At 41.3% G+C, this 57,671-nt stretch carries 56 protein-coding genes (2 of these 56 running past the window's edge); 53 read left to right on the forward strand and 3 right to left on the reverse strand.

Features of this window, described 5'->3' with window-relative positions; genetic code table 11:
* The 19 genes from IUA53_RS02485 to IUA53_RS02575 all read left to right on the forward strand — a co-directional run.
* A protein-coding gene (locus IUA53_RS02485) for a GAF domain-containing hybrid sensor histidine kinase/response regulator (protein ID WP_196898231.1) crosses the window boundary here: on the forward strand, positions 1-1,090 show its 3' portion. The gene continues 1,013 nt to the left of window position 1, outside the view; the window shows 1,090 of its 2,103 coding nt (coding positions 1,014-2,103); its start codon lies off the left edge, out of view; the stop codon is at positions 1,088-1,090.
* A 222-nt stretch (positions 1,091-1,312) separates the two neighbouring features.
* Entirely contained in the window at positions 1,313-1,681 is a 369-nt protein-coding gene (gene rplN / locus IUA53_RS02490; protein ID WP_013786228.1) for a 50S ribosomal protein L14, read from the forward strand.
* A gap of 12 nt (positions 1,682-1,693) precedes the next feature.
* Complete coding sequence (gene rplX, locus IUA53_RS02495) at positions 1,694-2,008, forward strand: 50S ribosomal protein L24 (RefSeq protein ID WP_044058211.1); 315 nt, start codon at positions 1,694-1,696, stop codon at positions 2,006-2,008.
* Positions 2,009-2,025: 17 nt separating this feature from the next.
* Entirely contained in the window at positions 2,026-2,565 is a 540-nt protein-coding gene (gene rplE, locus IUA53_RS02500) for a 50S ribosomal protein L5 (protein ID WP_012519226.1), read from the forward strand.
* 12 nt (positions 2,566-2,577) lie between these two features.
* Positions 2,578-2,883: a 30S ribosomal protein S14 gene (rpsN, locus tag IUA53_RS02505; protein WP_044058210.1), complete on the forward strand. Its 306-nt coding sequence runs from the start codon at positions 2,578-2,580 to the stop codon at positions 2,881-2,883.
* A 13-nt stretch (positions 2,884-2,896) separates the two neighbouring features.
* Positions 2,897-3,289 (forward strand): 30S ribosomal protein S8, encoded by a 393-nt coding sequence (gene rpsH, locus IUA53_RS02510; RefSeq protein ID WP_044058209.1) that lies wholly within the window; start codon positions 2,897-2,899, stop codon positions 3,287-3,289.
* Positions 3,290-3,302: 13 nt separating this feature from the next.
* Positions 3,303-3,836 (forward strand): 50S ribosomal protein L6, encoded by a 534-nt coding sequence (rplF, locus tag IUA53_RS02515; RefSeq protein ID WP_044058208.1) that lies wholly within the window; start codon positions 3,303-3,305, stop codon positions 3,834-3,836.
* Positions 3,837-3,848: 12 nt separating this feature from the next.
* On the forward strand, positions 3,849-4,202 hold the full coding sequence (gene rplR, locus IUA53_RS02520; protein WP_044059081.1) for a 50S ribosomal protein L18: 354 nt from the start codon (positions 3,849-3,851) through the stop codon (positions 4,200-4,202).
* Positions 4,203-4,211: 9 nt separating this feature from the next.
* A complete protein-coding gene (rpsE, locus tag IUA53_RS02525) occupies positions 4,212-4,712 on the forward strand; it encodes a 30S ribosomal protein S5 (RefSeq protein ID WP_012519221.1) in 501 nt (166 codons plus the stop codon).
* Positions 4,713-4,718: 6 nt separating this feature from the next.
* Positions 4,719-4,898, forward strand: coding sequence for a 50S ribosomal protein L30 (rpmD, locus tag IUA53_RS02530; RefSeq protein WP_044058207.1), 180 nt, complete (start codon positions 4,719-4,721; stop codon positions 4,896-4,898).
* A gap of 3 nt (positions 4,899-4,901) precedes the next feature.
* The gene (gene rplO / locus IUA53_RS02535; protein ID WP_044058206.1) at positions 4,902-5,336 is read left to right on the forward strand and encodes a 50S ribosomal protein L15; all 435 of its coding nucleotides are present in this window, start codon (positions 4,902-4,904) and stop codon (positions 5,334-5,336) included.
* Between the two features lie 5 nt (positions 5,337-5,341).
* Complete coding sequence (secY, locus tag IUA53_RS02540; RefSeq protein WP_044058205.1) at positions 5,342-6,661, forward strand: preprotein translocase subunit SecY; 1,320 nt, start codon at positions 5,342-5,344, stop codon at positions 6,659-6,661.
* Positions 6,662-6,699: 38 nt separating this feature from the next.
* Positions 6,700-6,816, forward strand: a complete 117-nt coding sequence (gene rpmJ / locus IUA53_RS02545; protein WP_012519217.1) for a 50S ribosomal protein L36 — start codon at positions 6,700-6,702, stop codon at positions 6,814-6,816.
* A gap of 175 nt (positions 6,817-6,991) precedes the next feature.
* Entirely contained in the window at positions 6,992-7,348 is a 357-nt protein-coding gene (gene rpsM, locus IUA53_RS02550) for a 30S ribosomal protein S13 (protein WP_012519216.1), read from the forward strand.
* A gap of 14 nt (positions 7,349-7,362) precedes the next feature.
* Positions 7,363-7,755 (forward strand): 30S ribosomal protein S11, encoded by a 393-nt coding sequence (rpsK, locus tag IUA53_RS02555; RefSeq protein ID WP_013786215.1) that lies wholly within the window; start codon positions 7,363-7,365, stop codon positions 7,753-7,755.
* Between the two features lie 24 nt (positions 7,756-7,779).
* Entirely contained in the window at positions 7,780-8,400 is a 621-nt protein-coding gene (gene rpsD, locus IUA53_RS02560) for a 30S ribosomal protein S4 (protein WP_012519214.1), read from the forward strand.
* A 19-nt stretch (positions 8,401-8,419) separates the two neighbouring features.
* Complete coding sequence (locus IUA53_RS02565; RefSeq protein WP_044058204.1) at positions 8,420-9,409, forward strand: DNA-directed RNA polymerase subunit alpha; 990 nt, start codon at positions 8,420-8,422, stop codon at positions 9,407-9,409.
* 41 nt (positions 9,410-9,450) lie between these two features.
* Positions 9,451-9,852, forward strand: coding sequence for a 50S ribosomal protein L17 (gene rplQ, locus IUA53_RS02570; protein WP_044058203.1), 402 nt, complete (start codon positions 9,451-9,453; stop codon positions 9,850-9,852).
* A gap of 140 nt (positions 9,853-9,992) precedes the next feature.
* Positions 9,993-11,333, forward strand: coding sequence for a flagellin N-terminal helical domain-containing protein (locus tag IUA53_RS02575; protein WP_196898232.1), 1,341 nt, complete (start codon positions 9,993-9,995; stop codon positions 11,331-11,333).
* Between the two features lie 84 nt (positions 11,334-11,417).
* Here the strand turns inward: IUA53_RS02575 and IUA53_RS02580 are convergent, their stop codons facing one another.
* The gene (locus IUA53_RS02580; protein ID WP_196898234.1) at positions 11,418-12,152 is read right to left on the reverse strand and encodes an SHOCT domain-containing protein; all 735 of its coding nucleotides are present in this window, start codon (positions 12,150-12,152) and stop codon (positions 11,418-11,420) included.
* A gap of 218 nt (positions 12,153-12,370) precedes the next feature.
* On the opposite strand from IUA53_RS02580, the gene IUA53_RS02585 reads away from it, so the two are divergent.
* The 24 genes from IUA53_RS02585 to IUA53_RS02700 all read left to right on the forward strand — a co-directional run bounded on the left by IUA53_RS02585 (position 12,371) and on the right by IUA53_RS02700 (position 40,954).
* On the forward strand, positions 12,371-13,774 hold the full coding sequence (locus IUA53_RS02585; RefSeq protein ID WP_196898236.1) for a mannose-1-phosphate guanylyltransferase/mannose-6-phosphate isomerase: 1,404 nt from the start codon (positions 12,371-12,373) through the stop codon (positions 13,772-13,774).
* 64 nt (positions 13,775-13,838) lie between these two features.
* Entirely contained in the window at positions 13,839-15,092 is a 1,254-nt protein-coding gene (locus IUA53_RS02590; protein ID WP_196898238.1) for a hypothetical protein, read from the forward strand.
* 12 nt (positions 15,093-15,104) lie between these two features.
* The gene (locus tag IUA53_RS02595; RefSeq protein WP_196898239.1) at positions 15,105-16,076 is read left to right on the forward strand and encodes a DUF4214 domain-containing protein; all 972 of its coding nucleotides are present in this window, start codon (positions 15,105-15,107) and stop codon (positions 16,074-16,076) included.
* The gene (locus IUA53_RS02600) at positions 16,076-16,936 is read left to right on the forward strand and encodes a hypothetical protein (protein ID WP_196898241.1); all 861 of its coding nucleotides are present in this window, start codon (positions 16,076-16,078) and stop codon (positions 16,934-16,936) included. Before IUA53_RS02595 ends, IUA53_RS02600 begins: the two co-directional genes overlap by 1 nt.
* A gap of 1 nt (position 16,937) precedes the next feature.
* Positions 16,938-18,032 (forward strand): glycosyltransferase family 4 protein, encoded by a 1,095-nt coding sequence (locus IUA53_RS02605; protein WP_196898243.1) that lies wholly within the window; start codon positions 16,938-16,940, stop codon positions 18,030-18,032.
* Complete coding sequence (locus IUA53_RS02610) at positions 18,025-18,996, forward strand: sulfotransferase family 2 domain-containing protein (protein ID WP_196898245.1); 972 nt, start codon at positions 18,025-18,027, stop codon at positions 18,994-18,996. Before IUA53_RS02605 ends, IUA53_RS02610 begins: the two co-directional genes overlap by 8 nt.
* Positions 18,997-19,288: 292 nt before the next feature.
* Positions 19,289-20,101 (forward strand): rhamnan synthesis F family protein, encoded by an 813-nt coding sequence (locus IUA53_RS02615; protein WP_196898247.1) that lies wholly within the window; start codon positions 19,289-19,291, stop codon positions 20,099-20,101.
* 83 nt (positions 20,102-20,184) lie between these two features.
* Positions 20,185-20,649, forward strand: a complete 465-nt coding sequence (locus IUA53_RS02620) for a hypothetical protein (RefSeq protein WP_196898249.1) — start codon at positions 20,185-20,187, stop codon at positions 20,647-20,649.
* 3 nt (positions 20,650-20,652) lie between these two features.
* On the forward strand, positions 20,653-22,557 hold the full coding sequence (locus tag IUA53_RS02625; RefSeq protein ID WP_196898251.1) for a glycosyltransferase: 1,905 nt from the start codon (positions 20,653-20,655) through the stop codon (positions 22,555-22,557).
* Positions 22,558-23,709, forward strand: coding sequence for a hypothetical protein (locus IUA53_RS02630; RefSeq protein WP_196898253.1), 1,152 nt, complete (start codon positions 22,558-22,560; stop codon positions 23,707-23,709). It begins immediately after the preceding gene.
* Positions 23,710-23,713: 4 nt separating this feature from the next.
* A complete protein-coding gene (locus IUA53_RS02635) occupies positions 23,714-24,835 on the forward strand; it encodes a glycosyltransferase (protein ID WP_196898255.1) in 1,122 nt (373 codons plus the stop codon).
* Positions 24,832-25,656 (forward strand): sulfotransferase family 2 domain-containing protein, encoded by an 825-nt coding sequence (locus IUA53_RS02640; protein ID WP_196898257.1) that lies wholly within the window; start codon positions 24,832-24,834, stop codon positions 25,654-25,656. The genes IUA53_RS02635 and IUA53_RS02640 overlap by 4 nt, the downstream gene beginning before the upstream one ends.
* A complete protein-coding gene (locus IUA53_RS02645; protein ID WP_196898259.1) occupies positions 25,619-26,797 on the forward strand; it encodes a glycosyltransferase 61 family protein in 1,179 nt (392 codons plus the stop codon). Before IUA53_RS02640 ends, IUA53_RS02645 begins: the two co-directional genes overlap by 38 nt.
* A 3-nt stretch (positions 26,798-26,800) precedes the next feature.
* Entirely contained in the window at positions 26,801-27,925 is a 1,125-nt protein-coding gene (locus tag IUA53_RS02650) for a hypothetical protein (protein WP_196898261.1), read from the forward strand.
* A complete protein-coding gene (locus IUA53_RS02655; protein ID WP_196898263.1) occupies positions 27,922-29,313 on the forward strand; it encodes a glycosyltransferase in 1,392 nt (463 codons plus the stop codon). The genes IUA53_RS02650 and IUA53_RS02655 overlap by 4 nt, the downstream gene beginning before the upstream one ends.
* A gap of 8 nt (positions 29,314-29,321) precedes the next feature.
* Positions 29,322-30,203 carry a glucose-1-phosphate thymidylyltransferase RfbA gene (gene rfbA / locus IUA53_RS02660; protein WP_196898265.1) on the forward strand — a complete coding sequence of 294 codons (882 nt, stop codon included), beginning with the start codon at positions 29,322-29,324 and terminating at the stop codon, positions 30,201-30,203.
* A 67-nt stretch (positions 30,204-30,270) separates the two neighbouring features.
* A complete protein-coding gene (gene rfbC, locus IUA53_RS02665; protein ID WP_196898267.1) occupies positions 30,271-30,816 on the forward strand; it encodes a dTDP-4-dehydrorhamnose 3,5-epimerase in 546 nt (181 codons plus the stop codon).
* Between the two features lie 24 nt (positions 30,817-30,840).
* On the forward strand, positions 30,841-31,707 hold the full coding sequence (gene rfbD / locus IUA53_RS02670; RefSeq protein WP_196898269.1) for a dTDP-4-dehydrorhamnose reductase: 867 nt from the start codon (positions 30,841-30,843) through the stop codon (positions 31,705-31,707).
* A gap of 36 nt (positions 31,708-31,743) precedes the next feature.
* Positions 31,744-32,826: a dTDP-glucose 4,6-dehydratase gene (rfbB, locus tag IUA53_RS02675; RefSeq protein WP_196898271.1), complete on the forward strand. Its 1,083-nt coding sequence runs from the start codon at positions 31,744-31,746 to the stop codon at positions 32,824-32,826.
* Positions 32,827-32,908: 82 nt separating this feature from the next.
* Complete coding sequence (locus IUA53_RS02680; protein ID WP_196898273.1) at positions 32,909-34,624, forward strand: glycosyltransferase family 2 protein; 1,716 nt, start codon at positions 32,909-32,911, stop codon at positions 34,622-34,624.
* Positions 34,625-34,664: 40 nt separating this feature from the next.
* On the forward strand, positions 34,665-35,852 hold the full coding sequence (locus IUA53_RS02685) for a nucleotide sugar dehydrogenase (protein ID WP_196898275.1): 1,188 nt from the start codon (positions 34,665-34,667) through the stop codon (positions 35,850-35,852).
* Between the two features lie 26 nt (positions 35,853-35,878).
* Positions 35,879-36,610: a hypothetical protein gene (locus tag IUA53_RS02690; RefSeq protein ID WP_196898277.1), complete on the forward strand. Its 732-nt coding sequence runs from the start codon at positions 35,879-35,881 to the stop codon at positions 36,608-36,610.
* Positions 36,611-36,686: 76 nt separating this feature from the next.
* Positions 36,687-39,089 (forward strand): glycosyltransferase, encoded by a 2,403-nt coding sequence (locus IUA53_RS02695; RefSeq protein WP_196898279.1) that lies wholly within the window; start codon positions 36,687-36,689, stop codon positions 39,087-39,089.
* Between the two features lie 14 nt (positions 39,090-39,103).
* Positions 39,104-40,954, forward strand: a complete 1,851-nt coding sequence (locus IUA53_RS02700) for a DUF6492 family protein (RefSeq protein WP_196898281.1) — start codon at positions 39,104-39,106, stop codon at positions 40,952-40,954.
* 138 nt (positions 40,955-41,092) lie between these two features.
* Here IUA53_RS02700 and IUA53_RS02705 read toward each other — a convergent pair whose 3' ends face one another.
* Positions 41,093-42,007, reverse strand: coding sequence for a glycosyltransferase (locus IUA53_RS02705; RefSeq protein ID WP_196898283.1), 915 nt, complete (start codon positions 42,005-42,007; stop codon positions 41,093-41,095).
* Between the two features lie 382 nt (positions 42,008-42,389).
* Here IUA53_RS02705 and IUA53_RS02710 point away from each other — a divergent pair, with 382 nt between their 5' ends.
* The 7 genes from IUA53_RS02710 to IUA53_RS02740 all read left to right on the forward strand — a co-directional run bounded on the left by IUA53_RS02710 (position 42,390) and on the right by IUA53_RS02740 (position 53,368).
* Positions 42,390-44,441 (forward strand): glycosyltransferase, encoded by a 2,052-nt coding sequence (locus IUA53_RS02710; protein WP_196898285.1) that lies wholly within the window; start codon positions 42,390-42,392, stop codon positions 44,439-44,441.
* 35 nt (positions 44,442-44,476) lie between these two features.
* Entirely contained in the window at positions 44,477-47,284 is a 2,808-nt protein-coding gene (locus IUA53_RS02715; protein WP_196898287.1) for a glycosyltransferase, read from the forward strand.
* A 25-nt stretch (positions 47,285-47,309) separates the two neighbouring features.
* Complete coding sequence (locus tag IUA53_RS02720) at positions 47,310-49,142, forward strand: hypothetical protein (protein ID WP_196898289.1); 1,833 nt, start codon at positions 47,310-47,312, stop codon at positions 49,140-49,142.
* 118 nt (positions 49,143-49,260) lie between these two features.
* Positions 49,261-50,373: a hypothetical protein gene (locus tag IUA53_RS02725; RefSeq protein WP_196898291.1), complete on the forward strand. Its 1,113-nt coding sequence runs from the start codon at positions 49,261-49,263 to the stop codon at positions 50,371-50,373.
* Positions 50,367-52,883: a hypothetical protein gene (locus tag IUA53_RS02730; RefSeq protein WP_196898293.1), complete on the forward strand. Its 2,517-nt coding sequence runs from the start codon at positions 50,367-50,369 to the stop codon at positions 52,881-52,883. The genes IUA53_RS02725 and IUA53_RS02730 overlap by 7 nt, the downstream gene beginning before the upstream one ends.
* On the forward strand, positions 52,880-53,065 hold the full coding sequence (locus IUA53_RS02735; protein WP_196898295.1) for a hypothetical protein: 186 nt from the start codon (positions 52,880-52,882) through the stop codon (positions 53,063-53,065). The genes IUA53_RS02730 and IUA53_RS02735 overlap by 4 nt, the downstream gene beginning before the upstream one ends.
* A complete protein-coding gene (locus IUA53_RS02740) occupies positions 53,066-53,368 on the forward strand; it encodes a hypothetical protein (RefSeq protein ID WP_044448752.1) in 303 nt (100 codons plus the stop codon).
* Positions 53,369-53,382: 14 nt separating this feature from the next.
* On the opposite strand, the gene IUA53_RS02745 is transcribed toward IUA53_RS02740, so the two are convergent.
* Entirely contained in the window at positions 53,383-54,276 is an 894-nt protein-coding gene (locus tag IUA53_RS02745) for a LysR family transcriptional regulator (protein ID WP_196898298.1), read from the reverse strand.
* 150 nt (positions 54,277-54,426) lie between these two features.
* Between IUA53_RS02745 and IUA53_RS02750 the strand changes: the two genes are divergently transcribed.
* The 3 genes in view from IUA53_RS02750 to IUA53_RS02760 are tightly spaced (at most 44 nt apart) and all read left to right on the forward strand, a layout consistent with a single transcriptional unit that may run on beyond the window.
* On the forward strand, positions 54,427-56,052 hold the full coding sequence (locus IUA53_RS02750; RefSeq protein WP_196898300.1) for an ABC transporter transmembrane domain-containing protein: 1,626 nt from the start codon (positions 54,427-54,429) through the stop codon (positions 56,050-56,052).
* A 44-nt stretch (positions 56,053-56,096) separates the two neighbouring features.
* Complete coding sequence (locus IUA53_RS02755) at positions 56,097-57,137, forward strand: efflux RND transporter periplasmic adaptor subunit (protein WP_044448746.1); 1,041 nt, start codon at positions 56,097-56,099, stop codon at positions 57,135-57,137.
* A 5-nt stretch (positions 57,138-57,142) separates the two neighbouring features.
* Positions 57,143-57,671 carry the 5' portion of a TolC family protein gene (locus IUA53_RS02760; RefSeq protein WP_231401242.1) on the forward strand. It continues 926 nt past the right edge of the window, so 529 of the gene's 1,455 nt are visible here — the first part of the coding sequence; it begins with the start codon at positions 57,143-57,145; its stop codon lies off the right edge, out of view.

Raw genomic sequence — 57,671 nt, forward strand, 5'->3', positions numbered from 1 at the left:
GACATTGTCGTCCAAGCAAAAAGAGTATGTGAATGTGGCGATGAAAAGTGCCGAAGCCCTACTTGGCATTGTAAATGATGTACTCGATTTTTCTAAAATAGACTCAGGCCAAATGACGTTTGAAGCGTCTCCCGTGAATATTGAAGAGGTAATACAGCATCAATTACCCATGTTTGAACGTTTAGCGAATAAAAAAGGGCTACAATTTACAGCGGATACGAAAGCCTTATCGGGCCATTTATTCATGGCAGACAGTTTAAGGTTAAATCAAGTACTCATAAACCTCATCAATAATGCCATTAAGTTTACCCTTGAGGGTAACGTGAAAGTGACCACCCGTTGCACCAAATATGGCCCTGACCGCTACAGAATAAAACTCATAGTAACCGATACTGGTATAGGCATAAGTGAAGCACAGCAAGCGGTAATATTCACGCCGTTCTTGCAGGCTGAAGAGTCAACGCAACGCCGCTTTGGTGGCACGGGGTTGGGGCTTGCTATTGTGCATAAAATCATAACCCACTACGGGGGAAGTATAGATGTGTCTAGTGAGCTAGGGGCAGGGACACGCTTCATTGTAACCCTTACACTAGACAGTGCCAATGGCATAGCGCCAAAAGTAAACCAGCATAAAGCTCAGGCGAGATACACGGCGGCAGAACTTAAAAACACCTTTAAAAATGCCAAGGTATTAGTAGTAGAAGATAACGAGATAAACCAAATTGTCATTAAAGAGCAATTAAAAGAGATTGGTTTAAAAGTAGAGGTGGCGGAAAACGGCGAAGTGGGCGTGGCCAAAGTGATGCATGCTATTAACGTTAAAGCTCCTTACACCCTAATACTGATGGATTGCCATATGCCAGTGATGGATGGCATTACCGCGACCAAACACATTAGGCGCTTAGACGGTGCAGGCAGTGACGTGCCAATTATTGCGTTAACCGCCAACGCGATGCCCAGCGAAAAAGACAAATGCTTACACGCCGGCATGAATGATTTTATTTCAAAGCCAGTGGGAATAAGCCGCTTACGGGATCGTTTGCTTTATCATCTATCCCCACCAACGGAAATGCTCGACAGCACCGCTTAAGCAGGTATAATAAACGCTCTTCCGGCTTCCACTATCTCGCGAGGCCGATTATTTTTCCATCGCCTAAAAATAATTCAATTTAACGCTATCACTACCCCAAGATTTCTGTTATCATTTCGCGCCCTTTTTATGGGGGTATGTATATAATTTCAGCGCTTCCATGTTGAGATTAGCAGCTTAAACGACTCGGGAGAGTCTTAATTTTTAGAGCGGAGCACTAACATGATCCAAATGCAAACTAACCTGGACGTTGCAGACAACAGCGGCGCTCGCAGGGTTCAGTGTATTAAGGTTCTTGGTGGCTCGCATCGCCGTTATGCAGGTATCGGTGACATCATCAAAGTTACTGTGAAGGAAGCAATTCCTCGCGGTAAAGTTAAAAAAGGTGACGTACTGAATGCAGTGGTGGTGCGTACTAGAAAAGGCGTTCGTCGTGCTGATGGTTCATCCATTCGTTTTGACGGTAACGCGGCTGTTTTGCTTAATGCAAACAAGCAACCAATTGGTACGCGTATCTTTGGACCGGTAACCCGTGAGTTGAGAAGTGAAAACTTCATGAAAATCATCTCATTGGCCCCAGAGGTACTATAAGGAGTCACGATAATGGCTAATAAAATTCGTCGTGATGATGAAGTAGTCGTATTAGCGGGTAAAGACAAAGGCAAACAAGGCAAAGTCCTTAAAGTGCTTATTGCTGATAACCGTTTAATTGTAGAAGGCGTTAATCTCGTCAAGAAACACACTAAGCCTAACCCACAACTGGGTATTGCTGGTGGTATTGTTGAGAAAGAAGCTTCTATTCACGTTTCTAATGTTGCGATTGTTAACCCAGCAACGGGTAAAGCAGATCGCGTTGGTTTCCGTTTCGAAGACGAGAAGAAAGTTCGTTTCTTCAAGTCAAACGGTGAACTTGTTTAATTATATTGGAGAGTACGATGGCGAAACTGCATGATTTCTATAAAGAAACAGTAGTAGCTGAACTTGCTAAGCAGTTCGGATACAAAAGCGTCATGCAAGTCCCTCGGATTGAAAAAATCACTCTAAACATGGGTTTAGGTGAAGCAGTTGCTGACAAAAAGGTACTTGAGAATGCTCAAGCTGACATGACGGCTATCGCCGGTCAGAAACCTGTAGTCACAGTTGCAAGAAAATCAGTAGCGGGTTTTAAAATCCGTGAAGGTTATCCGATTGGCTGTAAAGTAACCTTACGCGGCGAGCGTATGTGGGAATTCCTAGAGCGTTTGATTTCAATCGCTATTCCACGTGTTCGCGACTTCCGTGGTTTGAACCCAAAATCATTCGACGGTCGTGGTAACTACAGCATGGGCGTGCGTGAGCAAATCATTTTCCCTGAAATCGATTTCGATAAAGTGGATAAAGTTCGCGGTATGGATATTACTATCACTACCAGTGCGAATACTAATGACGAAGCACGTGCTCTGCTGGACGCGTTCAACTTCCCATTCAAAAAGTAGGGGTGTAGGGTTATGGCAAAAGAATCAATGAAGGCACGTGAAGCTAAGCGTACTAAGCTAGTCGCTAAGTATGCTGAAAAGCGCGCCGCACTTAAAGCGATTATCAGCGATGTTAACGCTTCTGAAGATGAGCGTTGGGACGCTGTTCTAAAGCTACAACAACTGCCACGTGACTCTAGTGCTTCACGTCAGCGCAACCGCTGTCGTGTTACTGGTCGTCCACATGGTTACCTACGCAAATTCGGTCTTAGCCGTATTAAGCTTCGCGAAGCAGCGATGCGCGGTGAAGTCCCTGGCCTTAAAAAAGCCAGCTGGTAAGGAGTAGCTGATAATGAGCATGCAAGATCCTATCGCGGATATGTTTACCCGCATCCGTAACGGCCAGATGGCACAGAAAGTTTCTGTAACTATGCCGTCTTCTAAACTTCGCGCAGCTATTTGTGAAGTATTGAAGGCAGAAGGTTACATTGCTGACTATGCAACCTCTGGTGACGTTAAGCCTGTTTTAGAAGTGACGCTTAAGTACTTCGAAGGCAAGCAAGTAATTGACACTATCGAACGTGTAAGCCGTCCTGGTCTGCGCATCTATAAGAAAAAAGATGAGCTTCCAAAAGTAATGGGTGGTTTAGGTGTTGCTATCGTGTCGACTTCTAAAGGTGTGATGACTGACCGTGCAGCGCGTAACGCAGGCATGGGCGGTGAGATCATCGGTTATGTAGCATAACGGAGGAGTTGAAATGTCACGTATAGCAAAAGCCCCAGTAAATGTTGTATCAGGTGTAGAAATTTCTATCTCTGGTCAAGAAGTTACTGTTAAAGGTAGTAAAGGCACTTTGACCCGCGTATTTAATGACGCAGTAGAAGTTGTACAGGAAGAGAACCAACTTAAAGCACTTCCACGTGAAGGTTTCGCTGATAGCTGGGCACAAGCAGGTACTGCTCGCTCTATCCTAAATGCAATGGTTCAAGGTGTTTCACAAGGTTTTGAGAAAAAACTTCAGCTAAATGGTGTTGGTTACCGTGCGCAAGCACAAGGTGCCAAGCTTAACCTAACGCTAGGTTTCTCACACCCAGTAGTATACGAGATGCCTGAAGGCATTACCGTTGAAACTCCTAGCCAAACTGAAATCGTCGTGAAAGGCGCCGATAAGCAGATGGTAGGTCAGGTTGCGGCGAACATTCGCGCTTACCGTCCACCAGAGCCTTACAAAGGCAAAGGTGTACGTTATGCTGACGAAAACGTACGTCGTAAAGAAGCTAAGAAAAAGTAGGTGGGTGATACGATGGATAAGAAAACAGCTCGCATTCGTCGCGCAACTCGCGCACGTGCAAAAATTCGTGAACTGGCCGCGCATCGCTTGGTAATTAACCGTACACCTCGCCACATTTATGCTCAGTTAATCGCTCCTAGCGGTTCTGAAGTGTTGGCAGCGGCTTCAACTGTTGAAACAGATCTTGCAAAAGATCTTAAATCTACAGGTAATACTGAAGCAGCGACGGTAGTCGGTAAAGCAATCGCAGAACGCGCACTTGAGAAAGGCATTAAGACAGTGGCTTTCGATCGTAGTGGCTTTAAATACCACGGTCGCGTTAAGGCATTAGCTGATGCAGCTCGCGAAGCTGGTCTTCAGTTCTAGGAGTTTATAATGGCTAAACAAGATGTTCAAAATGGTGAATTTCTAGAGAAATTGATCGCTGTAAACCGCGTTTCTAAAGTGGTTAAAGGTGGTCGTATCTTTAGTTTCACTGCATTGACAGTAGTGGGTGACGGTAATGGTCGCGTTGGTTTTGGTTACGGTAAGGCACGTGAAGTACCTGCTGCAATCCAAAAAGCAATGGAAAAGGCTCGTCGCAACATGGTTGACGTAGACCTTAATGGCCACACGTTACAGCACCCAATTAAAGGTCGTCACTCTGGCTCTAAAGTTTACATGCAGCCTGCATCAGAAGGTACCGGTATCATCGCCGGCGGTGCAATGCGTGCAGTACTTGAAGTAGCTGGTGTACAGAACGTACTTTCAAAATGTTACGGCTCTACAAACCCAATCAACGTTGTTCGTGCAACAATCAACGCGCTGACAGAGATGAATTCTCCAGCGAAAGTTGCTGCGAAACGTGGATTGTCTGTAGAAGAAATTTTGGGGTAATCAAACATGGCAACGATTAAAGTAAAGCAAACTAAAAGTGCGATTGGCCGCTTGCCAAAGCACAAAGCTACGCTTAAAGGCCTAGGCCTTCGTAAAATCAACCATGTTCGTGAACTGGAAGATACCCCAGCCGTACGTGGCATGATCAACCGTGTAAATTACATGGTTGAGATAGTGGAGGAGTAAGACATGCGTTTAAATACAATTTCTCCAGCCGAAGGTTCAAAACCAACTGGTAAGCGTACTGGTCGTGGTATCGGCTCAGGTCTTGGTAAAACGAGTGGCGTAGGTCACAAAGGTCAAAAAAGCCGTTCAGGTGGCCGCGTTAAGCCAGGATTCGAAGGTGGTCAGATGCCTATTCAGCGTCGTCTTCCTAAATTCGGTTTCACTTCACGCAAGAGCTTTGTTACTGACGAAGTGACACTTGCAGAAATCGCTAAGGTAGAGGGTGATACAGCATCTCTTGAAACTTTAAAAGCAGCGGGTCTTATCAAAAAAGAGATTCAGTTTGTTAAAGTTATCAAGAGCGGTGAAGTATCACGCGCTGTTACAGTAAGCGGGTTGAAGGTTACTAAAGGCGCTAAAGAAGCGATTGAAGCTGCTGGCGGTAAAGTAGAGGAATAAGCTAGATGGCTAAACCAGGATTGGATTCAGGCGCTAAAAGCGGCTTGAGTGAGCTTAAGGCAAGATTGTTGTTCGTACTTGGTGCGATTGTTGTATTCAGACTAGGTTCTTATGTTCCTATCCCTGGCATCGATCCAGCGGTACTTGCTGACTTGTTCGAGCAACAAAAAGGCACCATTGTAGAAATGTTTAACATGTTCTCTGGTGGTGCGCTTGAGCGTGCATCCGTTCTGGCTTTGGGCATTATGCCATACATTACTGCGTCCATTATTATGCAGTTGCTCTCGGTGGTTCATCCACCGATGATGGAGCTTAAAAAAGAAGGCGAGGCAGGTCGTCGTAAGATCAGCCAGTACACACGTTACTTGACGTTGGTATTGGCTATCTTCCAGTCAATTGGTATTTCGACTGGTCTGCCCAACCTGATTAATGGATTGGTGATAAACCCTGGCTTCGGATTCTACTTTACGGCAGTAGTGAGCTTAGTCACAGGAACGATGTTCCTTATGTGGTTAGGTGAGCAAATTACTGAACGAGGTATTGGTAACGGTATCTCTATATTGATTTTTGCTGGTATTGTTGCCGGTCTACCAACAGCGATAGGTCAGACAGCGGAACAAGCAAGACAAGGCGACATTAATCTGTTGTTCTTGTTGTTGATTGCTGTGATTGTTATCGCGCTTACATACCTTGTGGTATTTGTAGAGCGCGGACAACGCAGAATTGTGGTAAACTACGCGAAGCGTCAGCAAGGCCGTCAGGTTTTCGCCGCGCAAAGCACGCATTTACCGCTGAAGGTCAACATGGCTGGTGTTATACCGCCTATCTTTGCTTCCAGCATCATTTTGTTCCCAGGGACTATCGCAGGATGGTTTGGGCAAAATGAATCGACAGCGTGGTTACAAGACGTAGCATTAATGCTATCGCCTGGTCAACCGCTGTACGTGATGTTATATGCAGCAGCTATCATCTTCTTCTGCTTCTTCTACACGGCGTTGGTTTTCAACCCGCGTGATACTGCAGATAACTTGAAAAAGTCTGGTGCGTTTATTCCGGGTATTCGTCCGGGTGAGCAAACATCACGTTATATCGATAAGGTAATGACTCGCTTAACGCTGGCGGGCGCACTGTACATAACCTTTATTTGTTTAGTGCCTGAATTCATGCTAATTGCTTGGAATGTGCCGTTCTACTTCGGTGGTACGTCGCTTCTCATTATCGTAGTGGTTATCATGGACTTTATGGCACAAGTACAGACACATTTGATGTCGAGTCAATATGAGTCTGTGCTGAAGAAAGCTAACCTTAAAGGCTACGGCCGATAAGTTAGCCCCTTAATTTTGAAAGAAAGGGGAACGATGTAATGAAAGTTCGTGCATCAGTAAAAAAGATTTGCCGTAACTGTAAAGTTATCAAGCGCAACGGTGTTGTGCGTGTAATTTGCAGTTCTGACCCTAAGCACAAGCAGCGTCAGGGCTAATCTAAGCGGTACAGAATATTTGCAAAGCTAAGTAAGCAGAACCTGAATCATACTTATCAGGTTCTGCTAGTTTTGTTTATAAGTATTTTGCACCAAAATTTGCAATTTAGTCGACGGGTAAGTATCCTATCGGGCTTTTTAGGTCGTCGACAAATAAACAAGAGGAGTGCTGTTAATGGCCCGTATCGCTGGCATTAACATTCCTGAGCACAAGCATGCTGTAATCGCTATCCAAGCGATCTACGGCGTTGGTCCCACACGTGCGAAAAGCATTTGTGCGGGTGCTGGTGTTGCAGAAAATACAAAAATCAAAGAGCTAGACGAAGCGACTATTGATAAGCTTCGTGACGAAGTGGCTAAGTTCACCGTTGAAGGTGACTTACGTCGTGAAGTCTCTATGAGCATCAAACGTTTGATGGACCTGGGTTGCTTCCGTGGTATTCGCCACCGTCGTAGCTTGCCTCTACGTGGTCAGCGCACTAAAACTAATGCGCGTACCCGTAAAGGTCCTCGTAAGCCAATTAAGAAGTAAGCGGGGAGTAAGTTATGGCAAAAGCACCAGCTCGTAGCACGCGTAAGCGCGCAAAACGTCAGGTTGCAGACGGTATGGCTCATATCCATGCGTCTTTCAACAACACAATTGTGACTATCACAGACCGTCAAGGCAATGCATTAGCATGGGCGACATCTGGTGGTTCAGGTTTCCGTGGTTCACGTAAATCTACCCCATTTGCTGCACAGGTTGCTGCTGAGCGTGCAGGTGTAGCTGCACAAGAATACGGTCTTAAGAACCTTGAAGTGTTCGTTAAAGGTCCAGGTCCAGGCCGTGAGTCTGCGATCCGTGCTCTTAACGCTACAGGTTATAAGATCACAAACATTACCGATGTGACCCCTATTCCTCACAACGGTTGTCGTCCACCGAAAAAACGTCGCGTTTAATCGACGGACAGTTGGAGAAAGATCATGGCAAGATATTTGGGTCCAAAACTCAAACTTAGCCGTCGCGAAGGAACTGATTTGTTCCTTAAAAGCGGCGTTCGCGCAATCGATTCTAAATGTAAAATCGATACTGCGCCTGGTCAACATGGTGCCCGTCGTGGCCGTTTGTCTGACTACGGTGTTCAGTTGCGTGAAAAACAAAAAGTTCGTCGTATGTATGGCGTACTTGAAAAGCAATTCCGTAACTACTACAAAGAAGCTGCACGTCTAAAAGGCAACACAGGTGAAAACTTGTTACAACTTTTAGAACAGCGTCTTGATAACGTAGTTTATCGTATGGGATTCGCTAGCACTCGTGCTGAAGCACGTCAGCTAGTTAGCCACAAGGCGATCATGGTAAATGGTCAAGTTGTGAACATTCCATCGTTTAACGTTTCTGCCGAAGACGTGGTTTCTGTTCGTGAAAAAGCTAAAAAGCAAGCGCGTATCGTTGCTGCTTTGGAACTGGCTGACCAACGTGAGAAGCCAACCTGGATTGAAGTAGACAGCAGCAAAATGGAAGGCACTTTCAAGCGCGTTCCAGAAAGAACTGACCTGTCTGCTGAAATTAACGAACAGTTGATCGTCGAACTTTACTCTAAGTAAAGCTAACTAAAGAGGAAGCATTGTGGGTTCTGTGACTGAATTCCTAAAACCGAGATTAGTTGAGATCGAAAACGTTTCTCCTACTCGTGCCAAAGTAACTTTGGAACCACTAGAGCGCGGCTTTGGCCATACTCTAGGTAACGCCCTACGTCGTATTTTATTGTCATCCATGCCAGGATGCGCAGTAACCGAGGTAGAAATTGATGGCGTTCTTCACGAGTACAGCACCAAAGAAGGTGTGCAAGAAGATGTGATTGAAATCTTGCTTAATCTGAAAGGTTTAGCGGTTCGCCTTGAAGGTAAAACTGAGGCAACCCTAACTCTAGTGAAATCTGGCGCTGGCCCTGTTGTTGCTGGTGATATTCAGCATGATGGCGACGTAGAAATTGTTAACCCTGACCACGTTATTTGTACTTTAACTGGCGAAGCTGAAATCAGCATGCGCGTTAAAGTAGAAATGGGTCGCGGTTATGTACCAGCTTCTACCCGTCGCTCCTCTGAAGAAGATGATCGTCCAATTGGTCGTTTGTTAGTAGACGCTTCATACAGCCCAGTTGAACGTATTGCATACAGTGTTGAGTCTGCTCGTGTTGAACAACGCACAGACCTTGACAAATTGATCATCGACATGGAGACGAACGGTACTTTAGATCCTGAAGAAGCGATCCGCCGTTCTGCTACTATCCTAGCTGAACAGCTAGATGCATTCGTAGATTTACGAGATGTGTCAGAGCCAGAAGCGAAAGAAGAGAAGCCAGAATTCGATCCGATTCTGCTTCGTCCAGTAGATGACCTTGAACTGACAGTACGTTCTGCAAACTGTTTGAAAGCAGAAGCTATCCAGTACATTGGTGACCTGGTACAGCGCACTGAGGTTGAGCTACTTAAAACGCCTAACCTTGGTAAGAAATCGCTAACTGAAATCAAAGATGTTCTAGCATCTCGTGGTTTGTCTCTAGGTATGCGCCTAGAAAACTGGCCGCCTGAGAGCATCGCTGAAAAAGATTAATCAGGTTTTTATCAAACTGATTTGTAGAGAAGGATAAAACTATGCGCCATCGTAAGAGTGGTCGTCAGTTGAATCGCAACAGCAGCCATCGTCAAGCTATGTTCAAAAACATGGCTGGCTCTTTGGTCAAGCACGAAGTGATCAAAACTACGTTACCAAAAGCGAAAGAATTACGTCGCGTAATTGAGCCTCTAATCACTATGGCTAAAGAAGACAGCGTTGCAAATCGCCGTCTAGCTTTCGCCCGCACTGGTGATAAAGAGGTTGTAGGTAAACTATTCAACGAGCTTGGTCCTCGTTACGAAGCTCGCCCAGGCGGTTACACTCGCATTTTAAAATGCGGTTTCCGTTCTGGCGACAATGCCCCAATGGCATATGTTGAGCTAGTTGACCGTCCAGTTGTAGAAGCTGAAGAAGAAGCAGTAGAAGCAACTGAAGAGTAATTAATACTCACATTGAAAAAGGGGCAGAGTGAAAACTCTGTCCCTTTTTTGTTTCTGACGTTTCCCACCCTTTGTTCAGTTTGTGCACGGTACTTGCTAGATACATGTAGAATTAGGACGAGCATGTAAATTAAACAGGTATGTTTTCACTCTCAAACTTAAATACAGCAGCTATCGCTAACACATTTAAAAACAGCCAGCTTAACGCGTCACTAGAGAAGCTTAGCTCTGGAAGCCGCATTAATCGTGCTGCCGACGACAGTGCAGGGCTACAAATAGCGACGCGCTTAGCTTCATCACGTTCAGCCCATAGCCAAATTAACCGCAACCTTAACGATGGTATCAGTTACGCCCAAACCGCAGACACAGGGCTGCAAGAATCTGCCGCATTACTGCAACGCATGCGTGTACTTGCCGTGCAAGCGCAAAATGGTATTAACAGCGATTCTGACAGGGCAGCACTGAATAAAGAATTTAACCAACTTAAGAACGCTGTAAACGCCATTGCGTTTAACACCGAAGTTTTCAATCGACTACCCCTTGTCGACGATAATGACTTGCTCTCAAGCTATGTATCCTCTTTGGATGATGTGTTTACCGCCGGGCAAACTACCTCGATGGAAAGCGGGTTACGTTCCATTGCTTATATTCCTGCAGGGTCGAAAGGTATAAGTATCAATTTAGATTCCTTTGGCGCAGACGATGACATACAAGTATTTAAAACCAACGGTGAACACATAATAGGCACCCCCCTAAGCGATGGTGCTTGGGGAGTGAATGACATTAACAATGCCAATGACATTGAAGATTCATTTTTCCTTGAAACTAATGGTTATCAGCCGAGCGCAACGTACGATGACAGTAATCTATCTACCTCTGGCGTGAGTACCCATAACGGCGCTACGTTTACCTTTTCAGGCGATGGACACCCTGGTACTTACCTTGAGTCGCTAACCATAGATGAAACTAGCGAACCACTAATCATTTCCGTTGTGGGCAATGGATACTTCAATATTACGGTAGGCTGGGATTCCATAGGTACGCAGGGCAGTAACCCCTTTAGCCTGGGTGGCGTGAACATTACCGACAGTAATCAACTCGGTGTAGGTACCGAGTATATTAGCCTAGATAAAACGCCTGCAACCATGACGACATTAGGTATCGAAACAACGTCGCTAGAAACGCAAACGTCGGCAGAAGAAGCGTTAGAAAGAATCGATTCCGCGCTTAAGGATATCGGGGAATCTCGGGCCTACTATGGCGCTAAAATTAATCAGATGTATTCAGCCTACAAACAAAACGCCATAATGAACGAAAATGTATCCGCTGCGAGTAGCAGAATAACGGATACTGATTATGCGCAAGAAACAGCAAGGTTAACCCAGAGCCAAATTGTGGAACAAGCAAGCGTATCGTTACTCGCGCAGTCTAAACAAAATGACGGGCAGGTGTTGGAACTGTTGAACGCGTCGGCGCAATAGTTAGCGTAATGCACCTAAAACAAAGGCATTCAATAGAATGCCTTTTTTACGTTAGCTGAAGAACTCAATGTTAAAGCTGATACGTTAAAGGTTGCTCAATATTTCCTTTCTTTTTTGCTCGTATTCTTCTTGCGTAATTAATCCGCGTTCGTACAAATCTTTAAGCTTCGATAGTTTGTCAGTGATATCGCCATCTAATGCATCGTTTTCAGCCCCCACGATAGAGCTTCTACTACCAGTGAGTGTTTCATCTATAGTCGCGACAAATATACTTTTATACCGGCCATTTTCTTGATAGGTACAATCTATTTCCCCATCGTAACTCCATACACTATTGCTCCACTCTCTTATCATGGGGCTCATGTATTCACATTTACGAATTTGGCCGAGTAAAATGAGGTTACGGCCCTCAATTTGGTATTTATTAATTGCACTCCAAGACCAATGTGAAAAGTTGGGGTGATGACGAATGTTTTCAGGTGCCTCTAGAAAGAACTCCTCATGATGCCCGTAGGTAACATACAAATAACTACCATCGTAAACGGCCAACATTTTAGAACGAGTCCAATTGCAATCGGTGCAGGTATACCAGCCATAAATCACATTGTTTTCGTCCATGCGTTCAAATTGAAAGTAAAATCCATTTCGAACGTACTGGCGATATATTTTTTCCTTCGGCGCAACAGGCTTAATGCTAATTAGCTTTTCAAAGGTTTCGGTTTCTAACATGGGGGAGGGATAATTTAAGGTGGCACAGCCACCTAATGACATTAAAACGCCAGTTAATACCAGCAAGGCAAGCTTTTTATATATAAACATCGTGTAAGGTACCTAATTAATAATCCTTCAACTTCAACGTTATACTAAATTTTTGATTTGCTCAAATAGTGTTCAGTGCATGTAAATAGACAAAAAAGCCTGTAAACCATGATAAAACCCCAATTAAGCGGTTTCATTCAGCTAAGGTTCTTAATATACTTGACCAAAGGGTATGTAAATATCTTCCACAAAGAGAAGACGAAAAATTAAGGAATATTATGAAACCAGTAGTACTTGCTGGCGGCACTGGAAGCCGCCTTTGGCCAAAATCACGGGCCGCACTTCCCAAGCAATTTTTATCGCTCACATCTGACAGCACCATGCTGCAAGATACCATTACACGGTTAAAAGGTACCGAGGCTGCTAGCCCCATCTTTATTTGCAACGACGCCCACCGCTTTTTAGTGGCAGAGCAACTAAGACAAAAAGACATACACCACGGCGGAATACTGTTAGAGCCAGTAGGTCGTAACACAGCACCAGCCATTGCGTTAGCTGCCTTGCACGCCACCATCAACGGTGAAGACCCTATTCTTTTAGTATTAGCGGCCGATCACCTTATTAAAGATGAACCTGCCTTTCATGCTGCTATACAAAAAGCAGAAGTATTGGCGAAACAAGGTAAGTTAGTAACCTTCGGTATAGTGCCAGACCAACCCCACACGGGTTATGGTTATATTAAAGCGGGTAGAAGTTTAGAAAGTGGGTTTGAAGTTGCTGAGTTTGTTGAAAAACCGGCGCTACAAACCGCGAAAGACTATGTTGAATCGGGCAGCTATTACTGGAATAGCGGCATGTTTATGTTTAAAGCTAGCCGTTACCTAGAAGAACTAGAAAAATACAACCCAGAAATGCTAGATGTGTGTAAGCGCGCCATCGATACAGAAACCCCTGATTTAGATTTTATTCGCGTCGATCATGATATATTCGCTACCTGCCCAGACGATTCTATTGATTACGCTGTTATGGAGAAAACAGACAGCGCCGCCATGGTGCCCCTTGACGCACAATGGAGCGATGTAGGTAGTTGGACATCGTTATGGGAAACATCACCAAAAGATGAAAACGGCAACGTTTGTGTAGGCGATACCATCCTAGAAAATACCAAGAACAGTTATGTAAACGCAGAACAGCGCTTAGTGTCTGTTATTGGTTTAGAAGACGTTATCGTGGTTGAAACCAAAGACGCCGTAATGGTAGCGCACAAAGACGACGCACAAAGCATTAAGAAAGTGGTAAATAAACTTAAAGCTGAACATCGCCCTGAGTTTGAATTTCACCGTGAAGTATTCCGACCTTGGGGAAGTTACGACTCCATCGACAGCGGCGCTCGCTTCCAAGTGAAACGCATTACCGTTAAACCAGGTGAAAAGCTTTCGGTTCAAATGCATCACCACCGCGCAGAGCATTGGATTGTGGTATCGGGCAGTGCCAACGTAACAATCGATGAAGAAACACAGTTAGTTACCGAAAACGAATCGGTATACATTCCCATTGGTGCGGTTCACGCGCTAGAAAACCCTGGCAAGATTCCACTAGAACTTATTGAAGTGCAATCGGGTGCCTATCTAGGTGAAGACGATATTGTTCGTTTTTCTGATAGATACGGTAGAGTTAGATAACTCACTCACCATAAATTAAGAGGCTGAGATTAATCCAGCCTCTGGTTTCAGGAATTATTAGATTATGAAACAGTTATTAGTCTCAGGAGAATCATTCTCAAAGATAGACAAAAAGCTAGGCTCTTCTAATTATAGTTATGCATTTGCTCGACAGAAAATGCTTAGGTCTATAGCAATAAATTTTAAAATTACCTTTATTCAAGATCCATGTTTCTTTAATAGTAATCAATCATTTTCGATTGTGCCAGATAATACCGAAATACACGTAGCATTTAGTTCATCATCCGAATTCCGTCTAGTAAAGGGTATGAAAAACGTAATAGCTTTCGCGTGGGAGTTCGATGTCATTTCAGATGAAGATCTTTACGCTTTAAACCCATTTGATAATATGAAAAGAATGCTAACTTTAGCTGACCAAATTTGGGCAACGTCGAATTACACCAAAACTATTCTTGAAAAATGTGGACTTGATAATGTTGTGTTGATTCCCGCTCCAATTGAAGCTCCAAAATTAAATCGTGAAAGCGAAAAAAATATAACGCAACTATCTAAAATTGTTGTGAGTGAACTAAAATTGAATACTTGGTTTGATTATAGAACTTATAAGCTGCCAATTTCATTGAATTCTACTTTCTTTGCAGAGAATGATAAGATACTCAATGCTATAGAAAAAAATTCCCTTTATTTAACAATACTCAATCCACATGACAAAAGAAAAAATTTAATAAATTTAATTGCTGGCTTCGAAGCTTTTTCAAAGGAGAACTCAAACGCAGTTCTTATGATAAAGTTTGTAATTTCCTCGTCTAGTTTTAATCACGAAGATTTCGTTATAGATAATATACTTCCAGTGTATCCTGATTATTTTTCGGTCAAGAGTAAATCTATATTATTCTTTTTCGACTATTTAGATGAAACTCAGATGTCAGCACTCTACAACGTAAGCACTTTTTATTTATGTGCGTCTATTAGTGAGGGACAGAATCTTCCATTACTTGAATCGATGATACATGGATGTATCCCAGTAACGACCGCAGGTACAGCAATGAAAGATTATATTAATGGAGATAACTCAGTATTGATTAACGTTAGGAGGCGGAAGTCTTTGATACGTGGCCTAGCAGGCAATATGACCTCGCACGAACATTTTATTGAACAAGCTCGAGCATCAGATATTTTTTTTGCGCTTCAACATTCCATTAAGTTGTCTACAGAACAGCGTTCTAAAAAATCATCGTCTGCTGTTGAAACTGTTCACGAAAGATATGACGTCGATAAAATCGCAATTGATATTGATTCAAGCCTTTCGAGCTTATAAAGGAATTAAATTATGTTTGTTTGCAGTAAGACCGACTTGCACTTGAAAGTCGAGTATGAATCTGATGATAATTACAATTACGCGTTTGGATTGGTTTTTGGACTAAAAACAAAATTCGTCAAATTAGCTGAAAAGATTGACGATAAAACCTATGAAGTTTCATTCTCCCGTGATCTTTTAGAAGACAGTAACGCTGTTATTTGCTTAGAAACAGGTTGGTCATTTATTTTTGAAGATAGCTCTTTTGACTCAAGTTTACTTACAACGATGGAAACTAAAGAACTGGAGTCAAACTATCTTCGTCATGCTGAATACATTCCGTTAGATCGAATGATTGACTTACTTTATCGAGATATTTTAAATAGATCTTCGGATGAACCTGGATTGAACTCTTATCTTGAAAGTTCAAAGGGCTTTCATTCTACAGAAGAATTCCTAAATGTTGTAAGAAGCTCTCTTTTAAGTTCAAAAGAATTTGAATCAAGGGGGATAACTATATTCGACCGACTTCACACTTTTTTTGATACTAATGAAAACCTTATAGAGCGCGAGTTCGATCTTAATAGGCATTATGATAGAAAGGGAAAATATAGTTACTCTGAGTTAAAGAATTTAGATTTTCACAATTTCATATGGTTCTTATATAGGAATCTACTTTTTAAAGAACCAGATTTCGAAGGATTTACATATTATCACTGGCTCCTTAGTAGTGGATTATCCAGTCGAATTGGGCTAATAAATAAGATTATATCAGAGTTTAATGTCGATATTTACATTCAAGAAATGCCTGAAGACGAAACGGTGTCTTTGTTGTTGAGTGATAGCAATGTAGATATAAACAAAATATCTATGGTTTTGTTGGGACGCAAACTTTCTGAGACAGAAACTGAAGAGTTAGCTACCTTGGAGATTGGTGAGGTAATTACTTATCTTATTTCGAAGCGCGAATATTTTTACAAACCGATAAAAGTAGAGTTATTATAATGTTTTTAGGTGAAAATAAACGAGGAAAATCACAGTTTTTAGTTTGTTTCGGAACTCAGAGATGTGGCAGCAACTTTTTTCTATCTAACCTTAAGAGGTTTCGTGATATTGATGTTTATGGTGAAATGTTTCATAAACAAAACCTATTTCCGATGTGTGAAGATTCAGACAAAGATCAACTTTTTAGACGTGTTTCATTCGAATATTTAGCACATTATTTTCCTTTGATATTTAATGATATCTTTTCGTCAGAGGGGTATAGCATTGTCGATTCGAATGAAAGAATAAATAAGTATATGGTTACTTTCTTTCAAAATTTTCCAGGCAACGGAATTCGACTTCTTGAAAAAATGTCGTCAAAACCTGTATTTACTTGTAAAGTTTTCCCTGAACATTTATCAATGGATAGCATCAACAAATTATTGGGTAGTGATTTTGAGATTAAATCTATTGTCATGATACGAAATACAATCGATACATATCTATCATTTAAAAAGTTACAATTGACTTCAATTCCACAGAACATTGATACCTCTTCACTCAAAGTAAACTTCGATGTAGATGAATATAACTTGTATAGAGATAACTTAATTTCATATTACTCTGGTGTGGTTAATAGCTTAGTAAAAAGTAAAGTATCCTATGAGATATTGTCTTACGAAGACTTTCATATCGATCCGAGAGATACAGGTAGTAAAATCAAGGATATTTGTGATTCTCTTGATCTTTCAATCGGAGAATACGATTCTACTAAATTTGAATCATTAGTTTATACAAAGCAAGACAATAGTTCATTGGAAAGTAAAGTCAGTAATCCTGCAGAGCTTCCAGATTATGACTCAGGTTTTATAAGGCTATAATATGAGACTATGTTTAGAGATTAGTCCCTTACAGGAGGGTAGCTTCACCGGGATTCCTGAAGTTACAGCTAGAATAGCAGAAAAAATGCTAACGGATGACACGATTGTTTCAGAGTTTTTTTATGAATCCTCCAGGATACCAAAGAATATCGTTAAAGGTATTCTGAAATCTCGAACTGGCATTAATCTAAGGTATCTAGTTGAAAATAGGTTCCTCGAACCCATTGAACCTGCGAATTCATCTGGGCCTACGGTTGGTCTTTTTACAAACAGAAAAGCGTATAGAGATTACTTCGAGCATGAAGTACTTATAGTTCATGATCTTAGCCCGCTCACGCATCCTAAGTATCATTCGGATGATACTAAAGAGTATTACCACAGGAACTTTTTGTCAGAGGTTGAGTCCTCTGACCTCTTAGTATGTGTCTCAGAGTCTACTGAGAAAGAGCTCATTCAGTACTTCAAACCCGAAGTGAACGGCCGAACAATTGCAATTCCTTTGGGTGTTGATCAAATGACGGCGATTGCACACGCTAATAGTGCAACTCGATTACAGGAAAAACCTTTCGTGATGATTCTGGGAACATTGGAGCCACGGAAGAACGTTTCAGTAGTCTTAGAGTATTTAAGTCAAAACAATCAATTTTTCGATGATTATGATGTAGTCTTTACAGGCAGAATTGGCTGGTTATTAGAGTTTGACTTGGAATTAGAACGACTGGGACTATTAAAATATAAAAAATCTGGAAATATAAAATCTACGGGTTTTATCGATGAGAGGAGTAAGTTTGCCCTGTTGTCTCAGGCTGCATTAGTTATTTACCCCTCTATCTTTGAGGGATTCGGTTTGCCTGTGATAGAAGCAATGGCGGTGGGAACTAACGTTCTAACAACTGCTTCATCTAGTATTCCTGAGGTAGGAGCGGACTTTGTAACTTATTTTGACCCTTACTCTTTAGAAAGTTTCGGGGAAAAATTAAATGAATCACTTTCTAAGTTTCCTGAGGCTTTGCTCAAAGAGCACGCTGCTTATTATTCTTGGGAAATTTTTTATGAAAAGCTAAAAGCAGCAATTGAGAGCTTGGTAAATGATTGAAGATTCAGAAATCAATATGTTGTATCGCTCGATTTTGGGGCGATCTCCTGAATCTGATGAAGTATATACAGAGATTAAGGAACATATTGATTCAATTGAAAATTTACGGAAAAGACTCCTTTCATCTAACGAGTTTAAATTGAAGTTCGTTGAAATTTCATCTCAAATTGAAAATTCTATTCCAAACGTAAATAATCCAATTGTATTTTTGCATATACCAAAATGTGCTGGCACCTCTATTGACAAGTATTTAGAGTCTGCATTTTTAGGGAGTAAGATAAATTTCGAGAAGTTTAATTTGTTAGAACAACAATCTCTTAATCAAATAAGGAAATATAAAATACATAGCGGACATTTTGATTTCAATTCTCTGAAGGCATTAGGTTTAGCCTCACCGCCTACTACAATTTTAAGTTGTTTTAGAGAGCCGATGAGTCGTTTGGAGTCTATCTACAATTATTTTAGAGCGCATAGTGAAAGTTATTGTGTGCGTAAATCACTTGATCTCCCCCTTATTGCAAAACGCACTACTCCTGAAGAGTTTTTTTTCAATGAAAAAGTTTTTAATAACGGTTATTTTAATAATTGTTATGTAAGGTCATTTCTTAGTAGTACAGGCTTACCTAAACAAAGGTGGGAAAAAAGCACTAAGGGAGAGTTAGCTAATATACAATTAAAAGAGTTAACAGAAGCGCTATTTAACCTGAAAAATGTCAATGTTTTTATTCTAAATGAGAATTTAGAATCAGAGTTAAATGAATTTATCTCCTCAATCAACGGTAACCCAAGTGATTTACCGCATTTGCAAGACACTCTTAATAAGTCTAAAACGGACAGTAATATGGAGCTAATAGAAAAGGTATGCTTTAATGCAGATACGAAAGAAAAGTTGCGTCCTTTAGTAGAATATGATCTTGTTTTATTTAAGATATTAAACCTCTTTAAAAATAATAGAGCTAGCTGATTACGAATTAGTGTGTTTCACAAATTTTGCACTCTGAACAATATTTCACTTGCGTAGCGTACATTATTTTTTGTGATTAAAATTGGGGGATCGTACTGAGTTACCGTTATAATATTTGAGTTTGGAAAGCCTAACTCTATGAATATTAGATAAAATAACTATGATAGGAGGTTGTTCTTTTTCGGAGTGAGTTAGCCAAACCGAGTAAATTTTAATTTAAATAAAACGCTTAACTATTTAATATTAGTGAAAGTTAAAAAATAAATATATTCAAGCAGTAAAGGCGTTGCAAGTGATAAAAGACGTAATTAGGTCTAAGGATATTTTATTCCACACTCGCAGGTGGAAATTAGTTTTAGTCGACTGGGAAAAATATGACCTCCATCGAGAAAAAGACTTCAACGGTAGAAAAGTGCCGTGTGGCCTTGGACCTTTCCTCGAAAACATGAGTCAGTTAAAGGGTAGTAACAACGTTAGCATCACGATGGTGATAAATGCTGCAGTGGGGTGTGACCCCAAGCTACGTACTAAGTATCATGACTTAGTCAAACGTACAGGCCTTAATGTTGAGATTTTCTTTAGAGAAAACGTGGCTCGGGATATTGGAGCATATGATTTTGGTTATAGAAAAGCGCTAGAGAGTAATTATGAAGGTGATATTGCTTTCATGAATAGCTCGGTGAGTGGCCCGTTTACCGACTACTGGCTAAATGCTTTTCGTAAATTGCATCACAGTAAAGAAAATATTGGACTAACTGGAACAACATTAAATATGTTTCCGCTCATTGAAAATGGAAAAGAGATCGGATGCCATAAAGAACATGTTCAAAGTTGGTTTTTGTATAGTAATATGAGTGTACTAAAAAAAGCGTTCGGCAACTCACTACTCTTTGAAGGAGCAGACTACAAGGAGAAGCAAGCCCTGATTGAAAATGGGGAAATAGGTATTAGCCAACGTGTTCTTGATAAAGGGTTCGGTATTAATTGTATGTCGTTTCCAGAGCTTTCCTATTTTAAGGGGCAAATTTGGCCTTATCCGTTTAGGCTAGGTTGGCGAATAAATAACGTTGAATTACAGAAGTTCATTAATACCACTATCGTTTAGAAAAACTATTTTACCTGTAATGCATACTTCAACATTTTGAGGTAGCATTGTTGGTTTGATAAAAAACTGATCATTGGATGATAATGAAAACAAAATTTAAGCGATTGATCAAAAGAATACTGGGGCGTGGTCGTATAAGTTATCACTTAGATACTGTCTCCGTTAGCCAGATTTCGGGTTGGGCCCTCAATGATGTGGCACCTTCTACTCCTTGCCATGTAGAAGTACGCGAGGGTGAAAAGGTATTAGCTTCTACTAAAGCCGCGACCTTGAGAGAAGATCTGCTAGAAGCTGGAATTGGAAATGGTTGTCACGGTTTTATGCTAAACCTTGAAATGCTTCCTTTCTCAGCGCAAGCAAGAGAAGTTCACTTGTATATAAATGGCAAGCGCATTACTTCCGCCCCTCTTAGTTTACAAAGCGCATTTACCGAGGTTCTGGGTGACTTTGCCTCGGAAGTGGAAAAACGTATGGATGCGCTTCTTGCCATTCAAAATGAACGTTTCCAACGCGAGTTTAACTACTTAAAATCACAGCTAGATAAATAGCCTATGTCGTCCCCATTACAGAAGTTAGTTATATTTTGTCCGTTACCCCCAAAACCTAATGGAATAGCAGATTACCTCGCTGAGCAGCTACCGTATCTCGTCCGAAATTTTGATGTGATGGTGGTTATAGAAAACAACTCTCCTCAACCTGTAGATATACCTAACAATGTTTCAGTTTTGTATATCGAGCAGTATATGTGGCGTAGATCTGAGTATGCAAAATATCCGCATCTTTATCACGTAGGGAATAATCGCGATACACAGTATATGCTTGAAATACTGTTGTCGACACCAGGTATTGTTATGTTTCATGATTTGAATCTTCATTACCTTATTGACTTAACAAATCTCTCTATTGGTGACAAAGCTTCATATACAAGGGCACTGTTCAATCAGTACGGCTCTGCGGGAAAAGTTTTAGGTGAGCAACTTTCTAAGTATGGATGGAAAGGCGGCTTTATGCCGCACGAGCTTATGATGAATTCGAGCATCATTGATGCTGCACGTCATATTATAGTTCACTCAAAATACTCAGCAGACAAAATAAAGGCGATAGGGCACCAGAAGGTTTCGATTATTCCTCACCACCTGTCACCCAAAACTCGAAAGTATAGCTTAAAGCATAAGATGACCTATCGTGGGCAGTTAGGCCTTCCGGGGAATAAGGTTGTAATCACTTCTATGGGCTTTATCGCAAGGGCGAAACAAATAAAGGCGGTGCTCATGAGTTTAAAAGAACTCAAAGAGCAGGGGCTAATGTTTGTTTACGTCCTAGCTGGGCAGTGTAAACCTCACGAATATGATGTTTATCAGGATATCGCTGACTGTGGGTTGCAAGACGACGTTATTGTTACCGGATTTTTAGAGGAAGATAACTTTTTTAAGTATTTGTGTGCTTCGGATTTCATCGTAAATTTACGTTACCCAAGCGGTGGGGAGACATCAGGTACATTAAGTAGAGCGATGGGGTTAGGCTTAGCGTGTGTTGTTGTTGATATCGGTCCATTTGGAGAGATACCTAATGAGAGTGCGCTGAAATTAACTTATGATGAAGGCTTTCAAACCAGTCTCACAAAAGCGCTAAGCATGCTGATAGTAGACAAACAGCAGCGAGCTAATATCGGAATTTCCGCAAAAAGATGGGTTCAGCAAACACAAGAGATAAATGTAACTACCAAAGCTTATGGCGAAGTGGTTAAAGAGTGTGAACGCCAGAAAAATACACATACGCAGAATAGTGAAAGCGAGTGTCTTAGAAGTAAGATATATAGTTATTATTCTAACACTGCGTTTCATACAGAAGTAGACGCTTTGATGGATAGCTCTGAATTTTCTATACTCATTGCGCAAATAAGTGGTGTTACATGGTGGTCTGAAAACGTCATTCCAATTGGTATAAAGGGTAACGTTTTGTGTATTAGTGAGTCTTGTAACGATGTTATTCTTTTATCACGGCTGTTCAAATATGACGAGCGCAGTATTTTACACATTGATCCTTTCGAAATTATGAAGCCAGCAACAGCTCAAGCTAGTCTTATTGTTAATATTTCACCGCTACGAGCGTTGGAAAACGACCCTATTGCCTATCTGTCTGCGGTAAACGTACGGTGTTCTATGGGAGCTGTGGTGATCTTGTCTTTCATAATTGATGGGCTCACTTCATCTACCGTCGATTTACGGCGCAGTGATCTCGAGCAATACATTGAAGCCGCAGGCTTCATTGTGGAAGACAAATATGCAGGGCAAAGAACATTGGATATCCACAATCGATTCCCTTTGTTGGATACGGAAGAATGGACCTTTGTTACAACAAAATGCTCTCGAATGGTAAATAAGGCGCCGCAAGGGTACGGTGCATCTAGCAGTACCCTTGCGCTACTGCCAGAAATTAAACAGCAGGAAGTCTAAATGCAGAACCATTCCTCCACAGTTTTAGAGTTGATGTCAAAACGGCATGGCATTTACCGAGATATTATAGTTACTGCAGCTATATTGGAATCAATGCCGGCGAAGTTACATGCTTTAATAGAAGCTCAGCCTCAAAGTATTTTGGTGAACATGTTCGAAGCTTCAGGGTTAAGTTGTACGTTAGTTCCTTCTTTTGAATTATTGAAAGCACACGGCGTTGAATTAGCGAAGCTGTACAATGAACTCGATATTGACCTTACTTTTATAGGTCAAGAGAGTCGAGACCATCGTATAGTGCCTCAAGTTCAGGCTGGTTACACAGGGCTTGCAGAGAGCAAACGAATTATTCGTGAACGTACATTTTCGGAAGTTTGTTGCAGATATACACACTTGAGTTGGGTGTCATTGACTTATGTTGATGAAGGGCTATTTCTACAGAATACGAGCATTATAAATCAGAAAAGACCACTTATTTCAGGAAGGTGTAAATCTGTTACGCAGGATATGATAGCGTGGGGAGATAGGAACAACTATGTCTTTTTAAGTGACCTACTCTGCGAAATATCCGAGCATGAAGAAGGTCAAATTATTTACGCATTTCCATCATCAGACTGGGCTGAGCAGGTTAAAACTTATGCTGGTGCAAAGTCAGTGATATCGAACCAAGTAGTTTCCACAAATAGAGTTGTCCAAAAACATTACTCGCCTCTTGTATCCATTGATTCTGCCGTTGGGCGCCTAACACTAGACTATTTGAAAAATAATAGACGTTGGTACCATATAAATAAGCTTATGGCGTTCAACTTTTATCCACTAGAAACAGACGGTGAGCAATACTGGCGTTGGCTAGGCCCAAGCTCATCAAGCCGGCTATTTATTCCTTTGATGGCAAGAGGCCACTATAAGATAAACCTACAGATAGGCTTTTTTCCTAATGATATTAGTAGCAAAAAAATAAAGTGCTTTTTCGATGGTAATTTGACCGTCTTTGAAACAATCAGCGAGGGTCAAACTGTTTCATTCGAATATTATGTTCCTTCAAATGGTAGAACTTTCGAGTTAGTAATAACACCTGATGAAATGACTCCTATTGAAGACAAGTTGCTGGGCTTTTCGTTAAACGGTTTGTTTATTGAGTGGGTCGAAGGGTGAGAGCATGAATAAAGATATATTGATCGTTTCTCCAATTCCATCACACCCGCAGTTTCAAGGTAATAGCGCTCGAATTTATCGCCTGAACCAAATGTTTAAATTGTTAGGATATAGGATTCATTTCGTTTACTTTGGTATGGAGGGATTGAACGAGACTCAGCGAATGGAAATGGAAAGAGATTGGGACACTTTCCACTTTGTAAAACCTGAGGGACCTGCTGCAGAACCGTCTTTTGAAGAGTACTTTGATATCGATGACTGGTATGATGAAAAAGTTTCTGAATTAGTTGAAGGTTTGTGCCGCCGTTATAAATTTGATATCTGCCTTGTCAACTATGTCTGGTTCTCAAAGGTTTTAGACGTCGTTCCAGAGTCCACATATAAAATAATTGATACCCATGATGTATTTGGAGACCGCCATATTGTTGCTGCTGAAGCTGGGTTAGAGCCTGTTTGGTTTTATACTACAAAGGCATTAGAAGCGCTAGGACTGGAACGAGCCGATCTTGTATTGGCTATACAGAGTGAAGAAGCTAAGCATTTTGAAAGTCTAATTGAAAAGCCAGTTTCGACTGTTGGTTACCTTGTTCCTCCTGTGGTTCTCGTAGAAGAATCACATAAAACGTCAATGAAAATAGACATCGGTTACATAGGCTCTGGCAATCCGTTTAATGTTACGTCGATTCTGGCGTTACATGATTTTGTTTCACAATCGCCCACCTTATTAGAGAAGTTCGAATTTAATATTGCGGGAACAATTTGCGGTGCTTTAAAGTCAAAAGTTCCTAACTTTAAATTAATGGGCTTAGTTGATGAGTTAGATGACTTTTACCGAACTATAGACGTTGTAATAAATCCGATGATTGGCGGAACAGGTTTAAAAATCAAGTCACTAGAGGCACTTTCCTATGGTAAGCCTCTGATAGCCACAAAAGATGCGATGGTAGGAATTAGTACTACTAGCGACTTCCAAAAATTTGAATCTGTTGAATTATTGGTTAGCGCTTTACGCACTTTCGACAACACCGCGAAAGAGCAACTGGCCGTAGATTCAGTAAATGTTTTTCAAACGTATAATGTTCAACAGATAGCTACTTTTAAAAAACTATTTGGTAATGTTGAATGATAGTCAGTCACAAATATAAGTTTATTTTTGTACATATTAATAAGTGTGGTGGAACCAGTGTTACTCGAGCACTCTTGCCATTCTTAGGTGAAGATGACTTGGTGCTAGGCGGCTCACCTGAAACAGAAAAGCTATCTGAAGACTATTTAGCGAAGCACGGAATTTATAAACACTCAACGGCATCAGAAATTAGACGTTTTGTTGGCGATGACGTCTGGGATTCTTATTACAAATTTGCCACTATTCGCAATCCATGGGACAAAATTGTTTCAACTTACTTTTGGTTTCATAAAACTGGATGGGGCAAAGGTGGAAAAGGGGATAAAGTAAGGAGTTTGGATTTTGAAGCTTATGCAAAGTCACAGTGGATGGATGAGTTAGGCTGCAGTGACTTCTTATATGACGGCGATGACTTATTAGTTGATGATGTCTTCAAAGTGGAAAACTTGAACGAGATGCTCGCATATATTAGTGGCAAATATCATTTACCCTACAAGTCAGCGCCTCGCTCAAACTCAACAAAGCATCATCACTACAGCTTTTATTACAGAACGGAAGAGAGCAAACAAAGAGTAGCTAACCGCTTTTCTAGCGACATTAAAAATTTTAGTTTTGAATTTGAGTCGAGCTCAGAGTCAGACTATTCGCTTGCGCAACATGAAATTGATTTTTTGAGAGATTTAGCAATCCAAAGCGAAAATAGCGATATTTCGCTGGCGCAGAAGCTAATGTCTATTGCTTACAATGCGCGACCTGAAGGCTCATTGATAAAGAAAAAGCTTAATGATTATGAAACGCTTCTTTCAAAAAAAGAAGATTAAAATGCCGATTGTAACAACATGCTCAAATGCCTATGTCATTCCTCAAACATTGGGAACTGACTTTGGTTGTGGAGAGCAGAAGTTCATTCATGGCGTTCATACTAATTCGACAGAAAGGCCTAGTCATTTTTTTCATAACAGGCAGTCAGGCCCTTTAATTAATTTTCCATTAAGAGAAGAGTATTTAAAGCAAAATTTGGAGAAAGACGTCACTAAAAAGAAAGGGACATGGCTGTATGCAGGTGGCCTCTTTGAACATTTTGGTCACTTCTTGTCGGAAAGCATACATCGTTTGTGGAAGTATGATAGTTCCGAATTTAATGGTGTTGTATTTTCATGTAAACCAAATGTTGAAAATGTTGAACACCTTCCAAGTTATATCTTGGAAGTGTTATCACTTTTCAATATTTCGCAAGACAGTGTTTTCTTAGCAAAGGAGTTGGTTTGCTTTGAGGAGCTTGTCGTGCCTGAACAAGGAACTGTGCTAAACGGAGTTCCTCATGACTGGTATGTAGAGCATTTAGAAAAGATTCAGAAAAAGGTGCCAAAAAGCGACTCGCTTGCCTATGAAAAAGTGTGGATTTCTAGGGAGAACTTCTTGGCGGCCGGACGTGTTCTCGGTGCGGATTACTTTATTGATCTTCTTGAAGAAGATGGTTATAACGTGTTTAGGCCAGAAGAATATTCTCTTAAAGAGCAGTTATCTATTATTTTATCTGCCAAGAAAATTATATGGGAAGAAGGTAGTAGCATGCATCTTCTCGATTTGATAGGTAACCTAAATAGCTGCAACTTAATTTTGGCGCGACGCCCTCATCACAAAGCATTTGAAAAATTATTAAAAGCGAAGTGCCGCAGCAGTTACGCTTTTTTTGACGTGCAATGCTTGCCTGACTTTAGGCGAGATGACGACCTGCTTTTTAGTGCAGTATCTTTATTTTCAAACGGTGCCGATTTCTTCAATCTATTAAAAGAGACTAACTTTTATTCGCAGCTTCAAGAAAAATTCAACGAAGATAGATTTTCAAGCTTCGAGAAAAGTGATGTACTCCAATTTTTACATCTGGCGTCAAATGAAATACGTAATAGTGATAAGTTTTCTAGCTTTTTGGAAACTTACTTAACCACTCGACACGTATAATATATGCAAATCATTATTCATGTAGGCCCATCAAAAACGGGTACGTCCGCAATCCAAAATTGGTTGTCTTTTCATCAAGACGTGCTGATAAAGTTAGGAATATATTATCCTAACCACAAAGTGGATCCGAATGGCATTAGTTCAGGTAACCTATTACAAATTTTCGATAGAGAAGGCGAACGCCTTGTTATTAATAGAAAAAAAATCCAAGGTGTATTAGTCGAAGCTAAACTCCGGCACTGCGATCGTTTACTCTTATCTTCTGAGTTTTTTTCTGAACATATAGAAGCATTGATAACTGAGTTGCCCTCTATCGAAGTGATCGCGTACTTACGATATCCCCTCGAATTTACGCAGTCGTCTTACAATCAAGGTATAAAGCGGCACAGACAAACCCATCGATTTGCCATAAGGATGAAGCCTCAAGCTTTTAATTTAGAGCGTCTCGAAAAAGTTTGCGATGCGCTTGGTAGCAATGATTACCAGATTAGGCCTTACCATGCAGAATGTTTTGAAGGAGGGAGCTTAATCTCTGATTTTTGTTACGCCCTGGGAATTCATGAGTCAGTTTCCTCGCTGATAACTGATGAAAGAAAAACGAATCAAATTAACCCCTCTTATAGTATTGAGAATTTGGAGTTTAAGAGGTGGTTTAACCAACTAAATCTAGCGGATTACAACAAAAAATTGGACACATTTTTGCAGTCTGAGAGCGCGCGTGGCGAAAAGTACTCGTTAGTGAAGCCCGAATTGTTCGAAATAGTAAAGTCACACTTTAATAAGCTCATCGAAGAGTTTTCTGTGCACTATAAGGTACATAATGCTGAAAAGTTTATAAGAGTTTGCTGTGATTTGTCGCCTTATCCCTACAAAGAGCAATTTTTATCTGAGAAAGATTTTACGGCGATAGCAGACAAGTTCTTGGCCGCTCCCGATGTTGACGAACTTACATTGTTTACTTTGTATATGAATGAATGGAGGAATTTGGATAACATTGAGCGCCCAGAATTGTTAGATGTGCTAGGTTCAAGATTTTCTTTATTAGTTCGATTTCGTTTTTACGCCAAAGCTGCGAATAGGCGAGTTAGAAGGTTACTTCATTTGATAACGACGAAGGTAAAAAATTGAGTTTGAAAGAATTTAATGCCTATCTTCCTTGGACTATTAGCAGGGTTAATAGAATTCCGAAGACTCTGTGGGAACTGCTGTTTGCAGATTTTAAAGTCCAAGCAGTCATTAATACGAAAGTTACCAATTTAATGGTGTTTCTATATACGAAACATTTTGGAAACTGTGATCCATGTTGCCCTAAAACGCAAAGACAAATATTTTCTTGGTTTAGTATCACGGGCCGTTCAATCTATAATTTGGATCAATTAGAGTCTATTCTAAATAAAAAGCCTCAAGCAGTAAAAATTGAAAAAGCTCATGGCTTTAATCTAGTTGGTTATAGTCGTGGACGATTAGGGCTAGGTGAAGACCTAAGAGGTTTTATCAGTGTGTTCGAGTTATTAAACATCCCATTTAGCGTTTATAACATTGGTCACTCTTCTGATGCTCCTAATGATTATATGCATTCCAATGAAGACTACTCCCTGCCTTACGATCACTCGATTTTTTGCATGAATGTAATTGAGTTGAGCAAGTTGATTCAATGCTATGATGGTGACTTATCACAATTTGCTTATTGTATTGCGGCTAGCCCCTGGGAATTACCAAAAGTACCAGAAAAGTGGGGTGAAACTTTGTCTCATTTTCAAGAGATTTGGGCCATATCGCGTTTTGTTGAAAAAAGCTATAAAGACGCTTTTAAAAATAAAATTAACACCAAATATGTTGCGCCTGTTGCACATATACCTAATAAGGTATGTGTCCAAGATCTAAAGCGACAGAGTCGTCCTTTTACGTTTTTGTTTATGTTTGATGCAAAGTCATACCTGAAGCGAAAAAATCCAGAAGCAATTGCTAAAGCCTTTCTAAAAGCATTTCAGGTTAATGAACAAGTTAGATTGGTTATTAAGTCTACCTCTAAGGGGAGTGGTAGCGATTGGCAAAGCCTTATTAAATTAGTGCAGAGTGATAGTAGAATCTTGCTTAAGGTTGGAAGCATGAGTGAGAGTGAAATGACGCAATTTTGGAAAAATTGCGATTGTTATGTTTCTCTTCATCGAAGCGAAGGTTTTGGAAGAACTCTTGTCGAGGCGGTAGCTAGAAAAATACCAGTAGTTGCAACTGGATGGTCTGGTAGCACAGATATTATTGCTGAGACTAACCCTTTAGCGGTAGAGTATAGAGTGAAACAGCTCGACAGCACTGATTATCCTGAAGGGGGCGGCCAATATTGGGCTGAGCCACTTGAAAGTTCAGCTGCCCAAAAACTCAGGTGGGTTTATGAAAATCGCGGCTCAAATGAGATAGCTAATATCGTTAGTGAAAATTATATTAATTTTCAAAACAATTTTTCTGTGACAGCTGAAAAACGAAACCAAATACTGCAAAGTTACTTAAAAATATAGGTTGAAAAATGCGAAAAGGAATAATACTAGCTGGCGGATCCGGCACACGTCTGCACCCGCTGACGAAAGTAGTTAGTAAACAATTAATGCCGGTTTATGATAAGCCGATGATTTTTTATCCGCTTACCACTTTAATGATGTCGGGTATCCGTGACGTACTGATTATAACCACCCCAGATGAACAGCAACGTTTTATCGACCTTATTGGCGACGGCTCAGCATTAGGAATGAACATTCAGTACGCGGTTCAACCGTCACCCGATGGTTTGGCGCAAGCGTTCCTTATTGGTGAACAGTTCATTGGAAATGACAGTTGCTCTCTTGTTCTAGGTGATAATATTTATTACGGGCACGATTTAAAGCTTTCACTCCAAAACGCATATAAACAAGAACATGGCGCCACGGTATTCGGTTACCACGTGAACGACCCAGAACGCTATGGAGTAGTAGAATTTGATGACGAATGGAAGGCACTTTCTATTGAAGAAAAGCCAGTCGTGCCGAAATCAAATTACGCGGTAACTGGTTTGTACTATTACGATAATCGCGTGGTAGACTTTGCAAAAGAAGTAAGGCCGTCTCATCGTGGTGAGCTTGAAATAACCGATCTCAACAACCTATATCTGAAAGATGGTAGTTTGAAGGTAGAGTTAATGGGGCGTGGTTCTGCTTGGTTAGATACGGGTACACTCGACTCCTTGTTAGACGCAGCCAATTTCGTCGCGGCCATTGAGAAGCGACAAGGCTTGAAAGTGTGCTGCCCTGAAGAAGTGGCCTATCGGATGGGCTATATTGATGCCCAACAACTTGAAAAGCTTGCAGCGCCCCTTAAGAAAAGTGGGTATGGCGATTATTTGTTAAAAGTAATCAGCGATAGAGTGAAAAATTAAATAGAAAGTGATAAGTAAGAAGGTGGCAGAAGCCACCTTCTTACTTATGTGAATATATGGAACGTACATGCAAGTCATTAAAACAGACATCCCAGACGTAAAAATTATAGAACCGAAAGTGTTCGGCGACGAGCGAGGTTTTTTTCTAGAAACCTTTCGCACCGACTGGTTCAAGAAAGAATGCGCAGAGGTAGACTTTGTTCAAGACAATCATTCGAAATCTAGCCAGGGTATTCTCCGCGGCCTTCATTATCAGATGGAGCAAACCCAAGGTAAGTTAGTGCGTGTTGTTAGCGGTGAAGTGTACGATGTCGCTGTAGATATGCGTAAAGATTCATCTACCTATGGAGCATGGGTCGGGGTTACCTTGTCTGCTGAAAACAAGCGCCAACTTTGGGTACCAGCGGGGTTTGCTCATGGTTTCTACGTTACCAGCGAATCGGCTGAGTTTGTGTACAAGTGTACCGACTATTATCATCCTGAGTCTGAGATATCTGTAAAGTATGATGACCCTACTTTGAATATCGACTGGCCATTAGTGAAGGGTGAAAAGCCTTCTTTATCTGGCAAAGACGAAGCGGGTTTGGCCTTTGTTGACGCGCCAACGTTTTAATAAGTAGGGATTAAAGGAATAACAATGAACATTGTCGTTATTGGAAATGCGGGCCAGCTATCTTATGAGTTGGTGCGTATTCTGGGTGAAGGTACGATTTGTTTAGGGCCGGAAGATACAGATATCACTAATTTTGATGTGTTATCAGAAACCCTGTCTCAATTAGCGCCTGATGTCATCATCAATGCAGCTGCCTATACTGCCGTAGATAAAGCAGAAGAAGACCAAGTGCTGTGCCACGCTATTAATGCCACCGCGGTAGAAAACTTAGCCAAGTACTGCAAACAAGCCGGCGCGTTTTTAGTGCATGTGTCTACCGACTATGTATTTAATGGTCATAAGGGCTCACCGTACTTACCTAACGACCCCATAGAGCCGCAAGGTGTTTACGGCAAAACCAAAGCCGATGGGGAAAAGGCGTTACTTGATATATTGCCTGAAGCAAGTTGTTTGATTCGTACAGCATGGGTGTATTCCGCTCATGGCAATAATTTCGTGAAAACCATGCTTAAGCTAATGGCAGATAAGCCTCAGCTTACTGTGATTGACGACCAAATTGGTACGCCTACCTGGGCGAAAGGGTTGGCGGATGCGTGTGTTAGTGCTGCCCAAAACAAAACAGTCGGTGTGTATCACTGGACTGACGAAGGTGTGGCCAGTTGGTACGACTTTGCGCTCGCTATTCAAGAACTAGGCATAGAAAAAGGCTTTTTAGACAGTGCAATTCCTGTATTGCCTATTCCAAGTAGCCAGTACCCAACGCCTGCTAAACGCCCTCACTACAGTGTGCTAGATAAAACGTCAGCACGTGAAGCGTTTGCAACATGCAACCCAACCCATTGGCGCAAGCAGTTGTCGGCCATGATGGACGAGCTTAAAGCGGCACAATAAGCAGCCATACACAAATTCGAGTTTGGTAAATAAAACATGAGTAAAACAATTTTAGTCACAGGTGGTGCGGGTTTCATTGGCTCTGCAGTAGTTCGTCATCTAATTAACGATACCAACCACACCGTCGTCAACCTAGATAAGCTAACCTACGCGGGTAATTTAGAGTCACTCACGTCGGTTGCAAGCAGCGAACGTTACAGCTTTGAGCAAGTGGATATTTGTGACGCTGACGAAGTCAAGCGCGTGTTTAATACCCATCAGCCCGATATCATTATGCATTTGGCTGCGGAATCTCATGTAGACCGTTCAATTGACGGCCCAGGTGAGTTCATTCAAACAAACGTAGTGGGTACTTACACTTTGCTTGAACAAGCAAGAGCCTATTGGTCTGCCCTTGAAGGCGAAAAGAAAGCCGCCTTTAAATTTCATCATATTTCTACCGATGAAGTGTATGGTGATTTACCGCACCCTGATGAAGTAGCGCCGGGTACAGAGCTCCCGCTTTTCACGGAAACCACACCTTATGCGCCAAGTTCGCCTTATTCAGCCAGTAAAGCCAGTTCAGATCAGCTAGTGCGTTCGTGGCTTCGCACCTATAAGCTCCCCACGCTAGTCACTAACTGCTCGAATAACTACGGCCCGTATCACTTCCCAGAAAAGTTAATTCCTCTGGTTATTCTAAACGCATTGGCAGGCAAGCCACTCCCGGTATATGGTAAAGGTAATCAAATTCGTGATTGGCTTTATGTAGAAGATCATGCGCGAGCACTTGTTGTAGTTGCACTAAATGGTGAAATTGGTGAAACCTACAACATTGGTGGCCATAACGAAAAACAAAATATTGAGGTGGTGCAAACTATTTGCGCTATTTTAGATGACGTTAAGCCTAAAGAAGGCAAGTATGCTGAGCAAATTACTTACGTACAAGATCGCCCTGGCCACGACATGCGCTATGCTATTGATGCAAGCAAGATAGAGCGGGAACTGGGCTGGAAGCCCCAAGAAACCTTCGAAAGTGGTATTCGCAAAACCGTTGAATGGTATTTGAACAACGAAGGCTGGTGGAAAGCCGTTCTTGATGGAAGTTACCAAGGCGAGCGGCTGGGTACTGGGAGCTAATACAGAACGCTTTAAATCGTGATACAATAAAATTGCCGCAAGATTGCGGCTTTTTTATTGAAGTTAGGACAATGTTAACTGTATGAAAAAGTTGGCCATGATGACCGTAAAAGGAATTATAGGGTTAGTTCCAAAACCGGTAAGAAATAAACTTAAGAGCAATCATAAACTAACGGAGTTTTATAGTCGCTCGTTGCAACGCTCAGGTCTGTTCTATGGATTTCCTTCACAGAAGAAGCTTATGGCACTTTACAGTTTCTTTCTTAAACATCAGGAAGCGGAAATTGAAAGAAAAGTCGCTGGCATACCTAACGTGGATGAGATGTTTTTAGTCATAGTTGGCAGCAAGAATATTTCGAGAACGTTAGAAAATTTGAAGCTACTGGGTGTCTCTAAGCGCAATATCAAAGTTGTAGCGAAAGAAAGAGATATACAAGGCCTAACAGGTGTAACCTCTATAAGTGAAGCATGCGCTTCAATTCCTGAACACAACCAAATTGTATTTATCAATAGCGGTGATGTTCTACATCCTAAAGCGCTGACGTTATTTTCATTGCATGGTTCGTCAGCTAGTATTGCCTATAGTGATACTGACAAAGCGAACAAGAAAAAACAAAACGACTCACCCCACTTTTTGCCCAGTTGGAATCCGGATTTACAATTTTCTTCAGCTTACGTGTCTACTGGTGTTGTATGCTCTTCCAGTGTCCTCAATAAATCCGCAATTAAATCTTCTACAATAGCGGGCATGATAAGCGAGTTGTGGTTATTGGATAGCTCAATCTCAATAAAGCATATCCCATACACGTTAATCCATAGATGTGATGATGTAATTGTCACGCGTAAATCGCTAGAAGATGTTGGTAGCGTATTGAGAGCACTCACAAATGCTGCTTCAAACTACGATGAGTCATTGCAAATAAACAGTATTCAATGGCCTGTCGTCGAACAACCTCTGATCTCGCTCATCATTCCGACAAAAAATGGAAAGGAGCTGGTGAGGGCGTGTATAGACTCTATATTGGAGAAAACCCTTTATCAAAATTACGAGATACTGCTTATTGATAATGGTTCTGATGAAAGCGAAAGTTTAGATTACTTTTCGCAATTAGAAAGGCACCCTAAAATACGTGTGCTTCAATATCCTGGTGAGTTTAATTATTCGGCCATTAATAATTTTGGTGTGCAATATGCTAAGGGTTCATTAATCGGATTAATTAATAACGACATTGAAGTCATAAATCCGTCTTGGTTGACAATGATGATAGGGCACGCACTGAGAGAAGACGTTGGTTGTGTAGGGGCTAAGTTATTATATTCTGACGGAAGAATACAGCACGCTGGCGTGGTGTTGGGGTACGGTGGTGGTGCAGGACATGCACATAAATATTTCCCAAGGTACCACCCAGGCTATATTAAGCGCCTAATTGCAACTCAAAATTACTCTGCGGTAACAGCAGCCTGTCTTGTTGTGAAGAAGTCTTTATTCCATAAGGTTGGTGGGCTAAACGAAAAAGATTTGGCCGTTGCTTTTAACGATGTAGACTTTTGTTTAAGAGTAAAAGAAACTGGCGTTAGAAATATATATTGTGCTGAAGCTGAGTTGTATCATCATGAATCAGTTAGTCGGGGGTTAGATCATGCGCCTGAGAAAGCGGCAAGGTTCAACAGGGAATTGACGTATTTAAGGTCAAATTGGGCTAGCTACATAGAAAGTGACCCCGCATATAGCCCAAATCTCACACTTAAGCGCGAAAACTTTTCGGTGAAAGAAAAAGAAGAGTTTTTGTTTCGGTGAAGTCATATAATTTATATTTTACATTGGAAGGTCTTGGAAAATGGAGTCGACAGTGAGTAAATACAAAATAGCCGTAGCAGGCACAGGTTATGTGGGGCTTTCAAATGCTGTGCTACTAGCACAACACAATGAAGTGAAAGCAGTAGACTTGGTAGCAGAGAAAGTAGCGCTTTTAAATGATAGAAAGTCGCCCATTGAAGATAAAGAAATATCAGAATACCTGGCCACTAGAGAACTAGATTTAGAAGCAACACTTGATGCTGAAGTTGCCTACAAAGACGCTGACTATGTAGTGATTGCTACTCCAACTGATTACGACCCACAAACTAACTACTTTAATACTGGCAGTGTCGACGCGGTAATTAAAACCGTCATGAACATTAATCCCAATGCGGTAATGATCATCAAATCAACCGTACCCGTAGGTTTTACAAAAGAAGCTAAAGAACGCCACGGTTCGGAAAATATCATCTTCTCCCCTGAGTTCTTACGCGAAGGCAAAGCCCTGTACGATAACCTTTATCCAAGCCGCATTGTGATTGGGGAAAGAAGTGAGCGTGCAGAAGTGTTTGCTAAATTGCTTCAGCAAGGTGCGATAAAAGAAGACATTAATGTGTTGTTTACCGACAGTACTGAAGCCGAAGCCATTAAGTTATTCGCCAACACGTATTTGGCAATGCGAGTGGCCTATTTTAACGAACTAGACAGCTACGCAGAACGCAATGGGCTAGATACAAAACAAATTATTGAAGGCGTGGGGTTAGACCCACGAATTGGCAATCACTACAACAACCCTAGTTTTGGCTACGGGGGGTATTGCCTGCCCAAAGATACCAAACAACTTTTAGCTAATTACAGTGAAGTGCCTAACAATATGATTCAGGCTATTGTAGATGCTAACCGTACCCGTAAAGATTTTATTGCTGATTCCATCGTTAGCCGTAATCCAAAGATTGTGGGTGTTTATCGCCTAATCATGAAGTCGGGGTCGGATAATTTCCGCGCTAGTGCTATTCAAGGTATCATGAAGCGTATAAAAGCGAAGGGTATTGAAGTGGTGGTGTATGAGCCGGTACTCGAAGAAGACGAGTTTTTCCGCTCACGTGTGGTCAATGATTTAGAAGAGTTTAAGAAAATCTCTGACGTGATTGTGGCTAACCGTATACTCCCTGATATTGAAGATGTGATTGACAAGGTATACAGCCGCGATTTATTTGGGGCTGACTAAGTTTTATTAAGGAAGTACTAAGCTGTATGAAAGTATATACAGAATCAGCGGAAGTTTTCGACTTATTAGAAGCCAATAGGCAAAAAATAAGCGAGTTCGTTTCCGATTTAGGTGTAAACGAAGATGTAAGTATTCTATGTAACGCAGATTGTAATGAATCTAATTTACTGCTATCGAGTGCATTACATAACCTAACAGATCTCCAAGAGACTGCATTAGCGCAAGAAACTGAGCTTTTAGCGGTAAGAAAAGAGTTGGCGGAAACAACCGCTAAGGTTGAAGAGTTAGAGGGAAAAACTAGCTGGCTGAGGAAAAAGGCAAATCAGAGCCAGGGTGTTAAATTTGTTTTGGGCGGTAGTAAAGGAAAGCCATTAAGCGAGGTTAACAAATTACAACTCACCAATAAGGCGCTTACCCAAGTCATTAATAAGCTTAGTGAAGGGCTCGATAGTATTCATCGTAGCCCTGGCTTTTTATTTGGTAAAAAGCGTGAACGCCTCAAAGATTTGAAGTTGATTGCAAATAGCCAACTCTATAGCCAAGATTTCGTAGATAACGAACTACAGTCAATGGGGCTTGAAGTTAAAAAGACATTGGACTTTTTTGCTCTATTTTCCGCTCAACTGGAACTATCACCCTCAAGAGACTTTAATACGACGGATTATTTGAATGCTAATCCAGATGTAAGAGAGTCTATGATGAACCCTCTACTACATTATCTTAAATTCGGGAAAGCAGAGGGCCGAAGGCTTCGATGAGGAATGCCTGAAATCTCTTTTTACCCTCCCTATAATTTTTTCGTCAAAACTTTCTTAAAGCAATGGAGTTCACCAAGTGTTAGAAAGCGAATTGCGTCTAGCGAATGACGCCTTTTCAGAGCAGCGGTTTAATTTGGCGCTAGCGCATTATGAAAATTTCTTTCCATCAAGGGTTAGTGAGCTCGCAGCTTTGCTGTCAGAGAGTCAAGTACTGACACATATTTTTAGGAACTATCTTTTCTGCCTTAAAGTGTTGGGTAGAAATGATAAACTAATTCGTATCCTATACGAATATCTAGCTTACAACCCATTAGACACTGTATTACGGCAAACATACGATTTTAAAGAAAACACGCGACGTGATAATAGTGGTGATGCCCTTCTAAGCATAATCGTGCCAGTTTACAATTCTGGTCAGTATCTTGACCACTGCATCCAATCGATTAGGTCGCAGTCTTATAAGAACTTTGAATTAATACTTGTCAATGATGGCTCTACAGATGATTCGGCAGCTATCATTTCTCGGCATGCAGCTGAAGACCCGAGAATAGTGGTAATTACTAACATGGTTGCTTCTGGAAACCCCGGCACTCCAAGAAACCAAGCCTTGGCTATTGCTACTGGCGACTATGTTGGATTTGTTGATAGCGATGATTGGATTAACAGCGATTTTTACGACAAGCTTATGACGTTAGCAGTGAATAACTCTGCTGATATCGCCTTTTCTGGCGGATTTTACAATCATATGTCAGATGGCAGAGTCAATCAGCGAACCTATACGACAGTAGGGTTTGACGATCCCAATAGTCCACGTTTTAAGACCCATGATAGCTTTATGATTTGGGATAAAGTATTTAAGCGTTCTCTATTGGAAATATTTAACATTCGCTTAGGAGAAACGAAGGCTGCTGTCGATGTGCCATTTATTTTCTCTGCTTATTATTATGCTTCGAATATTGTTTTCGATGATGATTTGGTGGGCTATAACTATCGCAGAGAATCCGAGTCGTCAGTGACCGTTGCTCACCGTAAAAGCTCAAATTGTGAATTCGAATTCCAAGCGTTTGAAGCCGTAAAAAACTGGGCGATTCAACAAGATATCGGTCAATACTATTACTCTATCATTGATATAAAGCTCGTTAGTTCACTGATGTATACACTTAAGATGGTAAACGAGATTTATTTTGACAGTGTCTTCGAGCGAGTAAAGTCACTCTTTGAAATTGTTAATAGCGATGATTTAAAACAATATTGTAAAGCAAATCGAAAGTGGTGGCAGTTTAGAGAGTTCCAAGTTGTGTTGGAGAAAAGTGCCATTGAGGTGAAGCAGTTCTTGGAAGAGAAAAAAAGAGCCGCGGAAGAAAAAGCGTTCGCAAAACTTATTGAACCGCGATTCAAAATGTCTGGAGAAAATCCAGGTGTGCTTTTCTTCCCATGCTGGATGATAAATAACCCTTATCAGAAAATGTTTTATGAATCTCTTTACGACGAATATGGCTTGTCTATAGAAGGGTACGCGCCTAAAGCGCTGGGTACTGCGCTCATAGATAAGAAAAAAGGAGAGTTCAAATACATTCATCTGCATTGGCTCCATAATTTTTTCGACTTTGAGGATGACACAGTTATTGAGGACACAATAACGTCACTTTCTTATGCAAAAGAAAATGGTTTCGAGATTATTTATACTGCGCACAATATTTCTTCTCATGACTCTAAAGATCCAGTGAAAGAAAAACTAAATAGGTCGAGAATTTTAGAGTTGGTCGATCACTCTATCGTCCATGGAAACTTTGCTAAGTCATTATTGGTTGAAGAGTTTTCGGTGGACCCACAGAGTACTCACATTGTGCCACATGGTACCTATGGCAATTTTTACGGTACCATGCCCGCAAAGGAAATGGCCAGGGAGCAATTTAACATTCCTGATTCTGCCACGGTATTTCTCTTTTTCGGTAATATAAAGGGTTACAAGGGAATTTTTAATCTTTTATCTGCATTTAATAAGCTTAGAGCCGAGCGGGACGATGTTTACCTGATTATAGCAGGGCGGGTTTTGGATGAAGATATTATGCCTAAGCTTGTGTCTGAATGTGATGATCGAAATATCGTGTTTCGCCCCGGTTTTATTCAAAATGAAGAGGTTGCTACTTATTTCGCTTGTGCTGATTTATGTGTACTACCTTATGAGGCTGTTTTAACATCCGGCGCCGCCATGCTGAGTTTATCTTTAAGGTGCCCCGTTCTAGCGCCATCAATCGGCGTTCTCCCAGAAATTGTAACCGACAATATAGGGATGCTGTTTAAAGATTTTGAAGATATGGAATTGAAGCTAAGCCTTTTTGCTGACGGGAAATCACCAATTTTCGACGCTTCAAACTTTGATGAATTCCTTCACTCCTACAGTTGGCCAAACGTGGTGAAAAATCTACCTTTCTTACGTGTACCTGCGCCATTGAACTACGTGAAGAAATCAATCTAAGGAAAATAAAAGATATGGAAAAAGTTGATATAGCAGTTGTTTTCTATGAAAAAGAGGCAGCATTACTTGGCCTTCTAGTTCGTTCAATCGAGCTGTATTGCCCTAGCGATTTGATTGATAAGTTATATTTTATCAATAACTCCATAGATTCCGATTTAGGTAGGAAGTGTTTCGAGCGTGATGTGCTACCGAATTTCGACAAGTTTTCTTCTCGCGTAAAGCTTATAAGTGCCAGTGATCTAGGGGTTGATGTAGAAAGTAATTTTGACCCTTATATAGCTCAGCAAGCATTGAAATTAGAGTTTCATAAGGTTACAGACAAATCTCATTACCTTGTATTAGACGCGAAAAATCATTTCATACGCGCTCTGACCCAAAGCGATCTATTTTCAAATGAAGGCAAACCTGTTTCTCACCACCAAGTACACAGAGGCTATCCAGGAACCTTACTGGCAAACAGTTGTAATTATTTTGACGTAGAAGTTGCCCAAGCGCAGCCGGTACTTCCTATGGTTACCCCTTATCTTATGATTACGCAAATTGCAGGCAAGGTTTGTAAGCATATTGAAGAGAAGGAAGGTATTGATGTATACGCGTTTATTGAGAAGAAAGGCAAAGTATCTGAGTTCATGCTCTATTGTGCGTTCATATTAGCAAATGGTGGCATTGAAAATACTTATTCGATTAAACCTAAACCTTACGCCACTTTATTTACAAAATGGCCTGAGTCAGAAAGTGATATTAAACAGGTACTACAAAGCACCGGGAAAGAGCATATTGTTACCTTTGCCATCCATATTAATCGCTTTCAACAACTGACCCATGATCACATAAACTTCATAACGCAAATGTGGGTCGAGCGTAATTTGTTCGATTCAATAGAGGCAGGAAAAGCCTTTATAAATGATCAAGTATTAGGTGTAAAAGGCAACGCGCCTCAGAGCATGGCGAAAGGAGACGGGAAGGTCGTGGTGGGCGACGGAGGCAGGTTATTTATTGCGAACGACTCCAATAACGTTATAGGGCAACATCAAGGGAAAAGACTGTTAACGGACAAACAAGTTAAAACCTGGCGTTACTTACTGGAGGTGCGTAAAGCACTTTGCGGTTCTAAAGGAATTTCGTATCACTTTTTAGTTGTTCCAGATGCACATGCAGTGTATCGAGAACAATTACCAATGTTAAAAAACACCGAGAGCACTCGACCGGTTAAACAATTACTGGATGCCGTTGTTGATTACTCATATTTAACCTATCCACTAGATGAACTTATTAATTCGAAAGATAGCGGTGAACCCTACCATCCAGCTGACTCTCACTACACCTCTTTTGGCGCCTATATCTGTTATAGAGAAGTCATAAACCGTATACAAAAGAAACTTTTTTGCCTAAGTTCTGATGAGGTTCAACTTGTACCTAAAAATGGTACGGGAGACCTAGGTGAAAAGTTTGAACCCGTTCGGACCGCTGATTTTACAGAGTGCGTGGTGAAGCAGCCTAAAGCAAAAAAAGTTTGGACGAATAATGTTGTTAATAAAGGCCAAATGTCAGTTTGGATTAACGAAGATAAGACTAAGCCTACATGCCTCCTTTTTACTGACTCTTACGGGTGGAAGATTCAACCCTTTTTAGCTGAAACCTTTAGCATCTTGTATATAGTACACAGCCCATTAGTTGAGATAGAGGCAATAGATACTTTTAATCCTGACTTCGTTCTAACGGTCATGGCAGAGAGGTTTTTAATCTACCCGCCGGATGACTTGTTTCATAAAACAGCTCAAGAGTTTGCGGCAGAAAAAGTGGGGAAAGTTAAGAGTTACACTGAAATCAAAGCGCTTGCTATGGATAAACATCGTTCACTTTAATTTTATCCAATAAGCGTTGCAGCGCTAGAGGTCAAAATGCAAATTATTCAAATGGACTAATTAGTATTTGACCTCTAGACAAAAGTTCTCATCGTTAGTGTATTAGGAAGAGTGCTTCTTCCAATGAATCTAATGTCGTTATTTAAAAGTGAGAATATCGGATGCCAAGGCCTTATATTCATGCCATATTTTTATACTTGGCAAGTTGGCAATAGATTTCGAAGTATCAAGCCACGGCTTCACTCCACCAGCGTAGTGTAGAACCGATAGCTGCTTCAAGATATCTTTATAGACGTCGTCGCTCGCTAACCGTAAGTAACTATCTTGGAAATTATACGCCGAGGGCGCCATTCCAAACAGGGTTTTATTATCTCTAAAAAATTCACTTAAAAGGCCCTGTTCGTGAATTGAAATACGCTCAGAAGCAAAGGTTGTTAACTCTCTGAAAAATTTAGCGTTCAAAATCTCAGAGTTTATAAGCATGACTCCCGAGTTTATTCTCGCTTTGTGTTTATTATCAAAGTTTCCTATCAATAAGTTTTGTAATGAGGCGTCTGTATTTTCAGTTTTAATCGATTGCTGGAATTGCGGACAAGTGACTAATGCTTTTTCAGGGTGCGCATTTACTAATCCTTCTAGCGAATCTAAGATGAGCATGTCAACGTCTAAGAATAATAGCTTTTCTGTTGCCTGTTCTTCAAAAACGCACCACTTTAAGAAGGTACCTCTGTTCCAATCTGCTCTCTCGGGGCGTTTAACATTTTCTTTAGCTAAACGATAAAGGAGGTCTCTTTTTTCTCCTGAGAGGAGGCTTATACGATCTGCAACGAGTTTAATGATAGGATCTTCTTCGAGTGTTAGGTCATCTGTATAAATAACTATGGGGTTTTTACACAATACGCCATTTGCAGCCATGCTCGCGATCATGACTTTAAAGCAATGTGAATAGCCACTATCGAATGCGAAAGCTAAAGTGATATTCGATGTGGTTGTTGTAGCATCGGTGACTTTAACGTCTATAAGACCTTTCTCATGAAGAGAGTAAATTGACATGGTTTCCTACTTTTTGTTTTCCTTGAGAATAGAATGCTTAGAGGTGTTTACTGGTCGCTATTTTCAATGGCGTATACCTCAATAAACTCAGCGGCAATTTATCACCATATGTTATTCGATTCTAGAGGGGGGTTAGTGCATGTGAGCTCGAAGTCTCTGAATGTTTCATATGGTAGCGCGAAACGATAACGTAAGTCATGTAACTATAGAGATATAATAAGAAAACCAGAATATATATTGCATCGTTTTATTGTTAGGTTTATGAATTTTCCTCCGCAGTAAAAGCGAATAAGAATAATTGTAAGTTGTATAAGTAGTAGAAGGTGTAGAGACAGAATGTGTATCTTGGTAGAATTAGTAAAAAGTTAAACGAAACATATAAATGGCAATTCGAACATTCGTAGGTACGTTAAAAAATCGGTATTCTCAATACAAGCAACTAAACAACATGGTCGCGGTTATAGAGAACAGTGGTAAGTTCGATGAACGATACTATCTTACGAATCACTCCATCCAAGATAAATGGGCGGTTAAAAGCCCGATAAAACACTTTTTAACTAAAGGTGCAACTTTAGGCTACAACCCTTCTGAGTGGTTCAACACGAGTTGGTATGTGGAGCACTACGAGGATGTAAAAGAGCAGGGCGTAAATCCATTTTTTCATTACATTCTATACGGTAGACGTGAAGGGCGTAAACCTAGTCCAAATCGATTTGCAACAGCTCTTGATAAGAAACGTGATTGGATTAAAAATGGCGTTGTAGAAAATTTATGGGGCGGATATTCTGAGCCCGCTTTACAAGATTTGCAAACGGTATATCAATCTCACGAAGAAGATACCGACTTACGTTACTTTGCTGCTTGGCATGCAGCTCGATGGTTTTATTTTGAAGGTGATTTCAAGAAGGCACTTTCTTTGTCTGAATTGGTTAGAGAGCTTAGCAAAGATTATCATATTGATAAGACAGCAGTTCTTATGCATGCTTTCTGCTTAATAAAACTAGGCGATTTAGATGAAGCTAAAGTGCATCTACTTGAGTACTTGGAGACCTCGCCGAGCGATGCTGATGTACTTTTGTCTTTATCTAACCTACATGAAAATCCACAAAACCGTCTATTTTGGATAAATAGTGCTTTCGAAAGGCATGGTTTTGCACCAATAGCTTTGAACGAATTTAAAGGCCAAATTGGGTTCGAAAATCTGGTTGCTACAGCGCCACCTATCCAAGATGACCGACTAGTTAGTGTCATCATACCCACATTTAATGCAGGTGAGCGAATAGAGATTGCGATTCGCTCGCTATTGAATCAAAGTTGGCGAAATTTGGAGGTGATTGTTGTAGATGATTGCAGTATTGATGACACAACAGAACGTGTTCGCCGGATTATGCTTGAAGATGAAAGAATAAAACTAGTACAGCAACCACACAATGGCGGCGCGTATAAGGCTAGAAATGCTGGATTAAAAGTGGCTGAAGGTGACTTTATCACGACTCATGATGGCGACGATTGGTCACATCCTCAAAAAATTGAAACGCAAGTATCATACCTTGATAAGCATTCTACAGTGATGGGCGTATCAACTTTTTGGATCCGCGCCACATCAGATTTGCATTTCCAGCACAACTGGCGGCTTAATCCAAGGTTAATTCATTGGTCTCATTCATCTTTTTTGTTTAGACGCCAGGTTCTTGATGAATTAGGCCCTTGGGACAATGTGATTGCAGGTGGGGATACCGAGTTTATTTGGCGTGTTCAAGCTCACTATGGTAAATGGGCGTTCAAGAGAATCCATAAGGAAGTACCAATGGCATTTGCATTGGATGACGACGGCTCTCTAACCAGAAATAAAGCCACCCATATCAAAACAATGCACAACGGTTTACGTCACGTTTATAGAAGTGCATGTAGTTGGTGGCACAGGCAGCAAGCCAGTAATTTAAACATCACAGAACTTCGCTCGCGACCATTTCCGGCTCCACGCTCAATGCTAGTTCGAGGTGATAACAATGCGGCTGCCGAACTCATCTTTATTTCAGATTTCAGTACTGGACGTTTTAATGATGACGATTTTTCATTAATAGCATCTTTGCTAGAAAAAGGTAAGCAAGTGATGCTCTACCACATACCCGTTTATGGAAAAGTTAGCAGCCCACTTTGCGATAAATTTTTTACCTTACTTCAGAAAGAAAATTCAGAAGTGTGTGTGTACGGAATGCAAGTGAGTGTTGCAAAAGTTGTATTCTTAAATTCACATTTACTGCGCTTTGTTCCAGAACAACTTGCCGAGGTTCGAGGGGACTTCACATTTGTTCAACAAATTGATGAATATATTGCCTCGTCTGAGAATATAGAACGATTTGTGTCTATGAGCAGTAAGAAAGATGTAATCCATTTAAATAGAGACTCATTAAAAGATGAACTCCTTGCGTAGTGCAGTATTCGAATTGATATTTCTAGTGATAGTTTGTGAAGAACATTAATTTTTTTGATGCCGATTGGTATGTAAAGACTTATCCTGATGTTGCGAATGCAGGAGTCGATCCCTTAAAACATTTTATACAGCACGGAAGGCGGGAAGGGCGTATACCATGTAATTTGCCAGCTCTGGCACTAGAACGTCAGCTTTGGTCTAACGCATTTTCGCCTGAGGAAAGTCTTAAGCAGCTAGACGTTCAAGCGTCAGTAAGCAATGTGAATGGAATTTATGCTAGTAGGGTTCTGAGTAGTTTTTATCTATTCACAGAAAGTGCGAAGATGGCTATAAAGTACATTGAACGCATCTGGGATGATTTTGAAAGCGCGCAATTATTGTTCAGTGTGGAAGAGCTATTTCTATTGAGGTTTGAGAGTTATTTTAAGGATGGCAATTTGAAGGTGGCTCGGGAGGTCGCTTTTTCAGAAGAATGGCCTAAATGCACCTCGAAGCTGCTGGCAAGAGAAATGGTGGCAACTAATGAAAGGCGGTTTTCAGCGCTTAACGAAATTTATGTGCGTCAAAACTTAATACCTCTGACTCATACCTCGGCGGGGGGGGCATTCGATTCGTTGGTATCTCGTCGCCCAAATAAATCACTTCTTGGTCAGCTATTAGGCGTTTTGCATAGAAAAACCGTATCTGTGGTCGTGCCCGCGTATAATGCAGCTAGTACTATATCGACTTGCCTAGCATCGCTTTGTTCTCAGACGTGGAAAAATATCGAAATAATAGTCGTTAATGACGCATCGACGGACTCCACCAAAGCAGTGGTAGAGACATTTTGTGAAAAATACCCATTTATTAAAGTTATCAACAACTCTGTGAATAAAGGCGCATACGCTTCACGGAATATCGGTATGCAGTGCGCTGTTGGCGACTTTCTGACTGTCATGGATGCAGATGATTGGGCTCATCCGCAAAAAATTGAAAAGCAAACCCTGCCTTTTCTTTTTAAGCGAAAATTAAAAGGGACGCTATCACATTGGGTCAGAAGCTCAAACGATCTTCATTTTTCTACCACTAAATCGAGTAAATCATGGGTTCATAGAAATGTTTCCTCACTTCTAATCAAAAGAGACGTTTATCAAGCACTCGGTGGTTGGGATGAAATTGCAGCTAATGCTGATACTGAATTTTATGAACGGATGAAATGTGTCTTCGGGAAGCCTTCTGTTCTCGAAGTTATGCCTGACATACCACTTTCATTCGGAAGATCACACTCTTCTTCATTAACGCAAAGTAAGGATACGCATTTAGTTACGCAATATGGTGGTGTGCGTAAGCAATATATGGATTTTGCGCGCATATGGCATCGGCATTCTACTGAGTTGTACAACCCCAGTGTTTGCAATAGTAGGCCATTTCCAGTTCCCCCTACGTTATTGAAGCAAGCTAATAAAGAGAATGATGAACAGTTTAAACGTTGGAGTGACGCTCTAGATGAGCAATGGTATTCCACTGTTTACGAAGATGTAAACATTCTTGGATTGGGACTTCATGAGCATTTCTGGCGTACAGGGGAAGCCAATGGTAGGTACCCATCTCTTTTATTCTGTCCTGAAGCCTACAGGTATAAGTTCAATGTTGATGAAAAAGAGTCTCCCACTTGGCACGCATTGAATTCGCAATGGGACTTTAATTCTCCTGTCGAAATCGGTGGGAAACAGAAACACACTGATGCTTTAGGTCAAAAGGTCGCACTTTTTGGTCATTCGGTATCAGAAAACATTTTTGGCGCTGAGCGAAGCTTTATTGATATTGCAAGAGCACTTCACAAAGCCAATTTGGATGTAACAATCTTCTTACCTTCTTGTGCGAATACAAGTTACGTCGAAGAGCTTAAGTGTTATTCATCCTCTATCATCTTTCTACCTCTGCCCTGGGTAAAGGGGACAAGAGAGGTTTTCAATTCTTTGGTTGAATATTTGGTTAAGTGTTTTATTTCACATGGTTTTAAAAGCGTTTATGTAAACACAATCATGTTATTGGAGCCTCTCCTCGCTGCAAAGAAAGCCACTATACCAAGCGTTGTTCACATTCGTGAACTTGTTGAATTCGACCCTGATTTGGCAAAAAGTATCGGTGAGACCCCTGAGCAAACCCATTCTAGGATAGAGAATACGGCGGACTTTTATATTGCTAATTCTCAGGAAACTGCAAATTGGATAAATAAGCCTAGTTGTACGGAAGTCATATATAACTGTATCGATAGTTTTGAGGAGTCTAGCACTCGCAACGATAAAAACAGAACCGTATTAAAGGTGTGTATGCTGAGCAGTAATGTCAAGAAAAAAGGCGTTGATGACTTTTTCGAAATAGCAGCAATGTGTAGAGGCAATAAAAAGATAGAGTTCAATCTATATGGGCCTATCACGGCGGATGTTCAGAGTGCAAAGCGTCGTTATGGTAGTTCAAATATTCACTTGGCTGGTTATATAGAAAATCCTAAGGTCGTGCTAGTAGATAATGATGTTGTGCTAGGGTTATCTAATTTTAAAGAGTCTTTTGGTCGTACTATTGCAGAGGCAATGGCTATAGGGCGCATTGTTATTGCTTATGATTGGGGAGCGGTTGGTGAGCTGCTGGATGCCGACTCCGGTTTTTTAGTGGAGTATAAAGATAAGGCAAAAATTGTATCGATCTTGAATGCGCTAGTCTCAGATAAAAAGGGGCGAGAACAGATTGAAACGGCGGCGGTAAAGAGGGCTAACTCTCTATTTTCTCCAACGAGCTTTGATAGCAAACTCGGGCATTATATGTTGAGTTTGCTTGAAAACGCGGCTAGCTCAAAACTTTGAACTAGCACAGCGGAGCGCTATTAAAATGCAGTTTATCTTCCATATAGGGCCACCTAAAACAGGTACATCGGCTATACAATATTGGTGTGAAACACACCGAGACTGGCTTTTACAACATAAGATCTTTTACCCTTCACATGCTATGGATGCCAATGATATCAGCTCTGGAAACTTGCTAAGTTTATACAGTGTTGATTGTGTTACCGGTAATTTAGAATTAAATGTCAGTAAACTAGAACAGCTACGCGCTGAAGCAGTCTCCTTAGATGCGGAGATTGTGCTACTTTCTTCTGAGTTTTTTTTCAAACGAGTCAATGAATTAGCTGAACATTTTCCAACGGCTAAGTTCTTAGCGTATATACGTTTTGAATTAGAACTCTTGGAATCAAACTATAATCAAGCGATCAAGCGTCATGGTCGAATAACCACGTTCAAACCCCCTCGTTCTCCTCAGGCAGATTCGGTAAAATTCCTTACTAGATACATTGATAATTTCGGTAAGGAACGTTTCATACTGAGACCGTACAGTGAAACTTTGTTTAAACACAGCAATATAGTTTCCGATTTTTTGGTTCAAATATTAGGTTTCACTCCTGATCAAGCTATTGTGAAATCTCGTCGTATTAACCGACGTTATTCGGCAGAGGGCGTGGAACTGAAACGGTGGTTTAATCAATTCTCCATCAGTAAATTGCAAGAAAAACTAGATCTATTTTTGCAAGTTATTGGCAATGAGTCTTCATCATATTCAATTATCGACAAAGGCACATTTGAATGGTTAAAAAAAGGGTATATCGACGAATTAGAAAAATTTCTTGAGAAAACGAAAGTAGAAAATAAGGACGTTTTTTTAGCTGAATGTAAGGATACTAAGCAGAATAGCATCCATATCCAATATATCGACATTTTCTGTTTTTCCGAGTTAATTCGGCGCTTTATTGACAACGAGAAGACGAATGAAGCTTTATTGTTAGAGTTTTACTGCACTAACGTTTCTGCTGCAGTCTCTTTTGTTGATAAGGTAAGAATGGAGGCTATCTATAAAAACCTTTCCTTAAAAGCCAGGCTAAAAATAAAGCGAGGACAAAATAACTCAACATTTAAGTTTTTACGTAGCACAGTGTTAAAAAAGTCCAATGCATATAAAGATGAATACCTTGCCTTTGTTGGACGGGGTTTAGACAAACTATGGAATAATCAAAATCAGCAACGAGTTTGTCCCCAAGTCAATTTGGTATCGCACCATATCCCTCATACCACCCCGAAAGAATTCTCACTAGCACTAGAGTACGCATACGGTAGGACACATGTGCATCATGTCCGGTCAGCACCAAAAATTGCAGCTCTTAAGTTGGGAGAATCTATCTGGATACCGGCAAAAACGCACGTACTACATGGGCATTTTCCTTACCATAATCAACAACGAATTTTTTTCCCTAATGCTTTACATGTGTGTTGGGTGAGAGACCCTCTAGAGCGTTTATGGTCATACTTTAATGAGGTGTTAATTTTCAAGCGCCCTCAATTGCTTTACAAAAATATTGTTTCGCTCTCAGAAAAGCAGGGTATTTCGACGATAGAAAATCTATTTGATGCATTCATGCTGTCGGGCGAATTCGATTTTATCAAAAGTGCACAGTCGAACTATATAACGGAAGGTGGAGAGGGTCGTTTTGCGTTTATTGGTTCTGTCCACAACTATGCAGAAGATCTCCCTAAGCTGGAGGAAGTTATTGGGCGAAAAATAGAATTATCAAAAGGAAACATGCCTCCAAAGGTGGTAGGGAATAAACATTCTTATGAGAAGAACCGTTTAATTTTGAGAGAAGAATATAGGTTCATTGAGAATTACATGTGATAGGGAATTTCAAAAAAAGTTTGAAAATTAAACCTTTACTGATTATCTTTACCCTCACAATAAAATAAAACGGCATGCAGCTAAAAAAGCCTGTTTAACAAAGGCGGCGAGTTAGCATGTGAAGTACGTATTACCTTGGAATGTTAAAATGGACTTTATGCATAAAGCGCGCACGCGTTTGGCTTTGGTTGTGTCTGTACTGTCCCTTGCAGCTTGCGGTGTTAGCCCCACAGAACCTGAAACCTACTACAAACCTGCTAACACTTATAGTTCACTCCCTGCTCACGCAGATACTAAGCATGTTAGCGAATCTATGTTAAGTGCGCTTAGAGAGCGAAATCTCACAGCGACCACAGGGTTCCATGTGTTGCCATACCGCAGTGGGCGCTGTAAAGCATCTTTACTGTACAGTGTTACGCCGGCCAATATGTCAGGGCTATTTTTAAACGGTAAAGATCTCTTTTCCGGCGCTTATTTAGTGCTTTCCTATAACGATGGCGACTGGGAGTTAACGAATTCTCGCAGCCGTACCAGTACTATTAAATCAATCAGCGCAGAAGATGCCATTGAAGATAACCTTGACGCGCTGCGTCAGTACGAATTGTACGTGCGCCTAAGCGGCAACTTAGATGAAGATGCGCTAGAAGATTTAACCGAAATATTTGTTGAGTATGGCATGACTATGCCATCGGTTATCGTAGCGAACAGCCGTTATCATAAGCTCATTAAGCAAAGCGCACTGTCTTCGAGTCGTTTGTATTTTGATGCGCCAGCGGCCATTGAAGGCGCGTCTTTTATTGCATCAACACCTCAGCAAAATGATGTCGACCTTATTTACAGCTATTCAGGAAACGGCGCTTCCAACAATGCTCTTCAGTTAAAAAACATCATTTTAGAAAGCAACTTCAATAAGGCATGTAATGCTAAAGGCACTTTCGTCTCAATGCCCAAGCTTAACTTGTTAGCCAAAAAGCGCTTTAGTGATGAAGAGTTGGTGTTGGGATTGCCAGCTGATGCCGACTTTAATCAACTGCCGGTTCAGCACAAGCTTATTGCACAAGGGAAATACCTAAATTGGTTGGGGGAGAACAAGGCATATACCCTTTCGGAAAAAACCAAAGACAAGTGCCTAGAAAAGAATGCCGCCCAGGATGTTCGTGCCCGCTGCGCAGCAAGAAAACGTGATGCCGATTCAGTTATGCAGGATGAAAAGGTGGTGTTTGGATGGTAGTGCGCAACGCTAAAGCCATACTGTTACTGGCTTTTTTCTTTATTTATTTTGGTTTAGAGCTGAGTTTCAATTTACTGCTGGTGGATGTGTATTCGCTACCGCTAGAAGATTTGTTTGGCGATAAGCATCACCATGCTGCGCGTTTAGAGTTGTTTGGCCGTATGCTTTCTGGCTTTGGTCTTTCACTGGCCATTGTCTCTTTTGTGCCTGTTCAAAAATTGCTTTTTTGGAAAAAAGAGCAGGCTTCATCGTTGCCGGGTAAGCAAATCTTGGTGGTGAAAGGCCTTGCCTTTTTACTGCTTTGGGTGGCATTGGTGCCCTCATTAAGACTGTTTGTGGATGGCTGGGCGCACGCAACTTCTAGTGACGCAAAGTTAAGTGCTGTACGGGCAATTGCTTATCGAGAAGCTTATCTAAACGATTTGGTAGAAATTGACAGGTTCGACGAGTTTAATGCTATTGCCAGCGATGAAGCCCGTCGTGATTTAGTGATAGCGTTGCTGCCTTCATTGGCTTTCTCCTCAACAGGGTTTAATGCCTTAATTGAACGTAATGTCGAGGCCATGGCCGACACCTTATTAAGTAACAGGCAAAAATCCCAATTCGCCAAAGAAGGGTTGCCCAGGCTTCGTGAGTTTGATGCGCTATACCAAAGCGAACTTCGTTTATACATGAATGCGCAAAAAAAGCGCCAACAAGCCCTTAGTGCATTAAACGATATTGATACCCTTGAGGCGGAAACCGCCGCTCATGTGGATGCCATATACCTTTATTTAGAAAATAGCTGGAAACGCTATGTTACAGGCATTGATGAGACCTACGACGACATCAAGCAATATGCCAGTAACGACAGTATTCAAGACGCGCACCGCCAGTTTAAAGATCAGTATCGAGACGAGTGCAAATCTCAGGTGTGCAAAGACAACGTGAAAGTTCGCCATGCCAATTGGCTAAATGAACTCGATATTCCCATGATGTATGTCACGCCCGACGATATATTGTTTACCCTTTACGGCACTGAGGAACGGGTTCGTTCTATTCTACGTAAAGGGCGAAAAAATGCCCTTAGGTATGTATATCATGTGGACGAAGATATTGAAGAGTACGAGCAATGGTTGTTGTCTCCTGGTGGGAGTGAGCATGCGCGCTTATATTTGGCTGAGCGTGGCGTGGCTTTGGCTGAGCATTGGCAATTGCAGAACACCAGTGCCATCTTCAGGGCGGTTACTCAAAAATATCAAAGCCAGGTAGACAAAGTTTGGCCCGAATACCTGCAAGGGTCTCAGTTTAAAGTTCAAAATTCGACTATGGGCCAATACGATTTCTCATTGCTTCCCATCGTTGAAAAGAAAGCAAGAAGCATAATGGGGCGCTTCTATTTAACCAACTTCACGCCGGGTGAATCGGAAAGTGCCTATTTGCAACGTTGGTTGAAGTCGCAAGACAATATTTCGTTTATCCGCATGTTATCCAGTACAGCCGCTGAGGCAGCTTTCTCTAAAGGCGGTGGCTTGTATCAAATCGGTGTTGATGCGGTTAAATTATCCATTGTGCCGCAAACCAGTATTTTGTTGAGTTTCATTGCCGTCTTCGCCCTTGCCATTAAATTTATAGTGCAACTGTTTAAGGGCTATCCTAAGTTTTACGCTGTATTTCTTATTGGTGTGATGACGATAGTACTTGTGGTGCCCACGGTAAAAAGCGTTACTGATAGCCATTCATACTCTGCCATGATGGCCAATTTTTCAGAAGAGTTTCATAAAGATGACCCTGTCAGTCGTGTAAAGATGAAGCTATTTGGCGTGACGCTAGATTTAGAAAATGGCGTATTTACCGCTTACCGACATAATCCAGCCAAGCAGTTGGTTGCCGCGCCTTTGTTTCATTTTCAAAAGAATGAAAAGGGAGAGGTGGTGGAATCTACAGCGGTAACCAGCCTTCGGTATTATGACGATGCATTCAACACCGTATTTAGCTTTCTACCGAGTCATGTTTTTGGGTTTAGTGAGCGTGATGGTTTTAACGCCAACGTGTCTTTAATTAAGCCTGATAACAGCATTGCGGCTTACATGGGCATTGAAATAGCAGGCAATGAGGTAAAGTCGGTGGCTATCCCCAATTTTCTTGCCTCTACAGATTTAGGCTTTTTAGCCGAGCAAGCCTTTATCCTAAATCATGATCCCCTCGCACTCACGCTGGATTATATTTCTAACTACGATTCTCCAGAGTATTGGGTTGAAATTGCTAACGGCCGAGCATTTCGCTCTACGCTGATTGAAAAATTAGAAGCGGTGTTGCCCGGCGTGATAGAAGGTAATACCCGCCTTAGAAAACTACTAGAAAGCCAAGTGAAAAAAGGTAAAGCAAACATTTTACTGTATCAAGCGACAGCGGGAGCGAAGTACCAATGTTTCGTTATGCCTACGCTGACGTCAACAGACTTAGCCAATGCCCTGCTAAGTAATCAAGTCGATTACGAAAAAATAGAAGATTGTTGGATTGAAATATGATGAGTAAATTGAAAACTTGGGCGTTTCGTCAGTTAAGCGAAAAAATGCTGCCCATTATTTTACTGGTATTGGTGGCAAGTGCATCGGCGTATTTTAGCCAACAACAAGAACAGCAATTGGCTGAAAGCTTAAAAACATTAGAAAGAATTAAAATAAAGTTGTCGTTAATGGGGGACGAGTAAATGTCTGAAGATAACAAAAAATCATGGTTTTCATTTGAGGTAAATATCCCGGTATTGCTGGGGTTCGTGGTAGCACTTTATTTTATGTATTCAGGCCACGTAGCCACTATGGAAAATGCAGAAAAAACGTCGGCACTGCTATCCAAATATGAAATCTTGCTAGACAACGCCATTGCCAACGACCCCAATGTGCTGAAAACCTACAAAGCAAATATGAAAAAAGTAGAGCAGTCTATGTCACCTGAAGAAAAACGACTACTGTCGTTACTGCTTAATGTTCAACAGGCTAATGGGTCACAATAAGCGTAGTTGCTTCTTTATACATTTAAAATTTGCCGTGCTTTTTCCACAATGGCTTTACTTATGGTGTAATCGGCGCGGCTTTTTCCGGTAATAGCGTAATAACGTTCGTTTAACGACGGGGCGTTACCAATACAATGCACATCATATTGCGCCTCAACATGTTCTGCTATGGCAGAAGGCGCGCAAAACACACCAAAATCTTCACTTCCAAAAAGCTTTAACAACGCCGTATCATCAAATTCAGCCACTATTTTAGGATAGAGTTGTTCGGTCTCAAGCCAGCTACTCAGCGCATGCCGAATACCTGACGTATGGCCTTGCATGAGAAGAGGCATCTCGTTTAAACATTGGGGAAAGTGCTGGTGTGGGTGAAGTGGGTGTTTTGCAAAAAAGCTCATCGCGCTTTCGCCTAAAAAGAAACTGCTGGCATTAATTTGGGTTCCGGGTGCAATCCCTCGGTCGGCCACAATGAAATCAATGGCATTTATTGCTAACTCTTTAAGTAAACCGTCGAAGCTATCTTCCTTAATAATGTATTTAACATTGGCGTGTTCTCGCATAGTGTGATGCACAAAGTCGTAGAAGAGCACTTTGGGAATGCCGTTAGTGATGCCTATCACAAACTCTTTTGAACTCACGTCCTCATGGCTGTTTAATATTTCCGCCAGTTGATTGCCTTTATTGAATATCTCACTGGCATGCTGAAACACCACTTTGCCTTTCGTGTTTAGGTGTAACCGCTTATTTACGCGATCAAATAAACAGTAGCCAAGTTGATTTTCAAACGTAGACAGTTGCCCACTCACCGTTTGTGGCGTAACGTGAAGTAGTGAAGCCGCTTTGGCTATACTTCCTTCTCGTGCAACAAGAAAAAAGTAATAAAGGTGATGGTAATTTAAGTGATGCATAGTGTTTAAATTAGGATTTAAGAACTTCGGTATTTTCGATGTTATTCTAAGAATATAACAGATTTAATCTTGGTAGATCATGCATTACAGTATTACAGCTTAGTACAATTACGTACTGTAATAGCATAAAAACGGAAATTAGAAGGGTATATGGGAAAAGCGATCGATTTACGTGCCACACGCAAAACGTTATTCAAGCTGTTAAAACCTGAGTCAGACTTCTTCTGGGTTGCTATTGCCTATGGTGTTGCCATTAGTTTAATGACACTGGCGGTACCTATCGCCGTGCAAACGCTCATCAACAGTATTGCGAACATTGGTTCAACCCGCGCGGTTATTATCCTTGCCACGGTGCTCTTTTTAACTTTGTTTATTTCTGGTGTATTCAGCGCATTGCGTATGCGAATTATGGAATTCTACGAACGCAAAGTGTATGCAAGGCTCACGGCGGCACTGAGTCTGCGTACTATTATGGCCCCTCATAGCTATTTTGAAGGGCGTCAAAACACCAATGTGACTCAGCGGTATTTTGATATTATGACCCTCCAGAAAAATATTCCTTCATTGATGGTCGACGGCTTTGCACTTGTTCTTCAAATGCTGGTGGGCTTTACCCTCGTCTCGTTTTATCACCCTGCGCTATTCGTGTTTAATCTTGTCCTTATTTTGGTGATGTACGCTATATGGAAAATTTGGGGCGCAGGGGCGAAGCGCACGGCTATTGAGCTTTCTCACGCTAAATACGAGTCAGCGAAATGGCTCAACGATATTGCTGCAGCCCATGAGTTTTTTAAGTCTGCAGATCATGTGGAGTATGCGGGGCGAAATACAAACGGCTATATCAACAATTACATTCACAACCATAAAAACCATTTTCACTACACCTTCTCCCAAGTGGTGATGTTTTTACTGCTGTACGCGTTAGCCAGTGCTTCTTTGTTGGGCATTGGTGGTGTACTGGTGGTTCAAGGTCAGTTATCTATCGGCCAGTTAGTGGCTGCAGAACTGATCATGTCGGCAGTGTTTTTTGGCCTTTCCCGCTTTACTCAATATCTTAAGTTATATTACGAGTTGTACGGGGCTGCAGACAAAATTGGCTCAGCACTCATTATTCCTCAAGAAGATGTTAATGAAGATGCCAATCGTGTGCCCCGTTCTTCTCAGTTGGTGTTTAACAACTTAGTGTTGGAACATGGCACCGACAGCTGTTTTATCGATACCACGCTTAAAGCAGGGGGTAAGTATTTCATCACCACGGATAAAAGCTGGGTGCAAAAGCAACTTACTGCATTAATGAAGCGGTACGATAAACCCAGCAAAGGGGAAATCTTGCTCGGCGATCTCAGTCTGTTCGATTACGATACTTATGAACTTCGCCAAGCCATTACAATTCTAGACCGCTCGCTAATAGTGGAATGTACTATAGAAGAGTATTTACGCTTAGCTAGCCCCAGTGTGAGCATCTCTGAAATGCGCCAGGTGTTGGCTGCCGTCGAATTATTACCTGTTGTGGATGCATTACCACATGGGTTATCTGAGCATATTTCCGTATTAGGCGCGCCTTTACAGCCATTAGAGTTTCTCTTGTTGAAACTGGCGGGGGTACTGATTGCACAACCTAAAGTCCTTATTATTAACCAGCACTTTGATGCGATTCCTAAAGCGCTTCGCCTGCGCTTGTTAGCGCATCTCGACAATTTAAAATGCACTGTGTTGTATTTTACCAATACCCCCCGAAAGTGGCATGTTCACCGGCGCCATTCACTTGCACGATGATGTCACCGAGCTTGTAAATAGCAGTGAAGAGGGAGGGGCACACAATGAATAGTGCAGAAAAACGCTTTTTATACAATGTGACGTCTTTATCTACCTTGGTCATTCCTAAGTTACACCGTGTGGTTTGCGGGCTTATTGTGTTTATGGTGTTAGCCGCTGGCTTAATATTGTATTTTACCCCGTGGATCCAAACTGCCTATGGCACCGGCGCGGTAGATTCGCTCGACCCAAAAGATCGTATTCAAGCAATTAGTGCGCTGGTGGGAGGGCAAATAAAAACGTGGCATGTACGAGAAGGCATGCAAGTGAAAGCTGGCGATCCCATTGTTACGCTTATTGATGTTGACGCTGAACGACTAGACAAGCTTCAGTCTCAGCTTAATGCAGCGAACCAGCGTCACCAAGCCAATGAAATTGCAGTGGCGAATGCACAAAATAACTTGGCGAGGCAAATGTCGCTTCAGGCGCAGGGGCTAGTGTCACGAAAAGACGTAGAGCAGGCGCAAATAAAACTTCAGGAATTAAAAGCGAAAGCGGCGTCTTCACTTTCGGATATTAATGAAGTCAGTATGAGCTTATCGCGGCAAGCCACGCAAACAAAGGTTGCGCCAGTAGACGGCACCATAGTGCGACTGTTTTCTGGTGGAGTGTCTACTTATGTGTCCGCAGGTCAGGTATTAGGGCAGTTTATCCCTTCTAATGCGCAACGGAGTGTGCGCATAACCATTTCAGGTTTAGATGCTCCTTTGGTAAAGCCTGGCGCGAAAGCAAGATTACAGTTTGAAGGTTGGCCAGTCTTTCAGTTTAGTGGGTGGCCCGGCAGTGCAATAGGTACCTTTGGCGGTGAAGTGGTTTATGTTGAGCCCATGGCCAATGCAAGCGGAACATTTCAAGTATGGATTAAGGAAGACGAAAATGACGTACCGTGGCCACAAGAAAGCTCTGCTCGCTTAGGTAGCAGGGTAAAAGCGTGGATATTACTAGAAGAAGTGAAGTTAGGTTATGAGCTATGGCGACAACTGAATAACTTCCCACCGCAACAAACCTCAGAGACTTCTTCTGATAAGGCGTCAACCACGTGGTAAGGCTTTTGGTTAGAACAACGCTTATGCTCTTGGGCATTGCTGTGGTAGGCGCAGCACCTTTGTACGCGGGTGGAGATACCCATGATACTTCTCCCCAAAGGAAAGTCGCAGTAAATGCGCCCACGGTAAAAGCTTTAATTTCTTCGATGCAGCATCACCATCCTTATACTCGGGCAATAAAAGAGGGGAGTGTGCAAGCGGGCGCAAATCTCGATATTGCACAAAGTGCGTTTGACCCTTTTGTAGAGCAAAACAGTTTTTCGAGGGTTACAGGGTATTATCACGGCACATCGCTACAGCAGCGAGTGGTTAAGCCCATCGAGGATTACAACGCTTCAGTCTTCACTGAATATCGTATTACCAATGGCGATTTCCCCGTTTACGAACAAGAGTATGAAACGTTATCCGCAGGCGAAGCCAGTATAGGCATAGCGTTTTCTTTACTAAAAGGAAGAGACACCGATAAACGTAGAATGGGGGTTGAGAATGCGAGATTAGATTTTCAAGCCTGGCAAGCTGAAGCGAACGAATTAC

It is taken from the genome of Alteromonas sp. B31-7 (assembly GCF_015767655.1).
Taxonomy (GTDB): domain Bacteria; phylum Pseudomonadota; class Gammaproteobacteria; order Enterobacterales; family Alteromonadaceae; genus Alteromonas; species Alteromonas australica.

Coding starts and splice junctions, on each gene's coding strand:
- rpmD (WP_044058207.1), top strand. CDS start 4,719: ATGGCAACGATTAAAGTAAAGCAAACTAAAAGTGCGATTGGCCGCTTG.
- IUA53_RS02735 (WP_196898295.1), top strand. CDS start 52,880: ATGATGAGTAAATTGAAAACTTGGGCGTTTCGTCAGTTAAGCGAAAAA.
- rpsE (WP_012519221.1), top strand. CDS start 4,212: ATGGCTAAACAAGATGTTCAAAATGGTGAATTTCTAGAGAAATTGATC.
- rfbC (WP_196898267.1), top strand. CDS start 30,271: ATGCAAGTCATTAAAACAGACATCCCAGACGTAAAAATTATAGAACCG.
- rplX (WP_044058211.1), top strand. CDS start 1,694: ATGGCTAATAAAATTCGTCGTGATGATGAAGTAGTCGTATTAGCGGGT.
- rplQ (WP_044058203.1), top strand. CDS start 9,451: ATGCGCCATCGTAAGAGTGGTCGTCAGTTGAATCGCAACAGCAGCCAT.
- rpsK (WP_013786215.1), top strand. CDS start 7,363: ATGGCAAAAGCACCAGCTCGTAGCACGCGTAAGCGCGCAAAACGTCAG.
- rfbD (WP_196898269.1), top strand. CDS start 30,841: ATGAACATTGTCGTTATTGGAAATGCGGGCCAGCTATCTTATGAGTTG.
- secY (WP_044058205.1), top strand. CDS start 5,342: ATGGCTAAACCAGGATTGGATTCAGGCGCTAAAAGCGGCTTGAGTGAG.
- rplE (WP_012519226.1), top strand. CDS start 2,026: ATGGCGAAACTGCATGATTTCTATAAAGAAACAGTAGTAGCTGAACTT.
- rfbB (WP_196898271.1), top strand. CDS start 31,744: ATGAGTAAAACAATTTTAGTCACAGGTGGTGCGGGTTTCATTGGCTCT.
- IUA53_RS02595 (WP_196898239.1), top strand. CDS start 15,105: ATGTTTGTTTGCAGTAAGACCGACTTGCACTTGAAAGTCGAGTATGAA.
- IUA53_RS02605 (WP_196898243.1), top strand. CDS start 16,938: ATGAGACTATGTTTAGAGATTAGTCCCTTACAGGAGGGTAGCTTCACC.
- IUA53_RS02680 (WP_196898273.1), top strand. CDS start 32,909: ATGAAAAAGTTGGCCATGATGACCGTAAAAGGAATTATAGGGTTAGTT.
- IUA53_RS02650 (WP_196898261.1), top strand. CDS start 26,801: ATGCAAATCATTATTCATGTAGGCCCATCAAAAACGGGTACGTCCGCA.
- IUA53_RS02690 (WP_196898277.1), top strand. CDS start 35,879: ATGAAAGTATATACAGAATCAGCGGAAGTTTTCGACTTATTAGAAGCC.
- rpsN (WP_044058210.1), top strand. CDS start 2,578: ATGGCAAAAGAATCAATGAAGGCACGTGAAGCTAAGCGTACTAAGCTA.
- IUA53_RS02590 (WP_196898238.1), top strand. CDS start 13,839: ATGAAACAGTTATTAGTCTCAGGAGAATCATTCTCAAAGATAGACAAA.
- IUA53_RS02600 (WP_196898241.1), top strand. CDS start 16,076: ATGTTTTTAGGTGAAAATAAACGAGGAAAATCACAGTTTTTAGTTTGT.
- IUA53_RS02685 (WP_196898275.1), top strand. CDS start 34,665: ATGGAGTCGACAGTGAGTAAATACAAAATAGCCGTAGCAGGCACAGGT.
- IUA53_RS02585 (WP_196898236.1), top strand. CDS start 12,371: ATGAAACCAGTAGTACTTGCTGGCGGCACTGGAAGCCGCCTTTGGCCA.
- rfbA (WP_196898265.1), top strand. CDS start 29,322: ATGCGAAAAGGAATAATACTAGCTGGCGGATCCGGCACACGTCTGCAC.
- IUA53_RS02750 (WP_196898300.1), top strand. CDS start 54,427: ATGGGAAAAGCGATCGATTTACGTGCCACACGCAAAACGTTATTCAAG.
- IUA53_RS02755 (WP_044448746.1), top strand. CDS start 56,097: ATGAATAGTGCAGAAAAACGCTTTTTATACAATGTGACGTCTTTATCT.
- IUA53_RS02730 (WP_196898293.1), top strand. CDS start 50,367: ATGGTAGTGCGCAACGCTAAAGCCATACTGTTACTGGCTTTTTTCTTT.
- IUA53_RS02620 (WP_196898249.1), top strand. CDS start 20,185: ATGAAAACAAAATTTAAGCGATTGATCAAAAGAATACTGGGGCGTGGT.
- rpsM (WP_012519216.1), top strand. CDS start 6,992: ATGGCCCGTATCGCTGGCATTAACATTCCTGAGCACAAGCATGCTGTA.
- rpsD (WP_012519214.1), top strand. CDS start 7,780: ATGGCAAGATATTTGGGTCCAAAACTCAAACTTAGCCGTCGCGAAGGA.
- IUA53_RS02640 (WP_196898257.1), top strand. CDS start 24,832: ATGATAGTCAGTCACAAATATAAGTTTATTTTTGTACATATTAATAAG.
- IUA53_RS02625 (WP_196898251.1), top strand. CDS start 20,653: ATGTCGTCCCCATTACAGAAGTTAGTTATATTTTGTCCGTTACCCCCA.
- rplN (WP_013786228.1), top strand. CDS start 1,313: ATGATCCAAATGCAAACTAACCTGGACGTTGCAGACAACAGCGGCGCT.
- IUA53_RS02580 (WP_196898234.1), bottom strand. CDS start 12,152: ATGTTTATATATAAAAAGCTTGCCTTGCTGGTATTAACTGGCGTTTTA.
- rpsH (WP_044058209.1), top strand. CDS start 2,897: ATGAGCATGCAAGATCCTATCGCGGATATGTTTACCCGCATCCGTAAC.
- IUA53_RS02705 (WP_196898283.1), bottom strand. CDS start 42,007: ATGTCAATTTACTCTCTTCATGAGAAAGGTCTTATAGACGTTAAAGTC.
- IUA53_RS02710 (WP_196898285.1), top strand. CDS start 42,390: ATGGCAATTCGAACATTCGTAGGTACGTTAAAAAATCGGTATTCTCAA.
- IUA53_RS02610 (WP_196898245.1), top strand. CDS start 18,025: ATGATTGAAGATTCAGAAATCAATATGTTGTATCGCTCGATTTTGGGG.
- rplO (WP_044058206.1), top strand. CDS start 4,902: ATGCGTTTAAATACAATTTCTCCAGCCGAAGGTTCAAAACCAACTGGT.
- IUA53_RS02720 (WP_196898289.1), top strand. CDS start 47,310: ATGCAGTTTATCTTCCATATAGGGCCACCTAAAACAGGTACATCGGCT.
- IUA53_RS02745 (WP_196898298.1), bottom strand. CDS start 54,276: ATGCATCACTTAAATTACCATCACCTTTATTACTTTTTTCTTGTTGCA.
- IUA53_RS02575 (WP_196898232.1), top strand. CDS start 9,993: ATGTTTTCACTCTCAAACTTAAATACAGCAGCTATCGCTAACACATTT.
- IUA53_RS02630 (WP_196898253.1), top strand. CDS start 22,558: ATGCAGAACCATTCCTCCACAGTTTTAGAGTTGATGTCAAAACGGCAT.
- IUA53_RS02740 (WP_044448752.1), top strand. CDS start 53,066: ATGTCTGAAGATAACAAAAAATCATGGTTTTCATTTGAGGTAAATATC.
- rplF (WP_044058208.1), top strand. CDS start 3,303: ATGTCACGTATAGCAAAAGCCCCAGTAAATGTTGTATCAGGTGTAGAA.
- IUA53_RS02635 (WP_196898255.1), top strand. CDS start 23,714: ATGAATAAAGATATATTGATCGTTTCTCCAATTCCATCACACCCGCAG.
- IUA53_RS02645 (WP_196898259.1), top strand. CDS start 25,619: ATGATTATGAAACGCTTCTTTCAAAAAAAGAAGATTAAAATGCCGATT.
- IUA53_RS02700 (WP_196898281.1), top strand. CDS start 39,104: ATGGAAAAAGTTGATATAGCAGTTGTTTTCTATGAAAAAGAGGCAGCA.
- rplR (WP_044059081.1), top strand. CDS start 3,849: ATGGATAAGAAAACAGCTCGCATTCGTCGCGCAACTCGCGCACGTGCA.
- rpmJ (WP_012519217.1), top strand. CDS start 6,700: ATGAAAGTTCGTGCATCAGTAAAAAAGATTTGCCGTAACTGTAAAGTT.